54 protein-coding genes (2 of these 54 cut by a window edge) are annotated in these 56,186 nt (G+C 65.8%); 34 read left to right on the top strand and 20 right to left on the bottom strand.

All coding sequences use genetic code 11. The features are described from left to right. The 6 genes from ASC70_RS21670 to ASC70_RS21645 form a co-directional block, all read right to left on the bottom strand. On the bottom strand, window positions 1-127 hold the start of the coding sequence (locus ASC70_RS21670) for a nitronate monooxygenase family protein (RefSeq protein ID WP_056054506.1). Its footprint begins 959 nt before the window's first position; only the first 127 of its 1,086 coding nucleotides appear in the window; the start codon lies at window positions 125-127; the stop codon falls past the left edge of the window. Then, window positions 127-1,023: an enoyl-CoA hydratase gene (locus ASC70_RS21665; protein WP_056054502.1), complete on the bottom strand. Its 897-nt coding sequence runs from the start codon at window positions 1,021-1,023 to the stop codon at window positions 127-129. The genes ASC70_RS21670 and ASC70_RS21665 overlap by 1 nt, the downstream gene beginning before the upstream one ends. An 11-nt stretch (window positions 1,024-1,034) precedes the next feature. Continuing rightward, window positions 1,035-1,823, bottom strand: a complete 789-nt coding sequence (locus ASC70_RS21660) for a CoA-transferase subunit beta (RefSeq protein WP_056054499.1) — start codon at window positions 1,821-1,823, stop codon at window positions 1,035-1,037. A gap of 12 nt (window positions 1,824-1,835) precedes the next feature. Continuing rightward, on the bottom strand, window positions 1,836-2,711 hold the full coding sequence (locus tag ASC70_RS21655) for a CoA transferase subunit A (RefSeq protein ID WP_056054496.1): 876 nt from the start codon (window positions 2,709-2,711) through the stop codon (window positions 1,836-1,838). A gap of 4 nt (window positions 2,712-2,715) precedes the next feature. After that, the gene (locus tag ASC70_RS21650) at window positions 2,716-3,630 is read right to left on the bottom strand and encodes a VOC family protein (protein WP_056054493.1); all 915 of its coding nucleotides are present in this window, start codon (window positions 3,628-3,630) and stop codon (window positions 2,716-2,718) included. 137 nt (window positions 3,631-3,767) lie between these two features. Continuing rightward, on the bottom strand, window positions 3,768-4,535 hold the full coding sequence (locus tag ASC70_RS21645; protein ID WP_056054491.1) for an SDR family oxidoreductase: 768 nt from the start codon (window positions 4,533-4,535) through the stop codon (window positions 3,768-3,770). A 161-nt stretch (window positions 4,536-4,696) separates the two neighbouring features. Between ASC70_RS21645 and ASC70_RS21640 the strand changes: the two genes are divergently transcribed. The 10 genes from ASC70_RS21640 (at window position 4,697) to ASC70_RS21595 (ending at window position 13,774) form a co-directional block, all read left to right on the top strand. Continuing rightward, window positions 4,697-5,908 carry a flavin-dependent monooxygenase gene (locus ASC70_RS21640; protein WP_056054488.1) on the top strand — a complete coding sequence of 404 codons (1,212 nt, stop codon included), beginning with the start codon at window positions 4,697-4,699 and terminating at the stop codon, window positions 5,906-5,908. Window positions 5,909-5,916: 8 nt separating this feature from the next. Continuing rightward, window positions 5,917-6,729: an alpha/beta fold hydrolase gene (locus ASC70_RS21635; protein ID WP_056054485.1), complete on the top strand. Its 813-nt coding sequence runs from the start codon at window positions 5,917-5,919 to the stop codon at window positions 6,727-6,729. Continuing rightward, window positions 6,722-7,504: a fumarylacetoacetate hydrolase family protein gene (locus tag ASC70_RS21630; RefSeq protein ID WP_056054482.1), complete on the top strand. Its 783-nt coding sequence runs from the start codon at window positions 6,722-6,724 to the stop codon at window positions 7,502-7,504. The genes ASC70_RS21635 and ASC70_RS21630 overlap by 8 nt, the downstream gene beginning before the upstream one ends. 13 nt (window positions 7,505-7,517) lie before the next feature. Next, window positions 7,518-8,459 carry an acetaldehyde dehydrogenase (acetylating) gene (locus ASC70_RS21625; protein WP_056054480.1) on the top strand — a complete coding sequence of 314 codons (942 nt, stop codon included), beginning with the start codon at window positions 7,518-7,520 and terminating at the stop codon, window positions 8,457-8,459. Further along, window positions 8,456-9,490, top strand: coding sequence for a 4-hydroxy-2-oxovalerate aldolase (gene dmpG / locus ASC70_RS21620; protein WP_056054477.1), 1,035 nt, complete (start codon window positions 8,456-8,458; stop codon window positions 9,488-9,490). The genes ASC70_RS21625 and dmpG overlap by 4 nt, the downstream gene beginning before the upstream one ends. A gap of 5 nt (window positions 9,491-9,495) precedes the next feature. Then, entirely contained in the window at window positions 9,496-10,311 is an 816-nt protein-coding gene (locus ASC70_RS21615) for a sugar phosphate isomerase/epimerase (RefSeq protein ID WP_056054475.1), read from the top strand. A gap of 20 nt (window positions 10,312-10,331) precedes the next feature. Next, complete coding sequence (locus ASC70_RS21610; protein ID WP_200939259.1) at window positions 10,332-10,880, top strand: Lrp/AsnC family transcriptional regulator; 549 nt, start codon at window positions 10,332-10,334, stop codon at window positions 10,878-10,880. Further along, entirely contained in the window at window positions 10,877-11,359 is a 483-nt protein-coding gene (locus ASC70_RS21605; RefSeq protein ID WP_056054470.1) for an Lrp/AsnC family transcriptional regulator, read from the top strand. The genes ASC70_RS21610 and ASC70_RS21605 overlap by 4 nt, the downstream gene beginning before the upstream one ends. 350 nt (window positions 11,360-11,709) lie before the next feature. After that, window positions 11,710-12,774 carry a Rieske 2Fe-2S domain-containing protein gene (locus tag ASC70_RS21600; RefSeq protein ID WP_056054467.1) on the top strand — a complete coding sequence of 355 codons (1,065 nt, stop codon included), beginning with the start codon at window positions 11,710-11,712 and terminating at the stop codon, window positions 12,772-12,774. A gap of 40 nt (window positions 12,775-12,814) precedes the next feature. Further along, window positions 12,815-13,774 carry an aldo/keto reductase gene (locus tag ASC70_RS21595; protein ID WP_056054464.1) on the top strand — a complete coding sequence of 320 codons (960 nt, stop codon included), beginning with the start codon at window positions 12,815-12,817 and terminating at the stop codon, window positions 13,772-13,774. A gap of 30 nt (window positions 13,775-13,804) precedes the next feature. On the opposite strand, the gene ASC70_RS21590 is transcribed toward ASC70_RS21595, so the two are convergent. After that, a complete protein-coding gene (locus ASC70_RS21590) occupies window positions 13,805-14,602 on the bottom strand; it encodes an SDR family oxidoreductase (RefSeq protein WP_056054460.1) in 798 nt (265 codons plus the stop codon). Window positions 14,603-14,810: 208 nt separating this feature from the next. Here ASC70_RS21590 and ASC70_RS21585 point away from each other — a divergent pair, with 208 nt between their 5' ends. Further along, entirely contained in the window at window positions 14,811-17,216 is a 2,406-nt protein-coding gene (locus tag ASC70_RS21585; RefSeq protein WP_056054457.1) for a TonB-dependent receptor, read from the top strand. A 107-nt stretch (window positions 17,217-17,323) separates the two neighbouring features. Here ASC70_RS21585 and ASC70_RS21580 read toward each other — a convergent pair whose 3' ends face one another. Next, the gene (locus ASC70_RS21580) at window positions 17,324-19,255 is read right to left on the bottom strand and encodes an NAD(P)/FAD-dependent oxidoreductase (protein WP_056054454.1); all 1,932 of its coding nucleotides are present in this window, start codon (window positions 19,253-19,255) and stop codon (window positions 17,324-17,326) included. Between the two features lie 185 nt (window positions 19,256-19,440). Here ASC70_RS21580 and ASC70_RS21575 point away from each other — a divergent pair, with 185 nt between their 5' ends. The 5 genes from ASC70_RS21575 to ASC70_RS21555 all read left to right on the top strand — a co-directional run bounded on the left by ASC70_RS21575 (window position 19,441) and on the right by ASC70_RS21555 (window position 22,135). Beyond that, entirely contained in the window at window positions 19,441-19,839 is a 399-nt protein-coding gene (locus ASC70_RS21575) for a VOC family protein (protein WP_056054453.1), read from the top strand. Window positions 19,840-19,915: 76 nt separating this feature from the next. Further along, window positions 19,916-20,413 (top strand): flavin reductase family protein, encoded by a 498-nt coding sequence (locus ASC70_RS21570; protein ID WP_156396284.1) that lies wholly within the window; start codon window positions 19,916-19,918, stop codon window positions 20,411-20,413. 69 nt (window positions 20,414-20,482) lie between these two features. Then, window positions 20,483-21,259: an SDR family NAD(P)-dependent oxidoreductase gene (locus ASC70_RS21565; protein WP_056054447.1), complete on the top strand. Its 777-nt coding sequence runs from the start codon at window positions 20,483-20,485 to the stop codon at window positions 21,257-21,259. 133 nt (window positions 21,260-21,392) lie between these two features. After that, the gene (locus ASC70_RS21560) at window positions 21,393-21,716 is read left to right on the top strand and encodes a 2Fe-2S iron-sulfur cluster-binding protein (protein WP_056054444.1); all 324 of its coding nucleotides are present in this window, start codon (window positions 21,393-21,395) and stop codon (window positions 21,714-21,716) included. Window positions 21,717-21,745: 29 nt separating this feature from the next. After that, window positions 21,746-22,135 (top strand): MerR family transcriptional regulator, encoded by a 390-nt coding sequence (locus ASC70_RS21555; protein ID WP_056054442.1) that lies wholly within the window; start codon window positions 21,746-21,748, stop codon window positions 22,133-22,135. A gap of 300 nt (window positions 22,136-22,435) precedes the next feature. Here the strand turns inward: ASC70_RS21555 and ASC70_RS21550 are convergent, their stop codons facing one another. Further along, window positions 22,436-24,643: a glycoside hydrolase family 3 protein gene (locus ASC70_RS21550; RefSeq protein WP_056054440.1), complete on the bottom strand. Its 2,208-nt coding sequence runs from the start codon at window positions 24,641-24,643 to the stop codon at window positions 22,436-22,438. Window positions 24,644-24,925: 282 nt separating this feature from the next. Here ASC70_RS21550 and ASC70_RS21545 point away from each other — a divergent pair, with 282 nt between their 5' ends. From ASC70_RS21545 to ASC70_RS21500, 9 genes are all read left to right on the top strand, one after another. After that, entirely contained in the window at window positions 24,926-25,789 is an 864-nt protein-coding gene (locus tag ASC70_RS21545) for a fumarylacetoacetate hydrolase family protein (RefSeq protein WP_056054438.1), read from the top strand. Continuing rightward, on the top strand, window positions 25,786-26,538 hold the full coding sequence (locus ASC70_RS21540; RefSeq protein ID WP_156396283.1) for an SDR family NAD(P)-dependent oxidoreductase: 753 nt from the start codon (window positions 25,786-25,788) through the stop codon (window positions 26,536-26,538). The genes ASC70_RS21545 and ASC70_RS21540 overlap by 4 nt, the downstream gene beginning before the upstream one ends. Before the next feature lie 108 nt (window positions 26,539-26,646). Next, entirely contained in the window at window positions 26,647-27,783 is a 1,137-nt protein-coding gene (rhaT, locus tag ASC70_RS21535; protein ID WP_056054435.1) for an L-rhamnose/proton symporter RhaT, read from the top strand. 125 nt (window positions 27,784-27,908) lie between these two features. Next, complete coding sequence (locus ASC70_RS21530; protein ID WP_082547436.1) at window positions 27,909-28,667, top strand: IclR family transcriptional regulator; 759 nt, start codon at window positions 27,909-27,911, stop codon at window positions 28,665-28,667. 217 nt (window positions 28,668-28,884) lie between these two features. Next, window positions 28,885-29,538 carry a TetR/AcrR family transcriptional regulator gene (locus ASC70_RS21525; RefSeq protein ID WP_082547435.1) on the top strand — a complete coding sequence of 218 codons (654 nt, stop codon included), beginning with the start codon at window positions 28,885-28,887 and terminating at the stop codon, window positions 29,536-29,538. 316 nt (window positions 29,539-29,854) lie between these two features. Continuing rightward, a complete protein-coding gene (locus tag ASC70_RS21520) occupies window positions 29,855-31,255 on the top strand; it encodes a TolC family protein (protein WP_056054428.1) in 1,401 nt (466 codons plus the stop codon). After that, window positions 31,245-32,357, top strand: coding sequence for an efflux RND transporter periplasmic adaptor subunit (locus tag ASC70_RS24675; RefSeq protein WP_082547433.1), 1,113 nt, complete (start codon window positions 31,245-31,247; stop codon window positions 32,355-32,357). The genes ASC70_RS21520 and ASC70_RS24675 overlap by 11 nt, the downstream gene beginning before the upstream one ends. Continuing rightward, a complete protein-coding gene (locus tag ASC70_RS21505; RefSeq protein ID WP_056054421.1) occupies window positions 32,354-35,434 on the top strand; it encodes an efflux RND transporter permease subunit in 3,081 nt (1,026 codons plus the stop codon). The genes ASC70_RS24675 and ASC70_RS21505 overlap by 4 nt, the downstream gene beginning before the upstream one ends. A gap of 11 nt (window positions 35,435-35,445) precedes the next feature. Next, window positions 35,446-35,796: a DUF3768 domain-containing protein gene (locus ASC70_RS21500; protein WP_056054576.1), complete on the top strand. Its 351-nt coding sequence runs from the start codon at window positions 35,446-35,448 to the stop codon at window positions 35,794-35,796. A gap of 194 nt (window positions 35,797-35,990) precedes the next feature. Here ASC70_RS21500 and ASC70_RS21495 read toward each other — a convergent pair whose 3' ends face one another. Beyond that, window positions 35,991-37,412 (bottom strand): NAD(P)-dependent oxidoreductase, encoded by a 1,422-nt coding sequence (locus ASC70_RS21495; protein WP_056054418.1) that lies wholly within the window; start codon window positions 37,410-37,412, stop codon window positions 35,991-35,993. A gap of 393 nt (window positions 37,413-37,805) precedes the next feature. Here ASC70_RS21495 and ASC70_RS21490 point away from each other — a divergent pair, with 393 nt between their 5' ends. Further along, the gene (locus ASC70_RS21490) at window positions 37,806-38,117 is read left to right on the top strand and encodes a putative quinol monooxygenase (RefSeq protein ID WP_056054415.1); all 312 of its coding nucleotides are present in this window, start codon (window positions 37,806-37,808) and stop codon (window positions 38,115-38,117) included. 814 nt (window positions 38,118-38,931) lie between these two features. Here the strand turns inward: ASC70_RS21490 and ASC70_RS21485 are convergent. From ASC70_RS21485 to ASC70_RS21470, 4 genes are all read right to left on the bottom strand, one after another. Further along, the gene (locus ASC70_RS21485) at window positions 38,932-39,765 is read right to left on the bottom strand and encodes a GNAT family N-acetyltransferase (protein ID WP_056054412.1); all 834 of its coding nucleotides are present in this window, start codon (window positions 39,763-39,765) and stop codon (window positions 38,932-38,934) included. A 146-nt stretch (window positions 39,766-39,911) separates the two neighbouring features. Then, window positions 39,912-40,379 carry a VOC family protein gene (locus tag ASC70_RS21480; protein ID WP_056054409.1) on the bottom strand — a complete coding sequence of 156 codons (468 nt, stop codon included), beginning with the start codon at window positions 40,377-40,379 and terminating at the stop codon, window positions 39,912-39,914. Then, the gene (locus ASC70_RS21475; protein ID WP_056054407.1) at window positions 40,376-40,858 is read right to left on the bottom strand and encodes a hypothetical protein; all 483 of its coding nucleotides are present in this window, start codon (window positions 40,856-40,858) and stop codon (window positions 40,376-40,378) included. The genes ASC70_RS21480 and ASC70_RS21475 overlap by 4 nt, the downstream gene beginning before the upstream one ends. A gap of 4 nt (window positions 40,859-40,862) precedes the next feature. Next, a complete protein-coding gene (locus ASC70_RS21470; RefSeq protein ID WP_056054404.1) occupies window positions 40,863-41,648 on the bottom strand; it encodes a crotonase/enoyl-CoA hydratase family protein in 786 nt (261 codons plus the stop codon). 112 nt (window positions 41,649-41,760) lie between these two features. Between ASC70_RS21470 and ASC70_RS21465 the strand changes: the two genes are divergently transcribed. Continuing rightward, the gene (locus tag ASC70_RS21465; RefSeq protein ID WP_056054401.1) at window positions 41,761-42,354 is read left to right on the top strand and encodes a TetR/AcrR family transcriptional regulator; all 594 of its coding nucleotides are present in this window, start codon (window positions 41,761-41,763) and stop codon (window positions 42,352-42,354) included. Here the strand turns inward: ASC70_RS21465 and ASC70_RS21460 are convergent. After that, the gene (locus ASC70_RS21460) at window positions 42,351-42,956 is read right to left on the bottom strand and encodes a TetR/AcrR family transcriptional regulator (RefSeq protein ID WP_056054398.1); all 606 of its coding nucleotides are present in this window, start codon (window positions 42,954-42,956) and stop codon (window positions 42,351-42,353) included. The genes ASC70_RS21465 and ASC70_RS21460 overlap by 4 nt on opposite strands. A gap of 120 nt (window positions 42,957-43,076) precedes the next feature. Here ASC70_RS21460 and ASC70_RS21455 point away from each other — a divergent pair, with 120 nt between their 5' ends. The 7 genes from ASC70_RS21455 (at window position 43,077) to ASC70_RS21425 (ending at window position 52,124) form a co-directional block, all read left to right on the top strand. Next, a complete protein-coding gene (locus tag ASC70_RS21455; RefSeq protein WP_056054394.1) occupies window positions 43,077-44,000 on the top strand; it encodes an NADP-dependent oxidoreductase in 924 nt (307 codons plus the stop codon). A 29-nt stretch (window positions 44,001-44,029) separates the two neighbouring features. After that, on the top strand, window positions 44,030-44,905 hold the full coding sequence (locus ASC70_RS21450; RefSeq protein WP_056054391.1) for an aldo/keto reductase family oxidoreductase: 876 nt from the start codon (window positions 44,030-44,032) through the stop codon (window positions 44,903-44,905). Between the two features lie 133 nt (window positions 44,906-45,038). After that, entirely contained in the window at window positions 45,039-46,472 is a 1,434-nt protein-coding gene (locus tag ASC70_RS21445) for a glycosyl hydrolase family 28 protein (RefSeq protein ID WP_056054388.1), read from the top strand. 306 nt (window positions 46,473-46,778) lie between these two features. Further along, entirely contained in the window at window positions 46,779-48,539 is a 1,761-nt protein-coding gene (locus tag ASC70_RS21440; protein ID WP_056054385.1) for a S41 family peptidase, read from the top strand. Between the two features lie 63 nt (window positions 48,540-48,602). Beyond that, window positions 48,603-49,907: an acetamidase/formamidase family protein gene (locus ASC70_RS21435; RefSeq protein ID WP_056054382.1), complete on the top strand. Its 1,305-nt coding sequence runs from the start codon at window positions 48,603-48,605 to the stop codon at window positions 49,905-49,907. A 350-nt stretch (window positions 49,908-50,257) separates the two neighbouring features. After that, entirely contained in the window at window positions 50,258-50,992 is a 735-nt protein-coding gene (locus tag ASC70_RS21430) for an alpha/beta fold hydrolase (RefSeq protein ID WP_235519548.1), read from the top strand. Further along, on the top strand, window positions 50,985-52,124 hold the full coding sequence (locus ASC70_RS21425) for a PAS domain-containing sensor histidine kinase (protein ID WP_056054376.1): 1,140 nt from the start codon (window positions 50,985-50,987) through the stop codon (window positions 52,122-52,124). Before ASC70_RS21430 ends, ASC70_RS21425 begins: the two co-directional genes overlap by 8 nt. Window positions 52,125-52,261: 137 nt before the next feature. On the opposite strand, the gene ASC70_RS21420 is transcribed toward ASC70_RS21425, so the two are convergent. The 5 genes from ASC70_RS21420 to ASC70_RS21400 all read right to left on the bottom strand — a co-directional run. After that, complete coding sequence (locus tag ASC70_RS21420) at window positions 52,262-52,786, bottom strand: hemerythrin domain-containing protein (RefSeq protein ID WP_056054374.1); 525 nt, start codon at window positions 52,784-52,786, stop codon at window positions 52,262-52,264. A gap of 227 nt (window positions 52,787-53,013) precedes the next feature. Beyond that, window positions 53,014-53,514 carry a hypothetical protein gene (locus tag ASC70_RS21415; protein ID WP_200940393.1) on the bottom strand — a complete coding sequence of 167 codons (501 nt, stop codon included), beginning with the start codon at window positions 53,512-53,514 and terminating at the stop codon, window positions 53,014-53,016. Window positions 53,515-53,566: 52 nt separating this feature from the next. Further along, window positions 53,567-54,256 (bottom strand): nucleotidyltransferase domain-containing protein, encoded by a 690-nt coding sequence (locus tag ASC70_RS21410; protein ID WP_056054371.1) that lies wholly within the window; start codon window positions 54,254-54,256, stop codon window positions 53,567-53,569. Then, the gene (locus ASC70_RS21405) at window positions 54,253-55,383 is read right to left on the bottom strand and encodes a pentapeptide repeat-containing protein (RefSeq protein WP_056054368.1); all 1,131 of its coding nucleotides are present in this window, start codon (window positions 55,381-55,383) and stop codon (window positions 54,253-54,255) included. The genes ASC70_RS21410 and ASC70_RS21405 overlap by 4 nt, the downstream gene beginning before the upstream one ends. 461 nt (window positions 55,384-55,844) lie before the next feature. Continuing rightward, window positions 55,845-56,186, bottom strand: partial view of a 3'-5' exonuclease gene (locus ASC70_RS21400; protein ID WP_056054365.1) — the 3' portion only. It continues 267 nt past the right edge of the window; 342 of the gene's 609 nt are visible here — the last part of the coding sequence; its start codon lies beyond the right edge, outside the window; the stop codon is at window positions 55,845-55,847.

The following is a 56,186-nucleotide window of genomic DNA, read 5'->3' as shown; positions in this document are numbered from 1 at the left end:
AGGCGCCGGCCTCGCAGGAGGCGGCCACCAGGATCGGTTCAGCCACCCAGCCCATGGCGGTCTGGATGATCGGGTACTCGCAGCCGAGCCGTTCGGTCAGGACCGTGCGCAAGGGATCGCCGGCCATCAGCCTTCCCCGGCCTGGCTCTTGTTGGCCGCGGCCATGGACTTGGCGTCCAGGCCGCCGAGGCTGTTGGTCGAGACCAGATCGTTCTGGGCGTGAGCGAAGTGGTGCATGTGGAACACCGCGTCCATCGCCGTGCGCTTGCCGCGTAGATCCTCGACGTGGTTGAGCGCCTGCTTGGTCAGCCAGTTGCCCAGGCGCGGGCGGCTGGCCAGCTCCAGGGCGATGGCCCGTACGCTGACCTCCAGCTCGTCGCGATCGACCAGGCGGTTGACCATGCCGAAGTTGTAGGCGCGCTCGGCGGGCATGCGCTCGCCCAGCAGGATGAATTCCTTGGCGATACGCGGCGGCAGCTCGAAGCCGTGGGCGAAATACTCGACGCCCGGAATGCCCATGCGGCCGACCGGGTCCTGGAAGAAGGCGTCATGGGAAGCGACGATCAGGTCGCAGACCCACGCCAGCATCAGGCCGCCGGCAATGCAGGCGCCCTGGACCATGGCGATGGTCGGTTTGGGGATGTCGCGCCACCGGCGGCACATGCCCAGATAGACCTCTTGCTCGCGGGTATAGAGCAGTTCGGCGGCCGGCTTATTGGTGTGGTCGGCCAGCAGGAGCTTGCGGTCGAACGGGCTGTGGAGGTCACGCCCCGGGGTGCCGATGTCGTGGCCCGCCGAGAAGTGCTTGCCCTCGCCGCGCAGCACGATGACCCGCACCTCCTCGTCGTCGACGGCGCGCTTGAACGCCGCGTCCAGCGCGTAGGTCATCTGCGAGTTCTGGGCGTTGTTGAACTTGGGCCGGTCCATGACCACCCAAGCGATCGACCCCTCGCGCTCGTAGCGGACCGGCGTGTCGGTCTCATAGACGGCGGTCGGAGTCTTGGGTTCGACGAGATCGGACATGGCTTTGCTCCCTAGGCCTGACGGCGGTCGCCGGGCGGGTCGCCCTTGAAGGCGGTCTTGCGCGCGCCTTGCGGATCGAGCGCGGCGATCAGGGCCAGTTGCTCGGCGGTCGGAGCAGCCGTGGTGGGGATGTGGTCGGGGCGCACCAGACCGAAGCCGGTGTTGTCCTGCACCTCGTCGAAGCCGACGCCAGGATGCAGCGAGCGCACGCGGATGGCGTGGAACGGGCCCTGGAAGTCGAGCACGGCCAGGTTCGTGACGATAATCCGCAGATCCAGACCCGCAGGCTTGCGGCCGTCCAGGTAGCGGGCCGGGTTGTAGCCGGCCATGCAGACGTAATCGACTTCGCCGGCGACGAAGGCGCGGCTGTTATGGGCCGGGAAGAAGAAGCTGTTGGGGTGGTGGATCGAGTTGCCGGGGAAGCCGCGCACCCCGAGCATCGCCACCTTCGGCGCGGCCTTCGGACCGATCAGGTTGATGTTGGCCTGGCCGAAGCGGTCGATCTGCACCGGTCCGACCATGGCGTGGCGACGACCGCCCCAGAGGGTGGAGAAGGTGCGGTCATAGGGCGCCCAGCCCTCGGCCTGGGCACGATCGGCGACGCGGCCGGGCGGGGTCGGCGGATCGGTATACAGGCACTCGCCGTCGGTCAGCATCAGGGCCGGGTTGGTCGTGGCCTTGGCCAGGCTCGCGCCCAGACGGGGCAGGACCCCGATGCCGGTGGCCATGACCTCGCCGTCGTTGGTCCAGGCCTGCGCGGCCGCCGTGATCAGCAGTTCGGCCAGGGAGTAGTCGGACATGGGCGAACCTCTCTAGTAGGCCGGAGCGGAGAGGGCGCGCAGGCGAGCCTCGCCGCCGACGGCGGCGAGATAGGCCTTGGCGTCCACCTCGACGAAGGCGGCGCGATAGTCGTCCAGGGCCTGGGCGTCGGCAGCGCTGGCGGCATAGGTCTTCAGGTGGTCCAGATCGAGCTGGTAGTCGGGCGCGGCGCTGGTCGGATGGGCCCCGAACGGCGCCTCGACCACGCCGGTCACCAGGGCGCGCTCGAAAAGGTTGAAGCGGGTGTTGGCCGCCATATCGAGCTGCGCGGTCGGCACGACCTGTTCGGCGGTGACGAAGACCTTGTCGGCGGCCCGGGCCATCAACTCGTCGAAGAACGGATCAGGGCTGAGCGTCAGGGTCGCCCCCTGCTGGTCGGCGCGGTGGACGTGCAGCAACGCCGCGTCCAGGCGCAGGGCCGGCACGGCCAAAAGGGTCTCGCCATCGTCGAACGGGCTTTTGACCGTCTTCAATTCCGGCTGGTCGACGAGGTCGGTGCCAATGCCCACGCGGGTCGGCAGGAACGGCAGGCGCATGGCCGCCGCGCGCAGGCCCCAGTGGAACATGCCCTCGTCCAGTTCGAAGACCGGCAGGCCCGCCTGACGCGCGGCCTTGAAGTGCGGCTCGATCGGGATCTGGTCCAACGAAACGAAGGCGAAGATCAGCTTGCGGATCTTGCCGGTGGCGGCCAGCAGGCCGACGTCGGGACCGCCGTAGGCGGCGATGGTCAGGTCCTTCAGGCGCGAGCGGGCCAGGGCCCGCACCAGGGCCATGGGCTTGCGACGGGTCGCCCAGCCGCCGATGCCGATGGTCATGCCGTCCTGCAGCTGGTCGACGACGTCGTCGAGGGTCATGCGTTTGTCGAGCATGGGCCTAGCCCTCCTGCTGATGGGACCAGGCGTGACCCCAGTCGCTGACGGCCAAGCTGGTGGTCGCCACCCAGGTGGCCGGGTCGATGATCAGGCCCTCGCAGCCGAACTCCAGGTCGAAGCCGCCGGGCGTCTTGACGTAGAAGGAGACCATCTTGTCGTTAACGTGCCGGCCCAGCGTCGCCGACACCGGAGTCTTGCTGGCCAGGACGCGGTCATAGGCGCGGCCGACGTCGTTGAGCGTCGCCGCCTCCAGCATGATGTGCACCGCGCCGCTGTCGAAGGTCGGCATTTCGCCGAGCGCCAGGCTGTGGTGGCGGCCGTTGCGGGCGTGCAGGAAGGCAAAGCCCACCCCGGGATCGTCCGGGCCGCCGCCGGCCAGGTAGAAGCGGCCCAGGTCGGTGTCGGCGAAACCCAGCAAGCTCTTATAGAAGGCGTGGGTCTCCTCGAAGTTGGGGGCCGACAGCACCACGTGCCCCATGCCCAACTCGCCGCCCGCGCCGGTGACGAAGCCGCTGATCCCGGCCGGGGACGCGAACGGTGCGTAGTCCAGGAAGCGCCCGTAATAGAGCTCGATGGCGTTGCCGGCCGGGTCCGAGGACAGGGCCGCGGCATAGACGCGGCGGGTTCGGGCCTGGGCCTGGGGCAGGCGCTCGACCGGCCGGCCGGCCTTGGCCACGGCCGCCAGGGCCGCTTCGAAGGCCTCGGCGTCGGCGAACTCCCAGGCCGGCCGCACGAAGGCCTCGCGCTCGCTCTTCTGGATCCACAGCCGGAACGGACGGTCGTCCATCCGCAGCCACAGGGTGTCGGCGTCCGGGCCCGGCGTGACCATCAGGCCCAGGATTTCGGCGGCGAACTTGCGCCAGGCCTCCAGGTCCCTCGTCTCGATGACGACATAGCCCAATGACGTCACGCCCATGGGTTCCGCTCCCTCGCCGTTCAACGGCTACGAATGTTGTTGGTCATCAGCGATAAGGCGCGTGTAATGCGTGGTCAAGTAGCTATACAACTACGCAAACAAAAGTTCAGAGCGCCCTTCATCGCTGAAATTCGCAGTCAGGCCACGCCACGGGCGACCAGGTCCAGGAATAAGGGCCGTTCGCCGCCGCCGTCGACGGTGAGCGCCGCCCCGGAGATCCAGCTGGCGGCCGGAGAGGCTAGAAAGCGGATCGCGCCGGCCACGTCCTGGCCGGCCCCGAACCGGCCGAGCGGAATACTGGTGGCGATGGCCGCCTGGGTCGAAGGCGGTCCATAGGTGCCCTCGCCGTCGTCGGTCTGCATCAGGCCCAGCACCAGGGTGTTGACCCGGATATGCGGCGCCCATTCCTGGGCAAGGCTTTGGGTCAGGCTGATCACGCCGGCCTTGGCCGCGCCGTAGATCGCCGTGCCAGGCGAAGGGCGTTGGCCCGAGACGCTTGCGATGTTGACGATGCAGCCGCCGCCCGCCTGGGCCATCCACCGATGGGCGGCCTGGGCCATGTGTAGCGGCGCCAGCAGGTTCAGCGCCACGATGGCTTCGGAAAACCGGGGTGAGGCGGTGGCGGCGTCGGCCTGGGGAGAGCCGCCGGCATTGTTGACCAGGAGATCGAGACGCCCGGCCTGCTCGGCCACGCCGTCGACGAAGGCGCGGGCCGCGCCCGCGTCGCGCACGTCGCAGGCGGTGAAGACCGCTGAGTGTCCGCCGGTGCTGGGCAGGGCGTCAGGCTCGCGCCGGCCGCAGATGTGCACGTCATAGCCATCTTCCAGGAGGGCCAGGGTGATGGCGCGGCCAAGCCCGCGCGCGCCTCCGGTGACGATGGCGACCGGCGCCGAAGCCTCTGACATGCGAACCCTCCTTTGCGCGCCCGTCGCGCCATGTAAGGCGCGAACCGTTGTTGAGAATCCTCTTGCATCAGCGATTTGCGTAATTCAATCTGCTTTCAACTACGAATATGAACGATAACGGGCGCCGCCAAGCGAGCGCGCCCTCGTCATGGGAGGTCCGCATGAGCGTTACCGGCATCCTGGCCAAGGCCGAGGCGGTCGCCGTCACGCCCGAACCGGCCGAGTTGCTGGCGCGGGCCAGAGCGCTTGCGCCGGCCCTGCGCGAGCGGGCCGCCAAGGCTTGCGCCGAGCGCCGGCTCCCTGCAGAGACGATCGCGGACCTGCAGGCGGCGGGGCTGTTTCGGATCCTGCAGCCGCGGCGCTGGGGGGGCTACGAGATGCACCCGAACGTCTTCTACGACGTCCAGCAGATCCTGGCCGAGGCCTGCATGTCGACCGGCTGGGTCTATGGCGTGGTCGGCGGTCACCCCTATGAGCTGGCGCTGTTTCCCGACGCGGCCCAGCAGGAAGTCTGGGGTGAGGATGACAGCGTCCTGGTCTCCTCGTCCTATCAGCCGGTCGGCAAGGTCGAGCGGGTCGAGGGCGGCTTCAGGCTCAGCGGCCAGTGGGGCTTTTCCAGCGGGTCGCACCATTGCCGCTGGGTGCTGCTGGGGGCGATGATCCCACCGGCGGAGCCGGGCGGTCCGCCGGACATGCGCACCTTCCTGGTGCCGCGCGCCGACTACGAGATCATCGAGAACTGGGACGTCTTCGGCCTGCAGGGCACCGGCAGCCACGACATCAAGGTCGACGGGGCCTTCGTTCCTGAGCACCGCACCCACAAAGCCGTCGACGGCTTCCTGTGCCAGAACCCCGGCCAGGCCGAAAACGACGGGCCGCTGTACGCGCTGCCGTGGGCGCAGATCTTCCTTCGCCTGGTCTCGACGGCGGCCTTGGGCGGGGCGCGCGGCGCCATCGCCGGCGCCGTGGAGATCACCAAGTCGCGGATCTCCACCAACACCGGCAAGGCCTCAAAGGCCGACCCGATCCTGCTCAACACCATCGCCAAGGCCCATGCCCAGGTCGAGGAAATGTCGGCGGTCCTGCGTCGCAACTTCGACGACATGCTCGGCGAGCGGGCCACGCCGTTGACCCTCGAGAAGCGGGCGCTCTATCGTTACCAGTCGGCCAGCGTGGTGCGCCGCTGCGCGGATCTGGTTGACGATCTGATGCCGCTGCTGGGCGGGCGGGCAATCTACAGGTCCAGCCCAGTGGTCCAGGTCTGGCTCGACCTGAACGCGGCCCGCGCCCACGTGGCCAACGACTCCAACAATTTCGGGCCCGACCTGTTCGGCAGCCTGGTCGGCGATCCGCCAAGCTTCATGTTCCTGTGAGCACACCGATGAGCGATATCGTCACCCGCCGTCACAAAGTGCGCGACGGCCATGAAATCTGCGTCAACGAGACCGGATCGGGGCCGGCCGTGGTCTTCATCCATGGCAGCGGCCCGGGGGCCAGCGGCGTCTCCAACTTCCGCCTCAACATCGAGGCCTTCGTAGCCGCCGGCTATCGGATCATCCTGCCCGACCTGATCGGCTATGGCGCCTCGTCCAAGCCCGAGGGGATCGACTACACGCTCGACCTCTTCGCCGACACCTTGATGGACGCGCTCAAGGCCCACGGCGTGGACCGCGCCACCCTGGTGGGCAACTCGCTGGGCGGCGGCATCGCCCTGCAGATCGCCCTGGATGCGCCGAGCTTCGTCGATCGCCTGATCCTGATGTCGCCCGGCTGCATCGAAGAGCGCGAGATCTACTTCGCCATGCCCGGCATCGCGCGGATGGTCAGCGACTTCGGCGGTCCCGACTTCTCGATCGAGGACCAAAAGCGCTTGGTCTCCAACCTTGTCTACGACCCCAGCCAGATCAGCGACGCGCTGATCGCCGAGCGCTTCGCTGTCGCCCGCACCCAGCCCAAGGACGTGCTGGCGCGCATGCGCACGCCCAACCTGGCCCCGCGCCTGGCCGAGCTTGCCATGCCGATCCTGGGCTTCTGGGGGCTACAGGACCAGTTCCTGCCGGCCAGTGGGGCCAACCGCTTCCTGGAGGCCTGCGTCGACGCGCGGTTCATGACCTTCAACAAGGTTGGCCACTGGGTCCAGGTCGAGCGGGCGGTCGAGTTCAACCGCTACAGCGTGGAGTTCCTGCGTGGGTGAGACGGCGCGCCGCTACGGCGGGATCCTCTATGATGCGCTGCGCGGGCGCACTGTCGTGGCGCCGCTGATCGAGACCGATCCGTCGCTGACGATCGACGACGCCTATGCGATCTCGCTCGACACCCTGGCCCGGCGGATCGCCGATGGCGAGACGGTGGTGGGCAAGAAGATCGGCGTCACGTCCAAGGCGGTGCAGGACATGCTGGGCGTGCACCAGCCCGACTTCGGGTTCCTGACCGACCGGATGTGGGTGCGCGGCGAGACCATCGACATCGCCGCCCACGGGCTGATCCAGCCGCGTGCGGAGGCCGAGATCGCCTTCCTGCTGGACAAGGATCTCAACGGACCGGGCGTCACCGCCCAGGATGTGCTGGCGGCCACCGCCGCCATCGCCCCGTGCTTCGAGATCGTCGACAGCCGCATCGAGGGCTGGCGGATCGGCATCGTCGACACCGTCGCCGACAACGCCTCCTGCGGCGTCTTCGTCCTGGGCGAGGCCCGAGCCGATCCGCGCGATCACGACCTGCCGGCGCTGAAGGTCGAAGTGACCAAGAACGGCGCGCCGCTGTCGGAGGGCTACGGCCGGGCCGTGCAGGGCTCGCCGCTCGAGGCGGTGGCCTGGCTGGCCAACACCCTGGGCGCCTATGGCGAACCGCTGAAGGCGGGGGATGTGATCCTGTCGGGGAGCCTTGTGCCCCTGGAGCCGGCCCGGCCCGGCGACGTCTTCGAAATGAACCTTTTGGGAGTGGGCGCGTGCGCGGCCCGCTTCGTCTGACGGAGGACCTGCGGTGACCAAGGTCAAGGCCGCCATCATCGGCTCGGGCAATATCGGCTCGGATCTGATGATCAAGATGCTCAACAATCCCCAGAACATGGAACTGGCCGCCGTCGTCGGCATCGACGCCCAGTCCGAGGGCCTGGCCCTGGCGCGGGCCCGCGGCGTGGTGACCACGGCCGAGGGGCTGGACGGGCTGCGCGCCCTGCCAGGCTATGGTGAGATCGATATCGTCTTCGACGCCACCTCCGCCTACGCCCACAAGGTCCATGACGCGGCGCTGCGAGCCGACGGCAAGCGGGTGGTCGACCTGACGCCGGCCGCGCTGGGCCCGTTCACCGTGCCGACGGTCAATCTGGAGGCCCATCTCGACGCGGCCAACGTCAACATGGTCACCTGCGGCGGCCAGGCGACGATCCCGATCGTCGCGGCGGTCAGTCGAGTGGCCAAGGTTCGCTACGCCGAGATCGTCGCCTCGGTGTCCTCGCGCTCGGCCGGACCCGGCACCCGGGCCAATATCGACGAGTTCACCCGCACCACGGCCCGCGCCATCGAGACTGTCGGCGGGGCCGAGCGCGGCAAGGCGATCATCATCCTCAATCCGGCCGAGCCGCCGATGATCATGCGCGACACGGTGTTCACCCTCAGCGACCCGGCCGACGAGGGCGCGGTGCGCGCTTCGGTCGAGGCCATGGTGGCGGCCGTCCAGGCCTACGTGCCCGGCTACCGCCTCAAGCAAGAGGTGCAGTTCGAGCGTTACGGCTCCAACAATCGCCTGAAGATCCCCGGTCAGGGCGAGTTCGAAGGCCTCAAGACCGCCGTCTATCTCGAAGTCGAAGGGGCGGGCGACTACCTGCCCAGCTATTCGGGCAATCTCGACATCATGACCGCCGCGGCTAAGGCCACCGGCGAGAAGCTCGCCCAGCGTATCGCCGCCCGGAGGGCCGCCGCATGATCTTCGATCCTTCCCGCGACAAGCTCTACATCCAGGACGTGACCCTGCGCGACGGCATGCATGCCATTCGCCACATGTACGGCCTGGACCATGTGCGGGCGATCGCCGCGGCCCTCGACAAGGCCGGCGTCGACGCCATCGAGGTCGCCCATGGCGATGGTCTGAGCGGCGCCAGCTTCAACTACGGCTTTGGCGCCCACACCGACTGGGAGTGGCTGGAAGCCGTGGCCGAGGTCTTGGACCGGGCGATCCTGACCACTCTGATCCTGCCGGGCGTGGGCACTGTGGAGGAGCTGCGCCGGGCCCACGCCTTGGGCGTCCGGTCGGTTCGGGTGGCCACCCACTGCACCGAGGCCGACGTCTCGCGCCAGCATATCGGCATGGCCCGGGACCTGGGCATGGACGTGGCCGGCTTCCTGATGATGAGCCACATGATCGACGCCGACGCCCTGGCGGCCCAGGCGGCGCTGATGGAATCCTATGGCGCGCAATGCGTCTACGTCACCGACAGCGGCGGGGCGCTGGACATGGATGGGGTGCGCGAGCGCTTGCAGGCCTATGACCGTGTGCTCAAGCCCGAGACCCAGCGCGGCATGCACGCCCACCACAATCTCGCGCTCGGCGTGGCCAACTCGATCGTCGCGGCCCAGACCGGGGCGGTGCGCATCGACGCCAGTCTGGCGGGTATGGGGGCAGGGGCGGGCAACGCGCCGCTGGAAGTCTTCATCGCCGCGGTCGATCGCAAGGGCTGGAACCACGGTTGCGACGTGATGACCCTGATGGACGCGGCCGAGGACCTGGTGCGTCCGCTGCAGGACCGCCCGGTCCGGGTGGACCGCGAAACCCTGAGCCTGGGCTATGCGGGGGTCTATTCCTCGTTCCTGCGCCATGCGGAAAAGGCGGCGGGGGACTACGGGCTCGACACCCGCGAGATCCTGGTCGAACTGGGCCGTCGGCGCATGGTCGGCGGGCAGGAGGACATGATCGTCGACGTGGCGCTCGATCTCCTGAAGGCCAAATCGGCGGCGTGAGTGCGATGCGGCGGCTGGCGCTCGATCACCTGACGGCCGTCGACGCCGGCCCGCTGGAGTTGATGGACCTGGCGGCCAGCGCCGGCTGCCAGGCGGTGAGCCTATTCCTGCATCCGTTGTCGGTCTTGCCGCAGATGCCCGTGTTCGATCTGGTGGCCGATAGCGCGGCTCGGGCGCAATGCGTGGCGCGGCGGGACGCGCTGGGCCTGCAGATCGACTTGGCCTACCCCTTCACCCTGGCCGGGGCGACCGATCCGGAAGGGTTCGTGCCGGCGCTGGCGGCGGCGGCGGCCCTGGGCGCCTTCGGGATCAACGTCCTCGTCTACGACCGAGACCTCGACCGGCGCGTGGGCCGACTGACCCGCCTGGCGCAGCTGGCGCGCGATCACGGCCTGGTCACGGCGGTCGAGTTCTTTCCCGCCTCTCAGGTGCGCTCGCTGTCAGACGCTCTGACGTTGGTCGAGGCGGTCGATGCGCCGGGCCTCGGCGTCAATGTCGATCTTCTCCATTTGGTGCGTTGCGGAGAGGGCGTGGCGGCCTTGGGCAAGGCCTCGGCGGGGCGGCTTGTCTACGGCCAGCTCTGCGATGGGCCCCTGGATTGCCCGGCCGAGGCGCGCGACCGCGAAGCCGCGTTCGAGCGTCTGGCCCCGGGCGAGGGGCAACTGGACGTGGCGGGCTTTCTGGCGGCCATGCCGTCCGTGGCGCGGCTCAGTGTGGAGTCGCCGCTCGGCCAAGCCCTTGAGGCGGGCGTGTCGCGGACCGACCGCGTGGCGCGCGCGGTGGCCGGCGCACGCAAGGCCTTATCGTACGAAGTCGTCTAAATACGGACAAATTTGGTCGCTTGGCCGCGCAAATCTCTTTAGCGTCGAGGCTTGAGGCTGAAAATGCGGAGAAAGACCCCGGCGCGATGCAGATTAGACGTGGCAAACGGTCGGGCGCCCCGACCCTGGACGAGGTCGACGCCGGCATCATCGACATCCTGAGGCAGAACGGTCGCGCCACCAATCAGGAGATCGCCGAACGCATGGGCGTCACGCCGAGCACGGTCTCGGCGCGTCTCAAGCGCCTGGACGAGAGCAAGGCCATGCGCGTGGTCGCCGTCTCCGACTTCGCAGCCCACGACTACAACATCCTGATCGCCGTGGGGGTGAAGGTGCATGGCCGCGACTCCAAAGCTGTGGCCGAAGACCTTGCGGCCTTGCCGGAGGTGTTCAGCGTCAGCCTGATGAGCGGGCCCTACGATCTCGAAATGCTCGTGGTCCTTCGCGAATTCGATGAGATCCGCCTGTTTCTCATTGATCATGTCGCGGCCATCCCAGGCGTGAGCGCTCTAAATCCGGGCATCGCGGCCGATATCGTCAAATTCGAATTCAACGTGGCGCCCCTATGATCGCCCCCCGTCTCGATGACTTGGATCGCAAGATCGTCGCCGCGCTCGGCTTGGACGCGCGCGTTTCCAACCGCCAGATCGCCGCCGACCTCGGGGTCACCGAAGGCACGATCCGCACGCGCCTCAAGCGTCTGCAGCAGGAAGGCCTGGTCCAGTTCACGGTCGTCACCGACTTCCGCATGGCCGGATCGCCCAACCTGGTAATGATGGGCATTCATGCCGATCCTGGCCGGGTATCGGCCCTGGCCGAGGACCTGTCGGCGATCGAAGAGATCGGTTGCGTGATCGTCCTACTGGGACGCTACAATCTGATGGCCATGGGGCTGTTCAAGAGCGTCGAGCAGGTCGATGATCTGATCCGCGCGCGCATCAAGACCCTGCCGGGCGTGCGCGACGTGGAAGTCTCGACCGCGATCCACAGCTTCAAATACGACGTGCGCATGGCGCGCATCACCAGGCCCAAGCCGCTCGACGACTAGGCCCTGACGGCGTTCGGTCCGAGCGGCCGGACGTCGGCTCATTCGTAGCGCTAACCTTCCTGATCGCCGGGCCGTCTGCGACCGTTGGTGTTCGCGGCGCGCGCCTGCCGCGATCCGCTTCAGTCGGCGCTCCGAACCCGCGATCACCCCTTGTTTTAATAGTACACTATTGTACCGTTGCGCGAAGCTTCGCCCCGCACTCGGCCGCGCGCCCGACGATGCGTCGAAAAATGCTCTACGAACTACGCAAACAAATATAATTGGTCCGTATATTACTCCTTTCGCGGAGTAACGGCGGCGTGGTATCACGAGCCTATCAGGCGGGACGCGAGATCCCGGCGGAGGACAACGTGGCGCAAACGCAGGACTATGATCTGGGTCCAAACACCTTCCCCAGAGGGTGGTTCATGGTCGCCGATGCGGCGAGCGTGACCAGCATGCCGCGCGCGGAGCGCTTCTTCGGCCAGGACCTGGTTCTTTATCGCGGCCAGAGCGGGACGGCCTACATGGTCGACGCCTACTGCCCGCACATGGGCACGCACCTGGCCAAGAACACCACGTCGTACGTGATCCAGGACAAGATCCACGTGGAGGGCGACTCCATCCGCTGTCCCTATCACGCCTGGCGTTTCGGCCCTGACGGGCGCTGCGACCAGATCCCCTATTTCAACGGACCGATCCCAGCGGCGGCCAGGATCAAGTCCTGGACGGTGGTCGAGCGCTACGGCGCGATCTTCGCCTGGCACGACGCCGAGGGCGGCGAGCCGGATTTCGACCTGCCCACGCTGCCGGAGTGGGACGACCCTTCCTATGTCCGCTGGATCTTCGACGAGCTTGGCGTGCTGCCCTGCCACCAGAAGGAGATCGTCGACAATATCGCCGACGTCGCCCATCTGGGCCCCACGCACGGCGGGCCGTGCGAGTACTTCCACAACGAGATCGACGGGGTGGTGGCGCGGCAAAAGCAGGGCGCGCCCCATCGCAGCCTCGCGCCCGGCCAGATGCTGGAGACCGACACCTGGTACACCGGGCCGGGAGTTCTGGTGTCCTATTTCAACGACGGCGACTCGGTGATGTTCATCACCCACACGCCGGTCGAGGATGGCTCGGTGCGGGCCTGGCACGGCCTGTTGTGGCGCTCGCCCAATGCGGTGGCTACGCCCCAGGACGCTGAGACCGCCCGCCTCTATCAGGCGGGAAGCCTGGCGGCACTGGCCCAGGACTTTGAGATCTGGGCCAACAAGCGCGCCTGCGTCAGCCCGCTGGTGGTGCCTGGCGACGGCGCCTTCGGCAAGGTCCGCATCTGGTACCAGCAGTTCTTCCACCCGCGCGCCCTGGCCGGCGAGTTCCAGGCCAAGGCCAACGGTTTCCACGCCGTGCGGGGCATGCCGCCGCACAATCAGCGCGTCGCCTAAGACCCGCGCCACTAGCCATCACGCCCTCGACGGAGTTCTCATGACCGACAAGGTTCTGCTGCCCAAGACCGACCTTCGGGTCAGCCGCCTGTGTCTGGGCTCCAACATGTTCGGCACGGCCCTGGACCAGGGCCGTGTCGATGCGGTGCTCGATCGCTTCGTGGCCCTGGGCGGCAACTTCATCGACACCGCCCGGTCCTATGGCGACTGGATCCCTGGCGCGCCGGCCGGGGCCAGCGAGCGCGCCATCGGCGCCTGGTTGAAGAGCCAGCGTCGCCAGGACGTGGTGGTCGCCACCAAGGGCGGCTTCTTCGACCTGCGGGTCGGCGACTATCGCTCGCGCGCCAATCCCGCTGACGTCGCCAAGGATCTGGCTGAAAGCCTGGAGCACCTGCAGGTCGACGCGATCGACCTCTACTGGCTGCATGCGGACGATCCGTCGGTGCCGGTCGGCGAACTCATTGACGCCCTGATCGCCGAGCAGTCGGCGGGGAAAATCCGCGCCTTCGGCGCCTCCAACTGGAGCCCTGAGCGTCTTGTCGAGGCCCAGGCCTATGCCGCAGGCAAGGGGCATGCCGGTTTTGCCGCCTTCCAGCCGTTCTGGGGCCTTGCCACGCCGAACGCCGAGGCTGCGGCCGCCCAGGGCTATGGTCGCTACTATGACGCCGCCTTCGCCGACGTCGACCTGCCGGTCATTCCCTATGCCGGCCAGAGCCGCGGCGTGTTCAGCAAGTTGGCCGATGGCGGAGAGGCGGGGCTGCCGGAGGGACTGGCGGCCATGTACCTCAATGACGCCAATCGCGCCCGCCTGCCGCGCGTGCAGGCCAAGGCCAAGGCGCTGGGCGCCTCGGTCAACGCCGTGGTCCTGGCCTGGCTGATCAACCAGTCGCGCCTGACCATTCCGATCATCGGCGCCAGCCGTCCCGATCAACTCGACGACGCCTTCTCGGCCCTATCGCTGAACCTGTCCGCCGAGGCCGTGGCCGAGTTGGCCGCCTGATCTTGGCCTCATGACCGGTCGTCCGCAGGCCTACCGTCGGGCGACCGGGTCTTCCTGGTCGATAATGCGCTGCAGCCTGCGGCGGATCGGCGTCAGATAGTCGGGTTGCGGGAAGAGCCAGAAACCCGCGGTCGGAAGCGCCTCGAACGTGCGCCGAGCCAGGGCCTGGGCCGACAGGGCCGACGGGCCGGCCATCCGCTCACGCATCGTCTGGGCCATCGCGCCCTCATGATCGGCCAAGCCGGTGGCCACCGCGCCCGGGCAGAGCAGGGTCACCTCGACCGACGCGGCGAGCGCGCGCAGGTCGCGCTGATAGGACTCGCACAGGGCCCATAGCGCGTGCTTGCTGGCGCTGTAGACGCCCAGTTCCGGCGCGGCCGTCAGGGCGCCCACCGAAGCGGTGACCACGACGCGCGACCCTTGGGACTGGGCCAGTAGGCGCGGCGTCACCGTCGCCAGGGTGTTGATCGCGCCCTTCAGATTGACGTCCAGCACCAGGTCGACCTCGGCGGCGGGCATCATCCAGAGCGGGCCGGCTCGCAAGACGCCCGCATTGACGAAAACCAGAGCCACCGAGCCATCTTGCAGCAACTGACCGCAAGCCGCTTCCAGAGCGCCGCGGTCCCTGACGTCAGCTTGCGCCTGGCGCACGGTGGCGCCTTTCGACCTCGCCAGACGCGCGGTCTCGACAAGTCCCGCGTCGTCGAAATCGATCAGCGCTAGGTGATGACCCTCGTTGGCCGCCTCCAGGGCCAGGGCGCGGCCAATGCCCGACGCTGCGCCGGTGACCAGGGCCCATTGCGCGTTGAGCGGGTTGCCTGAAGGCATCGCCTTGCCTTTGCGTTGACGAAGATCAAAAATGCTGCGCAAACTTCGACTGTAATAAACATCAAGTGACTGAGTGCGGCAAGCTCTGGGCTAATCGCAACGCATATCATGATCCTCCGCCCTCGGGCGTTGGGTCGGCGCAGCGATCGCGAGTCTCCAAAGTGCCGGGCTCAGCCACCGCAAAAAGAAGTCAATTGGGAGGGATATCGTGATCAATCACCAAGGCGCGCGTCTGCGCGCGTTGCTCGGCGGCGTGGCCGCCATGGCGCTGGCTCAGGCCGCGCATGCTCAACAAGCCAAGCCGGCCGACAGCGTCTCGGTCGAGGAGATCGTCGTCACTGCGACGCGCAGCAGTGAATTGCTGAAGGACGTGGCGATGTCCGTTGACGTTGCCACGGGCGAGCAGATCAAGAAGCTGAACATCTTCGATTTCAAGGACGTCGCTCAACTGGCGCCGGGCTTGGTGCTGAGCAATAACGATGGACGGTCCAATACCGCCACCCTGCGCGGCATCGCATTTGATCCGGATTCAGGTGCCGCGCCGGCCGTCGACACCTACTTCAACGAAATGCCAATCGACGCCCAGGTCGCTTTTTCGGCGGTCTATGACGTAGGCCAGATCGAAGTGCTGCGCGGGCCCCAGGGCCTGCTGCGCGGGCGTACTTCGCCTGCTGGGGCGATCACGTTGACCACCAAGCCGGCGTCGCTCAACAGCTTTGAAGGCTACGCCCAGGCCACCCTTTCAGACCGAAGCGCCCGCAACCTGCAAGGCGCGGTTTCGGTGCCGCTCGTCGAGGGCAAGCTGGCCCTGCGCTTGTCTGGGCTGTCGGATCGCAACGACCTTAATCAGGTCCGCAACGTCACCCGAGGCGACAAGTCCAAGAGCCGCACCAAGAGCGGTCGACTGACCATCGCGGCCCAACCGACTGACACGCTGAGTATCAATCTCGTCTATCAGCACCTCGAGGCGACCAACGATCAGTATCCGCAGGTGGTTGGCTCCGGCGCACGTCTAGCTGCGGGCCCCTTGCCCTCGGCGAGCCTTATCCCCAACGGCCCAAGCGCCACGATCAGAGACAGGATTTCCGTTGTCGATGGTGTCGAGCGGTTCAAGTCGAGGGCCGATACGCTGACGCTTCAAGGCAGTCTCGACTTGGGGTGGTCGAACCTCTCACTGAACTTGGGTCGCCAGAAGGCCAAGCTCGATCAATCGCGGGACCAGGATATCGGCAACGCGATCCCTAACTACGCCGACCAACAGCATGTCGTCGCACCCTATGACACGTACAACTACGAACTGCGGCTGAACTCGAAGGGCGAGGGGCGACTGAACTACATGGTCGGCGCGAACCTTTATCGCGTCTGGTCGCCGACTACCGTGTCCCAGCCGCGAGATCAGTTCATCACCGCGGTGCCCGCGGCGCTTCTCGGCCTGCCGCCAGCTTTGGGCACGATCTCGACGTTCCCGCTCTACACCTTGAGTCCTGTCTCGGTTGGAATTGAGATCCCCAACCGCGCCAAGACGAAATCAGTGTTCGGCAGTGTCTCGTACGATCTCACCGACAGGCTCAAGATCGAAGCCGGGTTGCGCTACACGCACTACCACACGCTGGCGCAAAGCTATTTGACGGTCACCGCAGCGGGTACGACGGTGCTCAAGAACTTCGCCACGCTGCCCCAGGTCGATGCCGACAAGACCTATTCGGCGACGACCGGCGGCGCCAACATTTCCTACAAGCTTAGCGATGACCTGACGACCTACGTCTCCTATGGTCGCTCGTTCCGCGGCGGAGTGGCGGCGGTGGGCAATACAGCGCCCCTCGAACCCAGTCTTGTGGTGACGAGGCCCGAAAAGTCCGATGCGATCGAATGGGGCATCAAGGGCGACCTCTTCGACCGTAAGGTGAGCATCGGGGCTGACATTTTCTACCAAAAGTTCGACGGCTACATCGCTCGGACGGCTGAGGGGATCAACACAGCGAGCGGTCGCAATGGCCTGATCGATTCAACGCTGAACCTGAACTACAACGGGGATGCAGTCGCCAAAGGCGTCGAGGTCCAGGTGTCGGCGCGGCCGGTGTACAACTGGGACCTTTCTGCAAGCGCCAGCTACACCGACGCTCATTTCAAGAATGTGCGTAGACCTTGCAACACGTACACGAACTCGGGCGCTCCGGTGGTCCCGACCGGGCAGCAGGTCAACTTCTGCAACACCGACGGGAAGATCGCCGAGGCCGCGCCGTTTAGCGCCACCCTCTCATCCGAGTACCGGTTCGCAGGGGGGCGGTTTGAGCCGTTCATCCGCGGCCTGTTCACCTACAGCCCAGGCTTCGATTCCGATGTGGTCGCATACCATTACGACGACATGCCGATCATGAACCTGTTCGCCGGCGTCCGCGGGCCGGGTGGCGCGTGGGACCTTACGGTTTTCGCGCGTAACCTGTTCAACGTTGAGCGCATCCGCAGCATCGCGGGGCAGACAGCTCAGCGGCAAACCAGCACTCTGAACTCAGATTTCTCGATGAGCGCTGGGCCAAGCTTTGAGTCCGGTTATCGAGGCTTGATCCTCAATTCGCCGCGCGAGGTTGGCGTCACGCTCAGAACCAACTTCTAGCTCGAAGCCAGCGGCGGGAGCCCGAAATGACGGGCTCCATCGCGTCCTATAGAAAAGGCCCGGCGTCTATGACGCCGGGCCTTTTTGCTTTCCAATCAGGCTACAGATCAACTGATCTGCAACGCGCTTGGATCAGGGCTGCGCGTCCACGTCCAATAGTCCACCAGACGCCAGGGAAAGGATAGGAAGACCCGCCCTTTCTTGTTGTTGTAGTAGCTGTTGGCCTTGGGATGGGTCCAGATCATCTGGCGCATGCGCGCGTCGATCCGTTCGTTCCAGGCGGTGAACGCCGCCTTGGTCGGCTCGATGGCCTCTCCGCCCTGAGCGCGCATTAGATCCAGGCACTCGATGATGTAGTGGATCTGGGTCTCGGAGATCAGGTTCTGGCCGGCGGCGTGGTTGGGCGCGCTGTTGGGGCCCACGGTCAGGAAGAAGTTGGGATAGCCGGGGACTGTGACCCCCAGATAGGCGCGGGGGTCGTCCTCGCCCCATTCTTCGCCCAGGCTGCGCCCGTCGCGACCGACAATCTCCAGCGAACCGACCATCTTGGCCACGTCAAAGCCGGTGGCGCAGACGATCACGTCGGCCTCGACCCGGCGGCCGTCCTTCAGCACCAGACCGTTGGCGTCGATATGGTCGATGGTCTCGACCTCCAGGTCGACATTGTCCCGCCGCAGGGCCTGGAACCAGCCGGCGTCCAGGACGATGCGCTTGGAGAAGATCGGAAAGTCCGGGGTGAGCTTCTCGATCAAGTCCGGGCGATCGGCGAAGACGGTGTTGAGATAGCCGAGGGCCCACTGCCGGGTTCCCTCGTTGAGAGCCGAGACGGAGGTTTCGCTGGCGGGCCACTCTGGATCCTTCAGGACGTTGGGGAACAGGCCATCGCCCGCGGCCCAGTAGGTCTTGAACCGGAACCATTCGGCGTAGTGGGGAATATGGCGCATGGCCCATTTGACGGCCTCGGGCACAGTGGACCCATGGTCGGCCGGCGGGATCACCCAGTGGCGGCTACGCATCATCACCGTCAGGCGGCCGGCCTGCTCGGCGATCGCCGGCACCAGCTGTGCGGCGCTGGCCCCCGTGCCCACGACCACGACATTCTTGCCCGTCAGGTCGACCCCGTGGTCCCAGGCGGCGGTGTGGAGCCTTGCGCCGGTGAAGCTGTCGAACCCCGGGATCTTGGGCCAGGACCAGCGATTGACGGGGCCGTGGGCGTTGATGACCGCATTGACCTCCAGGCTCTCGCGCGAGCCGTCGGGCCGTAGCAGGGCCACGCGCCAGCGGCGGCGGGTATCGTCCCAGCGGCAAGAGGTGACCTTGGTCTCGAACAGGATGTTGCGACGCAGGTCGTACTGGTCGGCGATACGCAGGAAGTAGGCCTGCATGTCTCGGCCGCGCGGATAGTAGTGGTTCCACTCGGCGTTCAGCGCGAACGAGTAGGAGTAGAAGTGGCTGGGGGTATCGACGCCCACGCCGGGATAGGTGTTTTCGTACCAGGTGCCGCCGACTTCAGGGTTCTTCTCGACGATAACATAGTCGTAGCCGGCCTCATCCAGCTTGATGCCGGCGGCCAGGCCCGTCAGGCCCGCGCCGATCACCAGGACCCGGAAGTCGCTGCTGGGCGCGGGGCGTTCGGCGCGGTGCTTGCGAGGAACGGGACGCTCCAGGCCCATCTGGTCGAGCAGGAGTGGGATGAACTCCTCATCAACCGGCTGGCCGACACCAACGCTCATGATCTTCTGCAGCAGGGCGCGCGGCGGCAGTTCGTCGTGCCGGGGGCGTTCGGCCAAGGCCTTCTCCAGCTTGGCGCGCAGGTCGGCCAGTAGCTCGTCGGAGGGCGGCGGCGGGGGTGGCGCGAAGGCCTGGCCGATGTGGGGCGCGAAGCGATCGAGCATCGCCTCGTCGCGGGTCAGCTCGACATAGGTCATCAGCAGGGTGGGGACGTCGGCCTGAGCCAAGGCCGCCGCCAAGGCCGCGGCGTCGGCCAGCGGGTCGGGCGCGGTAGGCGCAGCGGATTGCAACTGGACGTCCAGGGCCATGACGGATCCTCCGTAACGCCGCTCGACGGCGCTCTTTTAAATTTGTGAGTACACACTAATATAGCGACTGGCGCTGTCAATCGCGTGGCCGGCGACATGCGTAGTGGTCCTAAGGGGCGGCTGCGCAAACGGAGGCCGTGCGTGCGATTGAGCGCTTCAGAGACAACAACAAGGGAGGAGGCGGCATGAGCACGCCCCAGATCAGCTTCAACTTCACCAAACTCGTCGTGGCCGACCTGGACGCCAGCGCCGCCTTCTACGGCAAGGTGTTCGGCTTTCAGGAATTGATGCGCGTCGACGCCGAGATCGAAGGGCGCCCCATTCGGGAGGTGCTCTATGCCCCTACCCAGGAGGGCGGCGCGACGTTCGTGCTGCTGACCTTCCTGGAGGGCCCGCGCCCCGCGCCGGGCGAGGTCATTCTCGGCTTCACCACCACCGACCTCGAGGCCCTGGTCGCCGCCGCGACCGCGGCGGGCGCCAAGGTCGTCGATCCGATCCGCACCATGGCCGAGATGCACCTGAAGGTGGCGTTCCTGCGCGACCCCGAAGGCCGCCTGATCGAAGCGGTTCAGATGCTAGGATGATCGAAATGCGTAGTGATCTATTGCAATTACTACGCATAATGATATCCAAGACCAATCAGCAACCGGAGTTTCGGTCGTGGAGCCTGTCGCCCCGTCCGCCGAGGAAGTCAAAGGCGCCCTGCGCCGTCTGGCCAGCTCGGTGGCGATCATCACCTCGCACTGGAACAGCCGGCCGATGGCCATGGCGGCGACCGCCGTCAACGGCCTCAGCCTATCGCCGCCCTCGCTTTTGGTCTGCGTCAACCAAGCCGCCGCCCTCTACGGGGCGCTGAACGACCGGGCGCGCTTCTGCGTCAACATCCTGGGCCAGGACCATCTGGAGCTGGCCCAGCGATGTGGCGGCCAGGTCGCCGGCGCCGAGCGCTTCTCGACCGGCGCCTGGGGCGAGGATGCCGACGGGGTGCCCTTCCTGGAGGACGCCCAGGCCAGCCTCAGCTGCGTCTGCGACGACAGTCTGGTCTACGGCACCCATGGGGTCTTCGTCGGCAAGATCACGTCGGTGCGGATGCACGGCGAGATCGCGCCGCTCATCTATGCCGACGCGCGATACTGCGGGGCCAGCCAAACCCTGTAGCTCTGAGCCAAGGAAGCCCCGCCCCGGGGCGCCAACGACAAGAGCAACGAAGAGAAAGAGGGCGGAGACATGACCCACGGGTCCAGGTTCAAAGGCAAGCGCATCATCGTCACCGGCGGCGGCTCTGGCATTGGTCAGGCAGTCGTGCTGCGACTGGCGGCCGAAGGTGGGGTGGTGCTGGCCGTTGACGTTAACGGCGCGGGTCTGGACGAGACCCTCCGCCTGGCCCAGGCAGCCGCGGGCCATGGCGGCCGCGCCTTGGCCTTGAGCGCTTCGGTGGCCGACGAAGCCGCCGTCAAGGCGATGGTGGCCAACTTCGTCGCCGCCGAGGGCGGGCTCGACACCCTGGTGAACATGGCCGGCATCCTGCGCTCGAGCCACACCACGGAGACCTCCCTGGAGGCCTTCAATGAAATCCTGGCAATCAATCTGGGCAGCACCTTCCTATGCTGCCGCGAAGCCCTGCCTCACCTCGAGGCTAGCGGCGGCTCGATCGTCAACGCCGCCTCGACCTCGGCCTTCTTCGGCCACCCCTATATGAGCGCCTACTCGGCCAGCAAGGGCGCGATCGCGGCCCTGACCTATGCCCTGTCCTGGGAGTACGCCAAGCGCGGGGTCCGGGTGAACGCCGTCGCCCCCGGCGGCATCGGCACGGCCATGACCGCCTCAGCGGCGGCCAATTTTCCCGAGGGCGTGGACATGAGCCTATTCATGCACCTGGCCCGCGGCGACTACCAGTTTGGCCAGCCCGAGCAGGTGGCCGGCGTGGTGGCGATGCTGGCCAGCGCGGACGGCGCCTTCATGAGCGGCGAGATCGTCCGCATCGACGGCGGCGTCCACGCCTGAAGAACCCCGGCGCGCCTTCAGTCTCCCAGGCGCGCTGGCTCCAGACGCTCTCCCGAGCGTCCTAGCGGGGGCCGTTCGAACGAGCATCCGAGCGGTCCCCGCGTTCTTTTCCGTTTCTTTCTCAAAGGCCAACATGCTCAAGATCACCTTCGTCCAGCTCGACGGCGCGCGGCGCGATGTCGAGGCCAGCGCCGGGATTTCGGTGATGCAGGCGGCCACTCGCAACGGCGTCGCGGGGATCGACGCAGAGTGCGGCGGCGCCTGCGCCTGCGCCACCTGCCACGTCTATGTCGACGAGGCCTGGCGCGAGCGCGTGGGTCCGCCGCAAGGCGGAGAGGCCGACATGCTGGAATTTGCGTTGGAAGTGGACCCGGACCGCTCGCGCCTGTCCTGCCAGATCACCATCAGCGAGGCGCTGGACGGCCTGGTCGTCCATCTGCCCGCCGCTCAGCAATAGAACCGAAGAGACAAGAGAGGGCCAAGCCCATGGGGTTGGAAGCTGCCACTGACACCGACTGGTCGCCGGTCGCCCGGACGCCGCCGCACCGAGCGTCGATTGCCGCCGTGCGCACCAGCTTAGGCATTACCTACCGAGCAATCCGTCACTACGAGGAACTGGGCCTGGTTGACTGTGGCCGCGACGCGCGGGGCCAGCGGTGGCTGGACGAGGCGGCGGTGGCGCGGCTGACGGTGATCCGCGACCTTCGCCAGGCCGGAGTGTCGGTCCGGCGGGCCGCTCAAATCGTTTTGGGAGCGGATGAGATCGGGCCCGCCGTTGTCGCCGAATTGCGGATCCAAGCTCGTGCAGCCCAAGCCCAGCAGGACAAGATCCGCGCCCTTATCGCCGACTGGGCCGCACCCATGACAAGCGCCTGACCTGAGTTTTATGGCTGATAATAAATAGTACGATATCGTACGAAAATACTTGCCTCCTTGTCCGCGCGACGGCATGGTTGAGTTGTGAGCCGGACGGCTCTGCCCATCCGGTGGGTGTTCCTCCCAATTCTCGCGGGGCTCGGTGTGTTCAACACCGAGCCCTTCTTTTTGCCATCTGACGGCGTTGCGCATGAAGGGCGACGTCTTTCTGGATGCGGAGTGAAAGAGTGGCCCGCCAAGGCGCGCCGCCCGGTCTTCGCCTCGCAAGCTCGGGCCTTGGCCGGTGGCGGACGCTTCTTGTCAGGGGCGGCGATATTGCCTTGAAAGCCTCGTTACGCCCTTGAGCAACGGCTCGGCCGAGGAGGCCCCGATCTCGATGCGGTAGACGCCGCCCGGAATAACCCACCGTCCGGCCTTGGCGTCGTAGTCGCCTAGCACACGCGGGTCGGCGGACACCGTGACCTCCTGGCTCTGACCCGGCTGCAAGGATGGTTTGGCCCACCCGATCAGCCGCTTGGCCTTGCCTTGGCGCATCACATAGACCTGTGGGACGTCCGCGCCTGCGCGCGAGCCTGTGTTGGTGACCTTGAACCGGGCAGTCAGGCCTTTGCCGCCAGTGACCACCAGGTCCGAATACTGGAATTGGGTGTAGGACAGCCCGTGGCCAAAGGCATAGAGCGGCTTAAGGCCCTTCTTGGCGAACCAGCGATAGCCGGCGTCCGAGCCTTCTGGATATAGGATGTTGAAGGGCTTGAGCGCCGCTTGCAGGCCATACAGCGCCCGTGTCCCCTTGTCGGCCGGCGGCGCATCCGAGCCTGCCAAAATCGGATTGGGCAGCTGTTCGACACTCGCAGGGAAGGTGATGGGGAGGCGGCCGGCGGGGTTGAATGCGCCCGACAGGACATCGGCAATCGCGTCGCCGCCGCGTTGTCCTGGATACCAAGCCGCCAGGATGGCGGGGACGCTGTCGCGCCAGGGCATGGTGACCGCGCTACCGGTCTCGAGCACCACGACCGTACGTGGGTTCGCAGCGACGACTGCCTCGATCAGGGCGTCCTGGCCATCTCCTAGCGACAGATCCAGCGCGTCCTCGGCCTCTGTTGAGAACTTTTCACCGATCACGATAGCTACATCGGCGACCCTAGCGGCTGCCGCAGCGACCGCCGGGTCCTTGCCATCGACATAGGAGACCAAGCTGTTGGGGAAGGCCTTGCGAAGGCCATCGATCGGCGGGGAGCCGCCGTAGGCGCGCTTGACCCAGGCCGCCGCCGCACCGCCGCCAGCCGGACTGATTTTCTTGAACCCGCCAACCGGTGTGACATGGCTTGAGCCGCCCCCGCTCAGCACGCCAAACTCCGCGTTGCCGCCAATGACCACGATCGAGACGGTGGTCGGCGGGAGCGGCAGCATCCCACCTTCATTGCGTAGAAGCACCATGCCGTCTCGAGCCGCCTTGAGCGCCACCTCGCCGCTGGCATTGATGTCGATGCGGCCGCCGGGGGCCACAGGATGATCGGCCAGGCCTTGGGCATAGATGGTTCGAAGAATGCGCATGGCGGAAGTGTCGATCGCGGCCTGGGGGACGCGGCCCTCGGCCAGGGCGTGCACCATCATCTGGGAGAAGTACTTCTTTCCATCGAGTTGTTCGCCCGACTGTTGGTCCAGGCCCTTGTTGATCGCCTCACTGGAATGAACCGCGCCCCAGTCGGACATCACAAATCCCTTGAAGGCCCAGTCCCTGCGTAGGACCTGGTTGAGGAGGAAGTCGTGCTCGCAGGCAAATACGCCGCCGACCCGATTGTAGCCGCACATCACCGAGCCGGGCTGGCCCCTTTCAATACCGATCTGGAAAGCCAGCAAATCACTCTCGCGCATGGCCGCCTCGTCCAGTTCGACTGAAGCGACGTTGCGACCGGTTTCCTGGTCGTTGAGAGCGTAGTGCTTGATTGTACCGATGATGTTGTTGGACTGGACGCCGGCGATCTGAGCCCCGACCAGAATGCCGGCCAAGAGGGGATCTTCCCCCAGATACTCGAACGTGCGGCCGCCGCGCGGGTCACGCACGAGATTGGCGCCACCGACCAGCATGACGTTGAAGCCCTTTGCGCGGGCCTCGCGTCCGATCATCGCACCGCCCTGACGAGCCAAGTCGGGATCCCAACTCGCGGCTAGGGATATGGAGGCGGGAAGGGCGGTGGCTTCGTCACCTGGGCGTAGGTTGTTGAGGTTGGAAACGCCGAGCGAAGCGTCGGTCTCGACCAGCGCGGGAACGCCCAGTCGCTCGATCCCGGCAATGTAGCCGGCGCCCACGGCGATACCCGCTGGCCGACGACTGGGGGGAAGCATGCCAGTCATGGGTCCGTGAAGCAGGCGGACCTTCTCATCCAGGGTCATCTGGTTGAACGTGGCTTTGGCTCGTGCGTCCGGAGCGCTCACGGGCGCGGGAGTATGCGCCGCAGCGTTCGTCGCCAGCGCCGCTGCGCCAATCAGCCATAGATGTTGGAGCATTCACCTTCGTCCTTCGCATCGCTGGGCTGGAGGCGATCGCCAGGGCCGGGTCGACGCCGCGCGGTGGGCCGAAGGGGCTTGGCGCGTTTCTTAGGCGCCCGAATTTCCGCCCCCACGGCGCCGGTGGTTGTGGCGCTCGTTCCTTTGTTTCAATAATGGTACGATATTGTACTGTTGTGGGGAGGGCAAGGCGATGTACCCGCCAGATTGGCCGTCGAGCTCATCCGCGAGGTCGACTTGCGACTTCCGCACACCGCTAGAGCCTTGAAGGCGATACGATCCATGAAACTGCTCCGCTACGGCTCCAAGGGCTCTGAGAAGCCCGGTCTCCTCGACGCCGAGGGCAAGATCCGCGACCTGTCGGGTCACGTGGCCGACATCACCGGCGCCCAGCTGTCGCCGGCCAGCCTGAAGGCCCTGGCCGCCATCGATCCGGCGACCTTGCCGGTGGTCGAGGGCTCGCCGCGCTACGGCGTGCCGGTCAATGGCGTCAGCAAGTTCATCGCCGTGGGCCTGAACTTCGCCGACCACGCTGCCGAGTCGAACCTGCCGATCCCGGCCGAACCGGTCCTCTTCACCAAGGCCGTCAGTTGCCTGACCGGTCCGAACGACCCGGTGATGATCCCGCGCGGTTCGGAAAAGACCGACTGGGAAGTCGAGCTGGGCGTCGTCATCGGTACGCGCGCTTCGTATGTGACCGAGGCCCAGGCCCTGGACCACGTCGCCGGCTATGTGCTGATCAACGACGTCTCGGAACGCGCCTTCCAGATCGAGCGCGGCGGGACCTGGGACAAGGGCAAGGGCTGCGACACCTTCGGCCCCGTGGGCCCGTGGATGGTCACCTCGGACGAGGTGGGCGACCCGCAGGATCTCGGCATGTGGCTCGACGTCAACGGCGAGCGCAAGCAGGACGGCTCGTCCAAGACCATGATCTTCCCGATCAGCAAGCTGGTCTCGTACATCAGCGAGTTCATGACGCTGGAGCCTGGTGATCTCATCACCACCGGCACGCCGCCGGGCGTCGGCATGGGCCAGAAGCCGCAGCCCGTCTACCTAAAGGCCGGCGACGAGATCCGCCTGGGTATCGAGAAGCTGGGCGAGCAGCGCCAGATCGTCGTGGCCTGGTCGAAGGACGGCGTGTCGTGATCAACCCCTACGCCAACCGGTTCAAGGGGCGCACCGCCGTAATCACCGGTGGCGCGTCCGGGCTGGGAAGGGCCGTGGCCGAGCGTATCATCGCAGAGAGCGGCCAAGTGTCGCTTTGGGACGTCAATGTCGACCAGCTCAAGCCGGTGGCGATGGCGATCGGAGCGGCCCACTGTCTCGCCCTGGACATCTCCAGACCCGCAGCGGTTGCGCAGGCTGCATTGGCCAGTGTGGCGGCGCTCGGCAAGATCGATATCTTGGTCAACTCGGCAGGCATCACCGGCGCGACGGTTCCGCTGCATGAGTTCCCGATCGACCGCTGGCAGCGGGTAATCGACGTCAATCTCAACGGTGTCTTCTACTGCTGTCGCGAAGTCGTCCCGTTCATGCTGGCGGCCGGTTACGGCCGGATCGTCAACGTCGCCTCGGTGGCGGGCAAGGAAGGCAATCCCAACGCCAGCGCCTATTCGGCGTCGAAGGCGGCGGTGATCGGCCTGACCAAGTCGCTGGGCAAGGAGCTGGCCACCAAGGGCGTCATCGTCAACAGCCTGACCCCGGCCACCTTCGAGAGTCCGATCCTGGAGCAGCTGCCCCAGAGCCAGGTCGACTACACGCGCGGCAAGATCCCGATGGGTCGCCTTGGCGAAATCCACGAGAGCGCCGCCATGGTCTGCTTCATGGCGTCGGAGGAGTGCAGCTTCACCACGGCCGCGACCTTCGACACCTCCGGCGGCCGGACCACGTTCTAGGCCGCGAACTATCGCCTCTGATTTGAAACCGACGACAGGCCGACCGGCGGCGGGAGAGCACGCCGTGGCGATCACCCACAACACCAACAAGGACTCGAAAGGGCGACCATGACCCCCAACCCATTGCTGGGCGTGCTGTTTCACTGGCTGGGCGGCCTGGCGTCGGCCAGCTTCTACGTGCCCTATCGTGGGGTTCGTCGATGGTCCTGGGAAATCTTCTGGCTGACCGGAGGCCTGTTCTCGTGGCTCCTGGCGCCTTGGCTCTTCGCGGGTCTCCAGACCGAGAATCTGATCGGCGTCATGGCCCAGGTCCCGGCCGAAATCGTCGGACTCTGCGTGCTGTTCGGTGTGCTGTGGGGTTTTGGCGGGCTGACCTACGGCCTGACCATGCGCTATCTAGGCCTGTCGTTGGGCATGGCCGTCGTACTCGGTCTTTGCACCGTGTTCGGCACCCTCATCCCGCCGATCGTACAGGGCGACTTCGCCGACAAACTGCTGGTCACTGTGTCGGGCAGGATCATCCTCATGGGCTTGGTTGTCACCCTGGCGGGTATCGTTGTTGTCGCCCTAGCCGGGGCGCGGAAAGATGCGGCCTTGTCCGAGGAGGCCAAGAAGGCCGCGATCGCCGAGTTTGACTTCAAGAAAGGGATCGCCGTAGCGGTCTTCTCTGGTGTGATGTCGGCCTGCTTTGCCTTCGGCTTGGCGGCTGGCGAGCCGGTCAAGGCGCTGTCGGCTGCGGCCGGCACCGGGCCGCTTTGGACCGGACTTCCGGTCCTGTGCTTGGTGATGTTTGGTGGTTTGCTGACCAATGGCGCCTGGTGCGCCTATTTGATCGTCAGGAACCGGAGCGCGGGCGAATGGATCGGGCGGGTGAATGCGCCCGCTGGCCAGGCGAGCGGGCCTGCCCAGGCCGCCGGCCAGGAGCCGGCCCGTATGGGTGACGTCGTGGCCACGCCAGGAGGGGCGCCGCTTCTGGCGAACTACCTGCTGTGCGCCCTGGCCGGCACCGCCTGGTACTTCCAGTTCTTTTTCTACACGATGGGCGAGAGCCAGATGGGCAAGTTCGGCTTCTCCAGCTGGACCCTGCACATGGCGTCGATCATCATCTTCGGCACCCTGTGGGGCTTCGCCTTCAAGGAGTGGAAGGACGCCCGCCCCGCCGTGCGCAACATGGTCTGGAGCGGCGTGGCCCTACTCATCATTGCCACGATGATCATCGGCTATGGCAACATGATCGCCCGTTGACTTCGAGTTGATTGGAGCGTGGCGCGTGCTTCCTTGCGCCGCTCTTCACCTCACTGCCTGCTGGCGTGATCCCTTCAATCGCGATATGGTACGATATCGTACCGTTTTTCGGCGTGTAGGCCTCGATGAATCTTCACGTCCCCACGCCGGAAGCGCCAATCAACGGCAGCCAGACGCTAATGCGGGGCCTAGACATCGTCGAGGCCGTCGGCGACGGGTCTGTAAGTCTGGCCGAGTTGAGTGAACGGTTGGGTCTGACCCGGGCCACCGCTTATCGCCTGGCCGGAGCCTTGGTCGCTCGCGACTACTTGAGCTTCACGCCTCGGCGGGGCTACGCGCCCGGTCCCAAGCTGCTCAAACTCGGCTTTCAGGCCCAGCAGGCCTCCAACCTTATTCAATTGGCCCTGCCGGCCATGGATCGTTTGGCGGAAGCGACATTGGATGCGGTCAATCTCGGCATCATGGACGCCGGCATGGTGCTTTATCTGCGCCAAAGTCCGAGCCGCCGTCGGGTCGTGCTCCGTCACGAGCCAGGCATTCGCAACCCTGTGCGGCACACAGCGCTGGGAAAATCCCTGGTCTTCGCGAAGGGGCCTGAGGCCTGGCGGGCCTTGTTCGACATTCCCGTCGAAGCAGACGCCTACGGCGCCTGGGAAGCGGAGATGGCCAAAGCCATGGCGGACGGCTTCACAACGCACGTCGAGACCGAGGGCGAGCGGGTACGCTGTATTGCCGCACCGGTGATCGACGCCGGCGGCTGCGCCATTGCCGCTATAAGCCTCTCGACGCTCCCGCAATATGTCGAAGACAGCGAGCTTGCTGGGCTAGGTCCGCTCATGGTCGCAGCGGCCACCGAGATCAGCCGGTCAATTGGTCGGGATTGATGCTCGTCGGAGCCTTGGCGGGCTTGGCCTTGCCGGCCAGGAAGGATAATCGCGTAGCCGACCGTTTGTGCACGCTTTTGACGTCAACCCCGGGTCAGACGGGCGCCTTGAGCGTGAAGGATGCTAGCACCCGCACCGCTTGCGTCCGCGGGCGCGTGACGTCTAAGCAGGGGCGTTGGTCCCGCGCAACTCCGCGCGAAGGGGTGAAGGCGAGCTGATGTCCCTGGCTACACGTCCGACGGTCAAGCCCGGTCGACCAACGATGAGCCAGGCAGCAGCGCTCGGTGACCACATTGTCGCGGTCGCTCGCAATCACTTCTTCGCCAATGGTTATGGCAGCACGACGATGGACAACATCGCCATGGATGCGGGCATTTCCAAAACCACGCTCTACCGGCGCTATAAAACCAAAGCAGACCTCTTCACCGCGTTTCTGCTCGATCAGAACCTGCGATGGAGCGCGCACAATCCGCATTTGAACGCGCCGGCTTCGAAGGATCTTCGCAAGGCCCTCGTCGATCGTGTGGAGGCCTTCATGCTGGCCGGGCTGACTGAGGCGTCGGTCAATCTCGCACGGTTGATCTACGCCGAATCCGGTCGTTTCCCAGAACTGGCGCAGATTTTCCATGACAACAGCTTCGCCTCTGCGGTCAACATAATCGCCACTGACCTGGCGATCGCCGCGGGGCATGACCAAGCTGTTGAAGAGTTCGTGCCTGCCGCAAGCCTGCTGCAAGACATCATCGGCGGCTACGCCTATCGCCTGATCCTTCAGGGGCGGGCCGACAAAATCTCCACGGCCGAGATCCGTTCTTGGGCCGAGCAAACGGTCGCCGTGTTTCTAGACGGCTATGTCCCACCTCGCGCCTAGGCCCGATCTCTCCTCGTAACCTCAACGCTCGCGGCCGCGTCATGGCCGAGCCAAGCGCTGGTCTGGCGGAACTGGGCGCGCAGCGGCGAGCGGCGAACGCCACACCCTGTTGGGCGGCCGTGTTCGCTTGGCCGACGCCCCTGAAATAGTTCTTCGCAGAAGCATGGGGTCTGCGCGAACTCCTGTGTCTTTTCGACGCCATCGACCGACAATGTCGGTCCGGCGACGCCGCGAAGCTTGGCGACATGCAATGGGTCCGATAATAGTACGATATCGTACGAATAAGGACGCGTAGATGAGTCGGGGAAGGCGAGCGGTGGTGTTCACCGTCATGATAGCGGCGGCCAGTGGTCTGGCCGGGTGCGCGGCGCACCTGCGCGCGGCCGATGTCGCCCTGCCTGCGGCCTATTCCGCGCCGTCAGGGGCGCTCGGCGCCGGCGCCGGCCGCGAGGCGTCGATCGAGCGCTGGTGGGTCGCGTTTCGGGATCCCCAACTCGACGCCCTGATCGACGAGGCCCTTCGCGCGAGCCCGGACACGCAAGCGGCCTTGGCGGCGTTGCGCCAGGCGAGAGCCGTGCGGCAAGGCGCTTTGACCGGATTTGGCCCGCAAGGGACGCCGTCGGTCAGGGCGGCGCGCCAATGGGCTCGGCCAGGGGAGGGCGATGTCGACAGCCGAACCGCTAGCTTTGACGTTAGTTGGGAGATCGATCTTCTAGGACGGCGCGGCGCGGCCCGAACGAGCGCCGATGCGGCGCTCGCATCTGCGGCCTTCGACTTCGAAGCCACGCGCGTCAGCCTAGCGGCCAACGTCGCTCAGGCGCTTTTCCAGGCGCGCGCCCTGGAAGCCCAATCGCGCGAGGCCGGGGAAACCGCCCGTATCGCCGGGGACTTGGTCAGGGTGGCTGATCTGAAGGCCGGGCGGGGCATCCTCAGCCAAGCCGACGCAGCCAGCTTTCGGGCCGAGCTTGCCAACGCGCGGGCCCAGGCCGCCGCGCTTCGCGCTCAAGCTCAGGTCCAGCGTCGCATTCTGCTCGTCCTGCTCGGACGCGCGCGCGCCGGATTGGAGACGCTTTCGCTTGAGCATCCCGACTTGGATCCGCCCCTGCCGCCGCTCAGCGCGCCGGGCGAGTTGCTAATCCGGCGTCCCGACCTGCAACGCGCCAAGGCCAATGTCGACGCCGCCGCCGGTCGCTTGGTGTCGGCCCGCCTGGCGCAGCTACCGACCCTTTCTCTAGTTCCCTCACTGACCGCCAGCCGTCTGCCGGCTGGTGCGAACGCAAGCGTCTGGACGCTGGGTGCAAACCTAGCCGCGCCGGTGCTCGACCTCCCACGCCTGCGGGCTGAGTCGAGACTACGGACCGCCGAGGCCGAAGCGGCGGTATTGGCCTATGAGCGAGCTATCGGACAAGCCTATGCCGAGACCGAGAACGCTCTCCTCACCCTGGCCGCCGATCGTGACCGCCTGGCCGATCTCGTGGTTGCCGACGCGCAGGCGAAGGCCGCTTTCGACGCCCAGGAGCAGGGTTTCCGCGCCGGTTATATTGAGGCGGTCACCCTCCTGCAGACTGAGCGGACCTGGCGCCAGGCGCGGACCGCCTTGGTGGCCGTTCGCGCCGCGACCCTCGGCGACGCAGTCCAGGCCTTCAAATCCCTCGGTGGCGGGTGGTCGCCGGTCGAGGCCCAGCAGCTTGCATCTGAGACGTCCCATGACCGCTGATCTCCGTTCGTACGCCGGCCTGGCCAGTGTTCTATCGCTATTGGCCTTGCAGGCGTGCTCCAAGCCTGAACCCGCCCAGAGGCCGGTCGTCGAACATGCCGCTCGCGTAGCCCTGGTCGACACACGCGCTCTGGCCGATCCACTGCGCCTCTCCGGCGCCTTGGTGGCGCGCGAGGAAGCGGCGGTTTCTACCGAGCTCAATGGCTACCGTGTGGCCAGGGTGCTGGCCGATCTGGGTGACCGCGTGCGTTCGGGCCAGCCCTTGGCCGTGCTCGATGATGCGCTGCTGCGCGGTCAGATCGCCCAGCAGATCGCGGTCGTGGAACAACAGGCCGTGGCGGCTGAGCGCGCTGAGCAGGAGGCCGCGCGGGTCGCGGGTCTGGACAAGCTTGGCGCGCTGTCGCCCGAGAGTGTGGCGGAGCGCGCGCTGCAGGCCCGCAGCGCCAAGGCTGCGCTCGCCCAGGCGCAAGCGGTGCTGGCTGACCTTCGCTTGCGTCAGTCGATGATGGTCGTACGCGCGCCGGTGTCGGGACGAATCCTGTCGCGGTCGGTGCGTCCCGGTGAAGTCGCCGCCGCTGGCCAGGTCATGTTCCGCCTGGCCCGGGACGGTCTTGTCGAACTGGACGCCGAGGCGGCGGAGACGCGCTTGGCGGGTCTAGCTCCGGGCGCGCGCGCCAGCGTTCGCCTGCCCGATGGCCAGACTTTGTCAGGCGTTGTGCGTCTGGTGTCGCCGGAGGTCGATCCGCAGACGAAGCTCGGCCGTGTTCGCGTGCAGTTGCCTCTCTCCCAGGCCCTTCACCCCGGCGGTTTCGCTGAAGCCATGATCAACACCCGGCCGCGCCAGGCGATAACCGCGCCGCAGAGTGCGGTCCTCTACGATGGCGACGGCGCCAGCCTCCTGGTCGTGGTCCAGGGCGAGCGCGTTCGCAAGGTCCCGGTCAAGACCGGCCTGCTGATCGGCGATCGCGTCGAAATCGTTCAGGGCGTTCGCGGCGGCGAGCGGGTCGTGCTGTCGGGTGGGGCGTTGCTGCTGCCTGGAGACAAGGTCAAGGCCACCAACGTCGAGATCGCTGACGCCGCCGGTAAGGGGGCGGCCCGATGAGCTTGCGCATCTCGGCCTGGTCCATCCGCAATCCGATCCCGGTCGTGGTCCTGTTCGCCGGCCTGCTGATCGCCGGTGCGGCCGCCTTTCTGCAACTGCCCATCAAGCTTCTGCCCAATACCGCGGTTCCGGTGGTCAGCGTCACTGTCACCCAAAACGGCGCGGCGCCCTCCGAAATTGAAAAGCAGATCACGCGGCCGATCGAAGGCGGCCTGGCCAGCGTCGCGGGCGTGCGGCACGTCAGTTCCACCGTCACACAAGGGGTGTCGTCCACCGTCGTCGAGTTCGAGCTTGGCGTGGATCTGCAGAAGGCGGTCGACGACGTGCGTTCGGTCGTTGACCGCACGCGGGTCGAACTGCCGCCAGGTATCGACCCGCCGACTATCGAGCGGGTGGATATCGATGGCGCGCCGGTGCTGACCTACGTGGTCAGTGGTGGCGGACTGTCGATCGCCGAACTGTCCTGGTTCATCGACGACACCGTTTCGCGCGCTCTGCAGGGTGGCAAAAGCGTCGCCCAAGTCAGCCGGGTCGGCGGCGTCGAGCAGGAAGTGAATGTCATTCTTGATCCGGACCGGATGGCCGCCCTCGGCGTCACCGCGCCTCAGATCAACAACGCACTCTTCCAGGCCAGCCTCGATGACACCGGGGGGCGCGCCGCTCTGGGCGGCGGCGAGCAGACCATCCGCGTCCTAGCCTCGGCCGAAAAGGCCGCCGAGATCCGCGACCTGACCGTCCCCCTGGCGGGCGGCCGTTACGTAGCCCTGACAGATGTGGCCGAGGTGGCTCAAGGCGCTGCCGAGGAGCGCAGCTTTGCCAGGCTCGACGGTCGACCTGTCGTCGGCTTTCAGGTGCAGAAGACCCGCCAAGGCAGTGACGTCACCGCTGAGCGCTCTGTCCAAGAGGCGGTAGTCAAGCTGCGTAAAGCTCATCCCGACATGGCCTTCACCGAGGTGCTATCGACGGCCAAACAGACCCGTGAAAGCTTCACCTCGACCTTGCATGTTCTAATTGAAGGCATGGTCTTGGCCGCGCTGGTCGTCTTCCTGTTCCTCAAGGATTGGCGCGCCACGGCCATCGCGGCCGCGGCCATGCCGCTCTCGTTGATCCCAACCTTCGCGGTCATGCAACTGCTGGGCTTCTCGCTCAACGGCTTGACCCTTCTGGCCCTGACCCTAGTGATCGGGATCCTCGTCGACGACGCCATTGTCGAGATTGAAAACATCGAGAAGCGGATCGAGGCAGGCCTCAGCCCCTATCGCGCGTCGCTGCTCGGCGCCGATGCGATCGGCCTGGCGGTCGTTGCTACAACCGCCACCATTGTCGCGGTGTTTCTGCCGGTGTCGTTCATGGGCGGCATCATCGGGCAGTTCTTCCGCGAATTCGGCATGACGGTGGCGATTTCGGTGAGCTTCTCGCTGTTGGTCGCGCGCTTGGTCACGCCGGTGATGGCGGCCTATTTCCTCAAGCCCAAGCCACCCGGGCATGCGGTGGTGGAGCGCATGCCGGCCTTCTATCGACGCACGCTGGATTGGGCGCTGAAGAACCGCTGGAAGACGGCCGGCATCGGCGCCCTGGCCGCGATCGCCTCGCTCGGTCTAGCCGCGACCCGACCGATCGGCTTCCAACCGACCCAGGATGCCGGCTTCTTCTACGTCACGCTGACCGGGCCGCCCGGCGCCAGCGCGGCGACCATGGAGCAGTCGGTGGCAGAGGCCACAAGCAGACTGATCGCCCAGCCGGAGACTCGCCACGTGATGGCTGTGGTCGGCGACGGCAAGGAACTCTCTCAGGCCACGCTTACGGTGGTGCTGACGGATCACCGCGCCCGCGACACCGACACCTTCATTCGCCAGATCCGGCCACTTCTGCGCCAGATCCCAGACGTACGGGTGGCCACTCAGACGGGCTTTGCCGCCGCCGACGTCGTCATTACCCTGACGGGCGACGATCCGGCGCTGCTGACCCGTACCCAAGAGCAGGTCATGCGCGAAATGGCGGGCCTCAAGCAGATTTCCGGCGTACGTCCGGCGCCCGCGCCGCAGGGCAAGGAGTTGGTGGTTAGACCCCGGCTCAACGAGGTCGCGCGTCTGGGTGTCGACGCTCGAGCCCTGGCGGCGGTGCTGCGGGTGGCCACGATTGGGGACATCGACGCAAACGTCGCCAAGATCTCGCAGGGCGAGCGACGTACGCCAATCCGCGTACGGCTTCCGCGTGAGGCGCGGCAGGATCCTCAGGTGCTCGGGGCCTTGCGGGTGCCCACGCTCGACGGCAAATCGACCCCGCTGTCGGCGATCGCTGACCTCAGCTTCGAGGCCGGACCTGGACAAATCGTCCGGCAGGATCGCCGCCGCCGCGCTTCGATCGAAGCCGACCTCGAAGGCGTGACGACAGGCCAGGCTTTCGCCGCCATCCACGCTTTGCCGACCATGCGCAAGCTCCCGCCGGGGATCACCCAGGTCGCCGCTGGCGACATGGAGCAGACCCAGGAAGCCTTCGGTGGCTTTGTCTGGGCCCTGGGAGCGGGCGTTTTCCTCATCTACGGGGTTATGTGCCTGCTGTTTCACAGCCTCTTCAAGCCGATCACGATCCTATCGGCCCTGCCGCTGGTGGCGCTGGGCGCCTTTGCGGGTCTGGCTCTGGCCGGACTGCCCATTACTTTGCCGGTGCTGATCGGCCTTCTGATGCTGCTGGGCCTGGCGGGCAAGAATTCAATCCTGCTGGTCGAGTTCGTGATCGAGGCCGAGAAGGCGGGCATGGACCGATGGACCGCGCTACACGAGGCCTGTCGCGAACGTGGGCGCCCGATCGTTATGACCACCCTGGCGATGATCGCCGGCATGGTGCCTACAGCCCTAGGCCTGGGCGAGGGAGCGGCATTCCGCAAGCCGATGTCGATCGCGGTGATCGGAGGCCTGATCAGTTCCACGGTGCTGTCGTTGGTTCTGGTGCCGGCCGCTTATGAGCTCATTGACGACGTCGAGCGTTGGTTGAAGGCGCGACTGTCGGGCCTGGTTACCCGTCGCGCGCCGGGCGACGACGCTCCGATCGACCCGCCGGCGCCGGAGCGGGCCTGATGGAGAGGGCGATGGCGCTGGCACGACGGGTCGCCGCCGTCGCCCAGCTCAACGATGAGCATCGGGCCTATCCTGGGCCAGGCTGGGTCTTGAGCGCTGGAGTGGAGGCCTTGGGGGCAGAACGACGCGCGGCGATCACCCTGGCGATCAAGGCCTATGATGCCTTCGGCGTCGATGCTGACCCTATCGGCGAGCGGTCGTTTGGGGCCTTTGAGGCGGCCGGGCGCCGGCTGGTATGGGTCATCGAATACTACGACCTCAACTACCAGCATGGGTCTCCAAATCCAGGCGATCCGCGCGTCACGCGCAGGCTGCTCAAGGTGATGCTGGCTGAGGAGTATCGCACGGGCGTTCGCCGTTGAGCCCCGAACACTGGATGGTGAGGGATTTAGACGGCCTGGGACCTTGGCAGGCGTTGCTCAACGGTGGCTTGGCCCTAGGGCCGAAGCCGTTGTGCAGGTTCGCCTGTTGGTCCTGGCGCCCCGAGGCCTGAAGCGACGGCCGCCCCCTTGTGGTCTCAGCGTCGTCTTGTCGGGAGGCGCGGCGTCGATCGCGGCTAGCCCCTCAAATCGCTCCAGACCTGCGCGAAGAAGGGGTTGCGCTTTGCTTCCTGACTATCGGCGTCCGTATCCCCGACCCGAACAGGACCCCAGTGGCCGCCCTTTAGGTAGAGGCGCGGCGTCCTCTCGAAAATCTGACCGTCTGAGGCGCGCCAGGACACCGCCTGATCGGGGCCATCGTAGGCTTGAGCCAAACAGGCTCCACCGCGGAACTCGGCCGCTTGGCGAAGATCGTCTAGCCGCAAGTCCTCAATGGCCCGGGTCTCGTCATAGCCGTGGTCGAGCAGGGTGGGAGCGTTCGAGGGCTTGGCAAACTCGAACTTGTCCCAATCGCGCGGGATGGCTTCCCAGGCCTCCCGCGATCCGAAGTAAGCACGGATCTTGTCGGTCTCATTTGCCTCGAACCAATGGAGGGAGCCGCCCGGAGCCTTTGCGAGGGTTTCAATGCGCTTGCGCACCGCGCCCGGAAAGAGCTTTGGAAACTGGCGCACGACCCACGGGGTGTGTTTCGGCGCCGCCTTGAAATAGTCGTCCAGCGACTGCTGACGAAAGGGCACGAGCGCTTCGAGCTTGTCGGAATCGGCGTACCATTGGCCGTGAAAGTTACGCGTGGCGAACCAGTGCGGCTGCAAGATTGATTGATACTGCGGCATGGTTCGGGCCATGAACTGGTGGTTAACAACCCGGGAAGCCGCGCCGCCCCCAATATTGTAGAAGCCCCTCCAAAATTCGGCGGGGACATCATCACCGCACACCGCCGCCATCAGACGCCCGCTGTCGTGCGCCGTCGACCACTCGAAAACGCCATTGAGCGGATTGTGGAACATGATTGGGTCGAAGATCTTCCACATCTCATAGTGCGCCATGCCGCTCTGACGTAGCGACGCCCAATATTTAAGACCGCTTTCGGCGACGATCGCTTCGCCAAGGGTCTTTGAAACGGCATAGTGACAGAAGGCCGTCAGCTTGATCGGATCGCCTGTACGGCCCCAGTGGACCGGTGCGTTGCGGCTGCCGGTCTCAGCGACCGTACCGATGTAGATCAAGCGGGTGCGCTGGGCGCCGCCGTCCGCGTGAATCGCGTCCACGACGTTCTGTGTCCCACCAACATTGACGCGGTGCACCACATCGGGCGGGAGGCGGTCGGCGAGCGGTGAGACCAGGGCGCCCATGTGCAGAACGACGTCGGCGCCGGCCACGCCCGCGCGCACAGAGGCCGCGTCGGTCAAGTCGCCCCAGAAGATAGTCGCCAGGCCGCGACGCTGGATGTCGCGCACGACAGGATGACTTTTTTCTTCCGGCCTGACCAACACGCGGAGGTCCAGGTCCTGGCGCTTGGCGGCTATGGCTTTGACGGCCTCGCGCCCCATGGCCCCTGTTGCGCCGGTTAGGAACACCACCTTGCGACTGCCGCCCATTTCGTTTCCGCCTTTTGTGCTGCGAACTGGCTGCCCGCAATCGTACGATATCGTCCTATTAGAGCGGAAGCAGAACGCCGCGTCGACCCCGCGTGCGTCAGCGGATGAAACGATCTCTCGTCCGCTGTTTCAGAGCCGCGTGGGCGGACAGAAACACGGCTCGGCCTTTCACTTGATCGAAGTCCACTCGCGGGGGCTTGCTCGGGCCGGCGCTCGGCTGCATTGGCCTTAACCGTCGATGGTGGCGGAAGTCAGCACGCCGAATGGAGAGCTGCTAAGCTGCAGCTCACTGTTTTTCGAGTTCGTCGTCCGAGGCGCATCGCCACGATTGCACTGTTCGGCACTGCTATGGCTGCGCATAGTCAGACCAAATGCAGAGGCATAGGAGCCGTCATGAACGTCACGCGAAAGATCAGCGCGATCCTGACAGCTAAGCCCGGACGGGCTGGCGACCTCGAAGCACTTCTTACGGCATTGGCAGCCTCAAGCCGCGCCGAGCCCGGAAACCTTCGCTGGGACATCTGGAAAAGCTGCGATGATGCGAATGTCTTTGTGCTCGACGAGCTCTACGAGGACGAGAGCGCGGTCCTGACGCACCGCGCGACGGCGCACTTCAAGGACTATCTCTCCAAGATCTCTGACCTCGCTGACCGGGTTGCGATCGTATCGAAACCCTTGGACGCGACGAGCAGCGTCCTGGGTTAAGCAGCGTTTGGCAGGTCTGGACTTGGCACAGGCATAGGTTAGGGGCCGGCGAGAGTTAGCGCTCAGCCCGGTTGCGTCTAACTAAGATTATCGGAAATAATGTTGGATGATGATTATTAGCCGGAACTTATTGTCACGCCTCACATTTGATGACCCCGTTAGTTGCTGTCCCAAAATCCGGCAGAATTGTCGTCCATCGGGCGTCAGAGCTGTTGTCCAGTGAGCGCACCCGCTCCGCGACGATCGCCAAGGCAGGCCTCGTTGAGCAGCAACTCGAGGCGCAACAATCGCCCGCCGACGCCGCCAATCCTGCCGAACAGTTGCAGGCTCCTTGCGATATCCGAGCGCCGAAATCGAGCTGGACCGCTCAGCCGCTTGTGAGATGCCGAACCGGTGAATGAAGAGCGCTGGCGGCGGGGAGTCGGTGGCGCGGATCAGGCGCGCTGTGACATAGCCGTGGCGAGCGTGCAGCCGGCGCAGGTGGTCGAGAAGTTCGTCGTCAGAGTACTGGCCATCCACGCTCGGCCACCTGGGAACGGTTACTCTCCGAGGCGGCAAGCCAGCCCGCTGGGCCGACGTCCGGGCCATGCCGCGTCGCTTGAACTCGACGTAGTCATACGGCACGCCCGCCAGCCGATAGGCGTTTGAGAGGTTTCCGAAGTGGTACCGGTAAAGGAAAGCGGACGGTAAAGAGGGATCGGCGTTGAGCATGGCTTCGCTTAAGTGACCCTCTCGCTCGTACACCGCGCGGAGAACCGCCAGCATTTCTTCTTTGGCGACCAGCCCTTCCATCCTCGGACGGCGCCGCCAACGCTCATTCTGGTATCCGAGGGCGTCGTATGCAGCCTGGAGCGACCCTCGGATCGGTCGGCGGCGTGATGCGGTCGATGAAGTAGATATAGCCCGGGTCGCGTTGAACGCCGCATGCCTTGGCTGCGTCGCGCTTGGCCTTGTCGAAGAACAGGGTCTTGCTGTCGACCTCGATCTTGGCGAAGTAGGCGACGTGCTGAGCGTCGGTCGAGCGAAAGCAGTAGGCCCGCTCGGGCAGTTGGATCGACCCATTTCCCAGGCGTTCGCCCTCGCCCGAGAAATAAGAGAACGCGCGGTCAGTCTCGTAGCGGCCGTCCTCGTCGTAGAACGACACGGCGTAGGGGACGCGCTCACCGTCTCCCAGGCTGAAGACGTGCGGCAGGATTCTGTAGGCGTAGATACCTCCGCCGTTGCCCCTGCGGTCGGGTACAACCGTGAAGCCCATGCGTCGCCAGAAGGGCTCAGCGCTCTCGGGGGCGATCTCGATCTCCACGACCGAGCGTCCCAGATTGAAGGCCGTGGCGATCATGAATTCAGCAAGGGTCCGGCCGTAACCGCGGCCGCGCAGGTCCGGCCTGATCTCCAGAATGTCCGTGCCGTCCAGGAACCCGACGACCTCGCCATCGACCACCAAGATATCGACACGGGCGGAGCCTTCACGCCAGGTGCGCTTGACGCTGTCCCAATTGCAGCGAAAGCCCCGCACGGGCGGATCGCCGTCGTAGCCCTCCGCGATCCACGCGGCGTGCCCGGGCCTATAGAGCGCCTCCTCCGCGTCGAGCCAGGCTTCGACCTCGGCCATGGTCGCTTCGGTCGCGGGGAGGATGGTTTGGGTCATGGGGACACCCTAGCATCGCCCCTCCGGGGGGCCACCCTTCCCTATCGATCCGAAGGTCTCTGTCGCGGGCGGGCTCACGCCACTAGCGGAACTTGGCACGGCTCCAGGAAGGCGACGTTCAGCACCCCCTCAACGCGCGTCTCGCCCTACGGACCAAAGCCATAGTACCGCCGAACCTCCGGATCGCGCTGCGGTCCTGGTTCGAACACCTCGAGCAGAACCCCATCCGGGGCCTCAAGCATGAAGTAACCGCTGCCGCCGCTGCGCCGAACTGGATTGCGGATGGGTACGCCGGCAGCGACCATGCGGTCGTGGAGATCATCCAGGCCGACGACCTGCATGCCCAGGTGATGCACGGCGTTGCGGCCCAGGTCGCGCGGCGCCTGGTCGTAGAGGTGCATCGCCCCGATGCCGATCTTCATGAACACATTGCGCGCGCCGGCGTAGTCGCCGTCCCAAGTCACCTCCGCGTCGAACCAGGTCCGATAGAAGGCGATGGTGCGTTCGATGTCGGAGGCGAAGAGGTGGATGTGCTGGAGATGGTAGCGCTGGGCCGAGCCGTAGGGGTAGTTCCAGTCGCCGACGTCCTTCTCCAGGGCTTCGGCGCTCGTCATGCCGACCGCCGCCCTTCGATCTCGGCCTGAATGGCCGTGACCCGTTCGGGCGTGAAGACGCCGCTGGCCAGGAGGTCGAGGATCGACAGCACGCCGCCGCGCGAGCCCCAGGAACCCTCGTCGATCACGCGGAACATCACCCACCAGGCCGGCGCCGGCGCGCTCAGCCCGCAGGCCTCGGCCATGGACGCCAGAATGTTGCGGATCACCTGCTCACGTACCGGCTGGGGCCAGGCCGCGTCCATGACCGCCACGTCGATGGACATGACATCGACCGGCTGATCGACCAGCAGCTTGCCGCCGATGGCCATGGCGTCCGGCTCCAGCTCGACGAAGCGAACCTGGAACCCCACCCGGGCTGGTGGGGCGGGCTGGCCGACCTCCGGCACGAGCACAGCGTCGGTCAGGGTTTCGGCCAGACGGCGGCGTTGGTCGAGGTCGAGACGGCCCTTGGGCGCGGTCACGGTGACGATGGTCATGGCTCTATTTCCCGGTGAAGACGGCGGGACGCCGCTCGATGAATGACATGACGCCTTCCATGGCGTCGGCGCTGGCCAGGACCCGCTCGCGGATCTTCGGCGTATAGGCGATTGCCGCCGCTTCGCCGCCTTCGAGGAACGTCAGGGCCGCCTGCTTGGTGACCTGGATCCCCAGCGGCGCGTTCTCGGTGATGCGCTGCGCCAAGGCCATGGCCCGGTCGACCTGCTGGCCAGCCGGCACCACTTCCTGGACGAGACCGATCTTGAAGGCCCGCTCGGCGTCGAACTCGTCGCAGAGCAGCAGATGGTACATGGCGTCGCCCCAGCCGGCGCGGGTCAGGTAGCGGAAGTGAGCCCCGCCCAACGGCGCGATGCCGCGCTTGGCCTCCAGCTGGGCGAAACGGCTGGTGTCGGCGGCCACCACGATGTCGCCGGCCAGCATCAACTCGACGCCCACCGTATAGACCAGCCCCTGGACGGCGGTGACGATCGGCTTGCGGCAGCGCTTCTTCAGGCCCAGCGGGTCTATCGCGTCGTCGGGGATCGCCTTGGGCGAGGCGCCCGGCCCGAAGAACTTGGGCATGTCGAGCCCGGCCGTGAAGTGGTCGCCGGCCGCGCAGACCACCCCGGCCCACAGCGCGTCGTCCTCATCGAGCTCGGTGAGCGCCGTCGAAAGCTGCAGCATCATCTCCGGCGAGAACGCGTTGCGCTTGGCGACATTGTCGATGGTGATCTTCAGCACCCGGCCGTGGCGCTCGAGACGGACATGGCCTTCGGGAACGGTCGTCATGCTCTCTCCCTTGCGCGCGTTCTTTGACGCGGACTCTTTCAGCATGATAAGTATCATGCAGCTTAAATCACCATGATGGTCATCATACAGACTGTCAACTGCGGAGCAGCACATGGGACATTCGCGCGCCGAGAAGGCCGAGAGCCGTGAGCGCATCCTGGGGATCGCTGCCCGCCAGATCCGCGAGGGCGGCCTCGACAGCGTCAGCATTGCCGACGTGATGAAGGCCGCGAACCTGACCCATGGCGGTTTCTACGGTCACTTCCCCTCGCGCACGGCCCTGATCGCCGCCGCCCTGGAACGCGCGCTCCTCGACGGCGAGGCCGCCTCGCTGGCCGCGTCCGGCGCCAAGGGCGCGCCGACCTTGAAGTCGATCGCCAACAGCTATCTGAGTCCTGTGCATCGCGATCACGTCGGGGAAGGCTGCGCGATCTCGGCGCTCGCCGGCGACGCCGGCCGGGCCGAACCCGAGGTCCGCGACGTCATGCGCGAGCGGCTGGAGGACTATTTCAGCCGGACGACGGCAGTGATCGGAGACGTTCCCGACGCCGAGGCCCTGGCCATATCCAGCTGGTGCACGATGATCGGCGCGATGATGCTGTCGCGGGTCTACAAGGACGACCCGCGCTCGGACGAGATCCTGCGCCTGGCCCGGCGGACGGTCCTCGACCTGGAAGCCCGCGCGCGCGAAACGGCGCAAACCTAGACGGCGGCGCCAAGCTCGGCGTTCAGGCGGGCGAACGCCGCCTGGAGATGTTCGGTGAGCGGCCTTCGGCCCTCTTCATTGACCCAGGCGTCGAGCGAAAGCCGCATCGCCCCCAGGCCGACCATCGCCGCTAGGCGCAGTCCGTCTCGTCGCGCCTCGTCAGGCCAAAGCGCGCACAACGCCTCGAAAGCCGCCTGCTCCATGTTCAGAAACTTGACCTGATTGCCGGCGCGCAGCTGCTCGGACGAGCGCACGATCTTGCTGATCGTGATCGCCACGTCCGGACGCATGTCCGCCGCCAAGGCGGTCACCGCCGACTGGACGGCGGCGAGTGGCGACACAGCCGACCCCTGCTCCAGCACGGCCGCGCGCACCCTGTCGGGCAGCGCGCCCTGCCAGGCCAGGATGATCTCTTCCTTTGACTTGAAGTAGTGGAAGAAGGTGCGGCGGGCGATCCCCGAGGCCTCGGCGATCGCGTCCAGGGTCGTGGCTTCGTAGCCGTTGGCGATGAAGAGCTTCAGGCCCGTCTCGGTGATGCGTTGACGGGTTTCGCGGCGCTTGCGCTCACGCAAGCCGCCCTGACCCTCTGAGATCGGTTCCATGCCCCAGCCATGCCATGGACCGGCCTTCTTGTAAATTTGCACCTAGTGCAGTATTGATTCTGCACCGAGTGCAATTTTGAACCTTGCGCTCCCATTCCCCCTCCATTTCGGAAGCTAAGCATGAGAGCCGTACGCATCCACCGTTTCAACGACACGCCCCGCATCGAGGACGCGCCGACGCCCGACGTCGAAACCGGCGAGGTGCTGGTGCGCGTGCAGGCCGCCGCGCTCAACCCGCTCGACGCGCTGGTCGTGTCGGGGTTCGCCCAGCACTTCTTCGACATCAGGCTGCCGATCACCCTGGCCACCGACTTCGCCGGCGTCATTGAGCGGGTCGGCTCGGGCGTCACCCAATGGAAGGCCGGCGACCAGGTGATCGCCTGGGCCGACGCGGGGGTCAGCGGCGGCCTGGCCGATTTCGCGGTCGTGCCAGCCAGCGCCTGCGTGGCGTTGCCCGACGCCCTGTCGGCGGCGCAAGGCAGCGCAATCCCGACCGCGGGGATCACCGCTTGGCACGCCCTGTTCTCCAGCGCCAAGCTGAAGGCCGGCGAGACCGTCCTGATCCACGGTGCGGCGGGCGGTGTCGGCGGCTTCGCCGTTCAGTTCGCCCACATGGCCGGGGCGCGGGTAATCGCCACCGCCTCGGGCGACGGCCTCGCCCTGGCGCGCGACCTGGGGGCCGATGAGGTGATCGACTACCAGGCGCGGGACTTCACTACGGCGGTGTCGGGCGTCGACGTCGTGCTCGATCTGGTCGGCGGCGAAACGCAGAGCCGCTCCTACTCGGTCCTGCGCCCAGGCGGCCGGCTGGTCTCCACCGCCATGCCGCCCGACGAGGCCATGGCCAAGGCCCATGGCGTCGAGGCCAGCATCTTCTACGCCAAACCCTACGCCGATCGCCTGGGCGACCTCGTCGCGATGATCGTCGGCAACGGGCTGAAGGTCGTCATCGACCGCCAGGTCTCGATCGACGCCTTCGACGAGGCCTGGGCCCGCCAGACCTCCGGTCGGGCGCGCGGCAAGATCGTCGTCTCGCTGTCCTGACTTCCGCCACCAACCCACGGAAACTCCCGATGAGCACCTCTTCCCTTGGCGGCGCGTTCACCCTTCCCGGCACGTCGCTGAGCCTCAAGCGCATGGGTTACGGCGCCATGCAGTTGCCCGGCCCGCACGTCTGGGGCCCGCCCCGCGACAAGGCCGCCGCCCTGGCCGTCCTGCGCGACGTCGTCGCCCTGGGCGCCAACCACATCGACACGGCCGAATTCTACGGTCCCGGCGTCGCCAACTCGCTGATCCGCGAAGCGCTCGCGCCCTATCCCAGAGGCCTGACGATCATCACCAAGGTCGGCTTCGTCCGCGGCCCGGAGGGATCCTGGGCGCCCGACCATACGCCCGAGGGCCTCACCCGCGCGGTGCACGAGAACCTCTCCAGCCTCGATCTGGAGGCGCTGGACGTCGTCAATCTGAGGCTGGGCGGCCCTCATGGCCCCGACGAGCGATCCGTGGCCGAGCCGTTGGGCGTGCTGGTCGAGCTCCAGCGTCAGGGCCTGATCCGCCACATCGGCCTGAGCAGCGTCTCGCCGGCCCAGTTCGCTGAAGCTAGGGCGATCGCCGACATCGTTTGCGTCCAGAACCAGTACAATCTGGCGCAGCGCGGCGACGATGAGTTCATCGACGCGCTGGCCGCCGAGGGCGTGGCCTACGTGCCCTTCTTCCCCCTGGGCGGCTTTTCGCCTCTGCAATCGTCGCGGCTCTCCGAGGTGGCGGCCGAGCTGGGCGCCAGCCCCAAGCAGGTCGCGCTGGCCTGGCTGCTGCAGCGCTCGCCGAACATCCTGGTGATCGCGGGCACCTCTTCGCAGGCGCACCTGCGGGAGAACTTCGCCTCGGCGGACCTGGCGCTCTCGCCAGCGCAGGTCACCGCGCTCGACGGGATCGGCGGCGGAGAGTGAAAGGTCGAGCCATCGCCGCGCCCGCCTTGCACTTTCGACCTATAATGATATCGATATCAAAGATCGCGACAAACAGCGGCGTCGAGGAGGAAACGTGAGGCTTAGGAACAGGTGGCTCGCGCGCGCTACGACTTTGCTAGCCTCTTCCCTGCTGCTGGGCGGCGCGGCGCTCGCCGACACCCTGCGGACCTATTCCGTTCCGCCCGCCCTGCTCTACTCGGCCCATAACGATGACTTCACCGTGCGCGTGCGCACGCCGGGCGGCGAATGGCGCGACGTCTACGAGTATCGCGTGCAGGTCGACACCGACACCAAGCAGAACGCCTCGATGGTCTATTTCGACTTCGAGGGAAGCGTCGAGCTGGAGGTGTTGAAGAACAACGGCAGGTTCGACCAGGTCTTGGTCGCGCCGCTGTCCAGCAAGGTCCGGCCTCAACGCGTGGGCGCCGTCGTGCGCATGACCTTGACGAGGCCGGAGCGCTTTTCGCTGCAGTTCGACGACGACCGGCTGCACAACCTGCACATCATCGCCGGAAAGCCCCCTGCCCCGCGCCCGGCTGGGGACGACGTCGTCTACTTCGAGCCCGGCGTCCACACCCCGCCGCCGGGGCTGGACTATTTTCCGGTCAAGTCGGGGCAGCGCGTCTATCTCGAAGGCGGCGCGGTCCTGAAGGGGGCCTTCGACCTGAACGGCGTCACCGACGTGAAGATCTCCGGACGCGGCCTGCTCTGGGATCCCGGGCGCGGGATCGACCTGGACAAGGCCAGCAACATCGAGATCTCAGACCTGATCCTCGTCAACAGCGACCGCAAGGACGCCGCGCGGGTGATGAACATCCGCAACTCGCAAGACGTCAGCGTCCATGACCTGACCGGCTTCACCTCCGGCAAGTGGTCGGACGGCATCAACATCTCGACGTCGCGCCGGGTGAAGATCCAGGACTGCTACCTGCGCGTGTCCGACGACGCGGTCGTGGTCTATGCCGTCGCCGACTGCCCGATCTGTCGCCAGAAGGCGGCCCAGACCGGAATTCCAGACCCCAACCCGCCGGGCGACACCGCCGACATCGAGGTTCGAAACATGCGCCTCTGGGTCGATGTCGCCCACGCCCTCTATGTCGGCCATTTCGGCGACAACGCCGATCCGCGCACGATCAGGAACATCACCTTCGACAACATCGACGTCGCCAACCTCGACGAGGACGATCCGGACTGGGAGGGCGTGATGGCGATCTATTCGGGCGACGGCACGCTGATCCGCGACGTGACCTTCAGCGACATCCGCGTCGACCGCATCGAGGAAGGCAAGCTGATCAACATCGTGGCCGGGAACAACCCGCGCTACAACAAGGCCCCTGGTCGCGGGATCGACGGCGTCACCCTGCGCGACGTCACCTTCACGGGCGAAGGCCTACCGAGCGCATCGATCATCAAGGGCCTCTCGCCCCAGACAGCCGTCAAGAACGTCACCATCGAGAACCTGCGCATCGGCGGAAAGCCGATCAAGGAGCCGAAGGATGGCGACATCGCCATCGGCAGTGATGTCGTGGGTCTGACGATCCGCTAGCTAGCGTCGCCGTCGCCACGGCTCGCGCCAGAAGCTGACGGTGGCTCCTCTCCAGGAGCCGGACGTTGAGCATCCAGCCGCGAAAACCGTCGCCGGCCTTCTGGACCCATTCACGTCGAAACTCAGAAGCGGTCCTTGCGCGCCAATGCAATTCGCATTTTGGGTTTCTGGCAGATTTGCCCGTCGGCGACTATGGAGGCCCCCCAGCGGCAGGGTGATAGTGACCAAACCCAAGGCTGTCAGAGGCGATCTACTCGCCACAATTGCGACAAGCTGCACCGCAATCCTCGCCGCGAGTTGGGGGTGATGATCGTGCGTCTTGTCGCGTGCCTGCTGTCGTTGTCAGTCATCGTCGGAGACGCCTCGGCGGCGGCGGCGCCTCATGTGGTGCCCATGGCGTCGAGCGTGCCTGGATCCGGCGCCGAGGCCGCGCGCCCCTTGAGCAAGCGCGGCGCGGACAATCTCGCCGCCTTCGCCCGGGCCTACGGATACGTGCGCTTCTTCTATCCGGGCGAGACGGCGGCGAGCACCGATTGGAACGCCGTCGCCCTCAGAGGCGTCCGAGAGGTCGAGAGTGCGACCTCGCCGACCGATCTTGCCGAGCGGCTCGAGAGGGTGCTGCGCCCGCTCGCGCCGGAGTTCCAAGCCTGGCCTACAACAGGCAAGGCGCCCAAGGCCGAGCCGATCCTGCCAGGCCCAGGCCAGCGCTGGCGACATCAGGGCATGGGCGTTGGCAAGTCGGGTATTTATACGAGCACGCGCGTTCCCGCCGAGGCCGGAGCGGCAGCCGATCTGTTCGGCGCCAGCCTGCCGGGCGGCGTCAGCGTGCGTCTTCCCCTGGTGACGCCGACCACCGGTGCGATCACTGAACAGCATCCGGACAATCTCGCGGGTCCCTCGTCGACAGAGATCGACCGAACCACCAGGCTGGCCAATGTGGTCATCGCCTGGAATGTGTTCCAGCACTTCTATCCCAATTTCGACGTGGTCGGCGTCGACTGGTCCAGCCAGCTGCGGCCAGCGCTGATGGGGGCGGCCACCGCCTCCGACGCGGTGGCCTTTCGCGCCGTGTTGAGCCGTCTGATCGCCGCCCTCGCCGATGGACACGGCGTTATCGCCTACCGCGCTTCGAGCGAGATGTTGCCCGTCGCCTGGGAATGGATCGAGGACCGGCTCGTGGTTCTGGCGGCGGCTCCAGGCACGGGCTTGTCGGTCGGCGACGTGGTGACCGCCATCGACGGTCGCGAAGTCGCCGGTCTTCTCGCCGAAGAAGAGACATTGATCTCGGGCGCGACGCCGCAGTGGAAGCGCTGGCGATCCAGCCAAGCCTTGAAAGCAGGACCCGTGGGCTCCAGAGCCGTCCTCACCGGCCAGCGGTCGGACGGCGCGGCCTTGAACATCACCGTGCAGCGGGTTCCGGTCGCCGAAGCCAGGGCCGTGCGGCCCACCCGGCCCGAGCCGCTAGCCGAGCTCGCGCCGGGGATCCTTTACATCGATCTGGACCGGGTGGGGGATGCGGATCTGAACGACGTCTGGCCCCTGCTTGCAAAGGTCAAAGGAATGATCTTCGACATGCGAGGATATCCAGCGGGCATGACACAAGAATTTCTGGCCCACTTCAGCGACCAGACGATCTATTCAGCCAGTTGGAACACTCCCGTGGCGCTGCGCCCCGATCGTCAGGCGGTGACCTGGAGCACCTCGCAATGGGTCATAAGGCCTTTAGCTCCCCGCGTGGCGGGAAGGGCCGTATTCCTCACCGACGGCCGAGCGATCAGTAGGGCCGAAGCCTTCCTGGGCGTCGTCGAAGGCGCCAAACTCGCGCCGATTGTCGGCGAAACGACGGCTGGGACCAACGGCAACGCCAATACCCTGCGTTTGCCAGGTGACTACACCGTGACTTGGACGGGGATGCGCGTGGTCAAGCAGGATGGCACGCCTCACCACGGCGTCGGAATCAAGCCCACCGTCGAGGTTCACCGCACCATCGCGGGGGTGCGCGCGGGCCGTGACGAGCAGCTCGAGACCGCCCTGGCGATCGCCCAGGGAACAGCACTGCCCCCCTAGCCGCCATGCCCGCTTCCGCCCAACGGACACCTTCAGCTGCAATAATCGAGGAGGCACAAGATAATGTTGCGCGCGGTTGCCCTGGCTATCTGTCTGACCTCGACGATGGCGAAGGCCGCCACGGCTCCCTTGCCGTTGGACGGCCAATGGCAGGTCACGGCCAGGTTTCACTCCGGCAGCGCCGCCAGCACCATGACGCTCGGCATCGAAGCCGAGCACGTCACGGGCGCGAGCGGGCCGCTCGACCAGGCTGGCCTGTTTCCCCTGACGGTCCAGGGCGAACTGAAGGACGGTCGCGCCAAGCTTCTGTTTCTGTTCCGCGATCAGGTCGTCGGCGAGGGCGTTCTCTCTCCTGCGAAAGGTAAGCTGTCGGGGCAAGGGACGCTCTATGGCGCGCGCGTCGATTTCGAGGCCGTTCGCCCGCCGACGCCTCCGGTCCAGCCTCGCACGCACGAGTACAAGCCGTCCCGCTACCAGGTCAGCTATGGGCCTGACGCGGCGCCCGTCCTAGCGATCGCGCCGGGCGACACCGTCCGGACCTCGACACTGGACAACCAGGGGCGCGACCAGGCGCTGCAGTGGCGCGGCATGCCCGGCAACACGCTGACCGGCCCGTTCTACGTCGAAGGGGCCATGCCCGGCGACACCCTGGTGGTCCACCTCGTCAAGGTCGCGCTCAACCGCGACAGCGCCGACATGTTCAGCGGCCGCCTCAGCACCAGGGCGGTGCAGCCGACTCCGGCACAGGTGCCAACCAAGGGTTGGAACAATCGCTGGTCCCTGGACAGGGACAAGGGCGTTGCAAGGCCAGCGACGCCGAGCGAACGGCTGGCCAGGTTCGAAGTCGCGCTCAAGCCGATGGTCGGATCGATCGGCGTCGCGCCGCCCGGAAGCCAGACGCTTGCAGCCGGCGACCTCGGGTTCCATGGCGGCAATCTCGACTATCCGCGACTGGTCGCTGGAAGCACGATCTATTTCCCGGTCTTCCGCCAGGGCGCGCTCCTGTCGCTGGGCGACGGCCATGCGCTTCAGGGCGACGGTGAGATCACGGGCCAGGGGCTGGAGACCTCGCTGGATGTCGAATTCAGGGTCGAGCTGGTCAAGGGCGACAACCTTGGCCAGGTTTGGTCGGAAGATGCTGACGCGGTGATGGTCTCCGGTATCGACAACACGCTCGACACCGCCCTTCAGATGGCCACCTCGGGCCTCGCCCGTTGGCTGAAGAAACACTACGGCCTTGATGATTCCGAGGTCGCGACCGTCTTGGGAACCACCGTGACCTACGAGATCGCCGAGGTGGTGGACCCGCGCCCGCACGTGGTGGCGAAACTCTCCAAGTCCACCTTAGCAATGCTTGAGCGCCGATAGGCCGCGAGGCGGACGGGGCGCTCAACGGCAGCTCACCACCTGCCGCGGAGTGTTCCCCCTTCCCTGCCGGTCCGAACGTTCGAGTTGCCGGCCGGGCTGCGCCAATAGCGGCCCTTGAGCCAGCTCCAAACTCCGGACCTTCAGCAGCATGCACCAATATCACAACAGGTCCGCCCCACGTGGTCGCACTCGCGTTGCGAGGCGGAGCGAAGCATCAAACGTCACCCACCTGACGGACAAATTCGCCTGCGAAGATCCGTGTTGGTCATTGGGAGCTCCAGCGCTAGTTTCCTCCCATGTCAGCCCTGCAGCGAAATAACGTAACCGTACGAGGCAGCGGCGAGCGTTCCATGGTGTTCGCCCACGGCTTTGGCTGCGACCAGAACATGTGGCGCTTGGTGGCCCCGGCGTTTGAGACGCAATTTCGAACGGTGCTCTTCGATCACGTCGGTGCGGGCCATTCGGACCTGACCGCATATGACTACGTGAAATACAGCGACCTCTCCGGCTATGCCGACGACCTGGTCGAGATCGGCCGGGAACTTGGCCTGACCAAGGCGGTGTTCGTCGGACACTCGGTCAGCGGCATGATCGGCGTCCTGGCCGCCAACAAGGCTCCGGACCTGTTTGAGAAGCTGGTCCTAGTCGGCCCCTCCCCGCGCTACATCGACGATGACGGCTATGTCGGGGGCTTCGAGCCGCAACAGATCGAAGAGCTCCTGGAGTTTCTAGCCGACAATCACCTGGGATGGTCGGCGACCATGGCGCCGGCGATCATGGGCAATTCAGACCGTCCCGAGCTGGGCGAGGAACTGGCCGCCAGCTTCTGCACGACCGATCCCAAGATCGCGGCGCACTTCGCCAGGGTGACGTTCACCAGCGACAACCGTGACGACTTGGCGGCCTGCACGATCCCATGCCTGATCCTCCAGTGCAGCGACGACATCATCGCCCCGCTCGCGGTCGGCGACTATCTCCAAGAGCGCCTGGCCGGAAGCACCTTGAAGGTCATGAAGGCCACTGGTCATTGTCCCAACCTCAGCGCGCCCGCCGAGGTGGTCGAGGCTATGCGAAGCTTTGTCTGAGCCAGCCCAGGACAATGACCTCAAGGACCTCTTCGAGAACGCGCCGTGCGGCTACCTCTCGCTTGGTCCCAACGGACGCGTCGTCAAGGCGAACAAGACCCTCGGCGGGTGGCTTGGGCGCGATCCTGCGTCGGTCCTCGACAAGCCGTTCTATGACCTGCTGCCGATCGCTGGCCGCATGTACTTCGAAACCCACCTCAAGCCGCAGCTGGCGATGCAGGGCTTCTTCAACGAGGTTGCCCTGGAGCTGATCCAAGCGAGCGGCGAGCGACTTCCCGTCATCGCCAATGGGCTCGAGCGCCGTGACGCAGAGGGTCAGGCTCAATTCACTCGCATCACCCTATTTGTGGCCGTCGAGCGTCGGCGTTACGAACGCAATCTTCTGGCCGCCCAGGTGCAGGCCGAAAGCACTGGAGAGCAGATCCGCTCGCGGCTGGAGGAGGAACAGGAGACCTCGCAGCTGCGCGAACAGTTCATCGCGGTGCTCGGCCACGATCTGCGCAATCCCCTGGCCGCGATCATGGGCGCGGCTCGCCTGCTGCGCCGTGAACCGCTCAGCGACAAGGGCGCGCACATCCTGTCGCTGATGAACGACAGCGTCACACGGATGAGCGGCCTTGTGGACAACGTGCTCGATTTCGCGCGCGGACGGCTGGGCGGTGGCCTGACCCTGTCACGCGACGCCGTCGCACCCCTCGGCCCCGTGCTTGAGCAGGTGGTCGCCGAGCTGAGGGCCGGGCCTTCAGGCCAGACGATCGAGACCCACTTCGACCTGGTCGAGCCGATCGACTGCGACCGCTCGCGGATCGGTCAGCTCGTCTCGAACCTCTTGGGCAACGCCATTATTCACGGCGCACCCGACCAGCCGGTGCGGGTCTATGCGACCAATGTCGGCGGCAGACTTGAGATTTCAGTCGCCAACGGCGGCGAACCGATCGCGGAAGCCGCTCGTCAGCGGCTGTTCCAGCCGTTCTTCCGCGGCGAGGTCCGCCCCAGCCAACAAGGGCTGGGCCTGGGACTGCACATCGCCTCTGAGATCGCCAAGGCGCACGGTGGCCAGATCGTCGTGACCTCCGACGCCGAAGAAACCCGGTTTACGTTCACCATGCCGTTGCCGGGCCACGCCGCCTGATCCGACGAGCCGTGCGCCGCGCGCCTTAGGAGCCAGGCCCAACATCCCGCTCGGCTGATTGCGGATTCCTGCATTGCAAAAGGGCGGCGGATGTCCCGCCGCCCCTTTCAGAATCAAAGCTGCGTGTGCTCGGAGCGTCAGTGCGCCGCGAGCGTCGTGCCTTCGAAGGTCGGCGTCTCGGGAACGGGCAGGCCGCTGGCTTTGTAGGTCGCGATCAGCTGCTTCTTCTCGGCGGCCATTTGTTCGCCCAAGGCGTCCATGTCGAGGCCAGCTTTGCGGGCCTGGCTGAACATACCTTCCACCCGGGCTTCCTCTTCGCCGACGTGGTGCTCGATCATCTCCGACAACACCTTGACCTTGGCGTCATAGAATTCGTCGTCCGGGCCTCCGGCCTCGATCTCGGCGATCAGCACCTTCGCGCCGTCGTGCTCGACATAGGCTTCCTTCAAGAGGTCCTCCTCCACCTTGCCTTCGCAGGCCGGATAGAAGATGTCCTCCTCGATCTTGGTGTGGACAGTCAGCTCCATGCAGATCTGCTCGGCCAAGGCCTTCTTCTTGCCGTCGCCCTTGGCGGCTTCGAATTGGGCAAACAGCTCTTCGACCTTACGGTGATCGGCCTTAAGCAACGCGACAGCGTCAAGCTTGGGGGTGGCGGTAGCCATGATGTCATCTCCTGAACAGCCAGGGTGACTGTCCCAGGCGCAATGGCTGAGCCATCTTCGTTGTTCCGTCTATTCAACCGCTTGCGAGACGTTCGCGACAAGCAGACCGGCTCTACGATTGTCGCCCCTGCGCCAATAGCCGACCTTGGCTTGCCGCCGATAACCAGACATTCGCGCCGTGGCCCTCGCCCGAGCTGGACCTACAGTGGCAGCAACAAAACCGCCGGCTATGTCGACTGTCGGATCGTCGAGCGCAACACGTGCGACGTAACGTTCCCATGGAGAATATTCGCCGTTGGCCATGCGCTCGCGAGAGCCGCGAGGCTTTCGGCGGCCGACCTGTGATGGATGAAGACCCCGCGGGCCTCCTCCCACAGATGCCGATGCTTGAGCGTGTCATCGATGAGGACATCGCCGGGCTGACAATGGGCCCGCTTGTTGACCGCCATGCAGGTGATGATCGGCACGCCGGGGAAGTTGCGCCTGGCCCAGCTCTCTTTTTGCGCCTCTGCCCAGCCGCCGCGCGGACAGCCTGTGAGGATTGTTGGGTCTAGGTGAGCCACGGCCTCGTGTAGAACCCGCGCGTCTAACATCAGTGGCAGCTCGCCATAGAAGTTGTCGGCCTTGGCCAGGCGCCGCCAGAAGGTGGACGCGCCGTATCGCGCCTCGAAGACTCTCGACGGCATGCCCAGGAGGGCGGTCGCGGCGGCCTCGAAGTCGGCGAGCACACCATCGCAGTCTAGGAAGAGACGGGCTTGCATTGAAGCGAACGGACCACGGCTAGAGATAAATCGCTAGGCCGATGTCGGCGATCGCTTCGCCTTCCTCCAGGATGCGCACCGAGTCTCGGGCGATTCCGCCCTCGGCCATGAGACGGTCGCGCAACATCTGTCCACCTGGCTCGGCGAGATTCTCCGGCGACAAGGTCGACAAGACCTGCAGGCCGAGCCGTTGGCAGGTCTCGAAGCCCGCCTTCTCTCGATCGTCGATCAGCGCCGCGACCCCCTCCACGCCCGCGAGGCGTTCAAGCGCGGGCGCGGCAAAGATCGGCGAGCCGATGCGCGTGGAGGCGGCGATCAACACCGTCCGAAGGGCCCAAAAGAATCGTTGGCGCGCCGCGAGATTGGGCCCCCAGTCATTCTCGAGCAGAAGGCGCATCACGCGCGCGCCCAGTGCTCGCTCGTCGTGGTAGGACGCCTTGAGTTGGAACAGGCCGCGCAAATGAGCGATGAAACCGTCCGGATCGTCCAGCGCGATCCCCTCAAAAGCTACGTGATACGAAAAGAGCGTGCCGGCGCGGGCGCTCTTTTCAAGCCAGCCCTTGGGATAACGATGGAGGCTCACGCCATGAGTGGTGGTCGGCGGTTGAAGGTCCTCGCCCTCGAGCGCCAGGAGCAGATCGATGTCGGATCCGGGGCGAGCGTCGCCGCGAGCCTTGCTGCCGTATAGAAGAAGAACAGGGCCTATCATCGGGTACGCGAGAGCTTCGAGATCAAGGTGGAAAAGAAAACGGTATATAGCGCCACGGCAAAAAGCCCGTGAATCTCCTGCACGACGCTCAACGGCCAGGGAGCGGTCCCGTGATTGGTGAAGCCGATCAGCAAGGTGATGTCGAAGCTCTTTTGCCAGGGATGGTCGACCGACGGCGAGAAGGGCGAAAAGGCGTAGACCGCGCCGAAGATCACATAGATGGCGGCGAACAGCACGCTCGGCCGACTCACCGACTCGCCCCAGCTGTTGGTCAAACCGAAGATCCACATCAAAGCTAGGTTCAAGGCATGGAAGGGCGCTCCACGGATTGCCTTCCAGCGTCTCGAACCAGTCTTGTATCGGATATTGTACCAATCCTCCCCCAGCCGCGCGAGATTACGTTGAAGCTCGTGCAGTCCGACCGTTCGATAGTAGACGTGTTCATCGCCCACGTTGGCGTGACTTAGCATGATGTTGCGAAGGACATGCGCGCGCGTCCCAGCCAGGCGATACCATTGATAGCACGCGTGGTCCTTGCTCGAACCCTTGCTGGGGTCCTGGCCGCTATACATCGCGGCGATCATCGCCTTAGGGTTTTCTATGAAGGTCCGGACAAAATCGGTCTTGTTGCCCGAAACGCCAATGCGTTCCCATGTGCATCCCCGGAACTCGCACTTCTCGAACGTTGCCATGGCCAGGGACGTGCCGATGAAGCCGCAATTCTTGAAATGGGCACTAGTCCATTCGGAATAGGCAAAGTCGCAGCCGATGAACCGGCAATTGTCGAAAACAACGATCGCGGTGGCGTTGAAGGGGCCCTGGAAGTCACACTCCTTGAACGTGACGTCCTTTATCTTCAGCGTTTCGCCAGCCTCGACCTTCTTAGTCAATAACCCGCCCTGGCAGAACCGTCGGGTCGGACCTGAATCGCGACCGACGTCCCAGTCATAGGGTTCCTCGGCCATCTGGACCTCGGGCCCAAAGATCGGCTCCCAGAAGTTCGTCGCCCGACGGTCACCCAAGTGACCAGCAATTTTAGTCGGCGGCACCAGCGCGGCGACGGGATCGTTGGTCCTCGTGACGGCCGGAGCCCGATCGAGCAGGCGATCCAGAAATCGGCGCAACATTACCGCCCTCCCCTGCGCGTGACCAATGTTCGTCTTAGTCCGGAAACAATCAGTGGTCGAGCTTGGTTACTCAGGCGGACGATCGACCAGTGATAAGGCTACGGGTGGCCGAACACGGAATATAAGATCAGGGTCATGGAGCGGTGGAGGTTCCCAGCGCATCGCGCAACCGCCACCTTAGCGCCGCCGTTTCGCCCCTGACGAGCCCCCTGGCGGATGAGCCTCAGCGCCTGCGCGCAGCCAACCACCTCGCCCGGCCAATCCTCAGGTCAGGACCGCCGGCGCGGCAGCGCCAGAAACGGAGGTTGGCTTTCGGACTGGAAACGGACATCGCTTACTGCTGTAGCCTTGGGCAATATATTCCAACCATCAGAGGATCGACGTAGGTGATCGCACGCCTTTCCCACGGTCGGTCAGAGCATGCCTCCACCGGAGACCGAGGCGCTCATGCGCCCGGATTGCTACGCCGCTGCGCCTGTCAACCGATCAAATCCGGCCGGAAGGACCAAACCGACGAGATGCGTCAAAAGATCTGCGGTCGCCCGCGCGTCGCCCAACGCCGTATGCCGCAAATCGTCGGATATATGCACACCGAAGTAAGAAAAGGCTTCAGAGGACGCGATGGCTGAAGCTGGGACAAACCCCGCCAGGGACAGAAAGCGGAGCACGCTAGCGGTGTCTAATATGCGGTGGGAGAATTCGACGGGGAAGGCTGCCCCTGCAAGCCGGCAGAGACGCCTCAGAAAGCTGACGTCGAAGGCGACGTTGTGGCCCACCAGCACGATCTGCTCTCTGGCCGCGAG

This window comes from Caulobacter sp. Root343, assembly GCF_001425745.1.
Lineage (GTDB): Bacteria > Pseudomonadota > Alphaproteobacteria > Caulobacterales > Caulobacteraceae > Caulobacter.
Note: the sequence above shows the minus strand (reverse complement) of the source record. Positions and strands in the feature narration are given on the sequence as shown.

What these genes read in the sequence shown, in the direction of transcription:
- ASC70_RS21665 (WP_056054502.1), bottom strand. Translation starts at nt 1,023, where the DNA reads ATGTCCGATCTCGTCGAACCCAAGACTCCGACCGCCGTCTATGAGACC.
- ASC70_RS21660 (WP_056054499.1), bottom strand. Translation starts at nt 1,823, where the DNA reads ATGTCCGACTACTCCCTGGCCGAACTGCTGATCACGGCGGCCGCGCAG.
- ASC70_RS21655 (WP_056054496.1), bottom strand. Translation starts at nt 2,711, where the DNA reads ATGCTCGACAAACGCATGACCCTCGACGACGTCGTCGACCAGCTGCAG.
- ASC70_RS21650 (WP_056054493.1), bottom strand. Translation starts at nt 3,630, where the DNA reads ATGGGCGTGACGTCATTGGGCTATGTCGTCATCGAGACGAGGGACCTG.
- ASC70_RS21645 (WP_056054491.1), bottom strand. Translation starts at nt 4,535, where the DNA reads ATGTCAGAGGCTTCGGCGCCGGTCGCCATCGTCACCGGAGGCGCGCGC.
- ASC70_RS21640 (WP_056054488.1), top strand. Translation starts at nt 4,697, where the DNA reads ATGAGCGTTACCGGCATCCTGGCCAAGGCCGAGGCGGTCGCCGTCACG.
- ASC70_RS21635 (WP_056054485.1), top strand. Translation starts at nt 5,917, where the DNA reads ATGAGCGATATCGTCACCCGCCGTCACAAAGTGCGCGACGGCCATGAA.
- dmpG (WP_056054477.1), top strand. Translation starts at nt 8,456, where the DNA reads ATGATCTTCGATCCTTCCCGCGACAAGCTCTACATCCAGGACGTGACC.
- ASC70_RS21615 (WP_056054475.1), top strand. Translation starts at nt 9,496, where the DNA reads ATGCGGCGGCTGGCGCTCGATCACCTGACGGCCGTCGACGCCGGCCCG.
- ASC70_RS21605 (WP_056054470.1), top strand. Translation starts at nt 10,877, where the DNA reads ATGATCGCCCCCCGTCTCGATGACTTGGATCGCAAGATCGTCGCCGCG.
- ASC70_RS21595 (WP_056054464.1), top strand. Translation starts at nt 12,815, where the DNA reads ATGACCGACAAGGTTCTGCTGCCCAAGACCGACCTTCGGGTCAGCCGC.
- ASC70_RS21590 (WP_056054460.1), bottom strand. Translation starts at nt 14,602, where the DNA reads ATGCCTTCAGGCAACCCGCTCAACGCGCAATGGGCCCTGGTCACCGGC.
- ASC70_RS21580 (WP_056054454.1), bottom strand. Translation starts at nt 19,255, where the DNA reads ATGGCCCTGGACGTCCAGTTGCAATCCGCTGCGCCTACCGCGCCCGAC.
- ASC70_RS21575 (WP_056054453.1), top strand. Translation starts at nt 19,441, where the DNA reads ATGAGCACGCCCCAGATCAGCTTCAACTTCACCAAACTCGTCGTGGCC.
- ASC70_RS21565 (WP_056054447.1), top strand. Translation starts at nt 20,483, where the DNA reads ATGACCCACGGGTCCAGGTTCAAAGGCAAGCGCATCATCGTCACCGGC.
- ASC70_RS21560 (WP_056054444.1), top strand. Translation starts at nt 21,393, where the DNA reads ATGCTCAAGATCACCTTCGTCCAGCTCGACGGCGCGCGGCGCGATGTC.
- ASC70_RS21555 (WP_056054442.1), top strand. Translation starts at nt 21,746, where the DNA reads ATGGGGTTGGAAGCTGCCACTGACACCGACTGGTCGCCGGTCGCCCGG.
- ASC70_RS21550 (WP_056054440.1), bottom strand. Translation starts at nt 24,643, where the DNA reads ATGCTCCAACATCTATGGCTGATTGGCGCAGCGGCGCTGGCGACGAAC.
- ASC70_RS21545 (WP_056054438.1), top strand. Translation starts at nt 24,926, where the DNA reads ATGAAACTGCTCCGCTACGGCTCCAAGGGCTCTGAGAAGCCCGGTCTC.
- rhaT (WP_056054435.1), top strand. Translation starts at nt 26,647, where the DNA reads ATGACCCCCAACCCATTGCTGGGCGTGCTGTTTCACTGGCTGGGCGGC.
- ASC70_RS21530 (WP_082547436.1), top strand. Translation starts at nt 27,909, where the DNA reads ATGAATCTTCACGTCCCCACGCCGGAAGCGCCAATCAACGGCAGCCAG.
- ASC70_RS21525 (WP_082547435.1), top strand. Translation starts at nt 28,885, where the DNA reads ATGTCCCTGGCTACACGTCCGACGGTCAAGCCCGGTCGACCAACGATG.
- ASC70_RS24675 (WP_082547433.1), top strand. Translation starts at nt 31,245, where the DNA reads ATGACCGCTGATCTCCGTTCGTACGCCGGCCTGGCCAGTGTTCTATCG.
- ASC70_RS21505 (WP_056054421.1), top strand. Translation starts at nt 32,354, where the DNA reads ATGAGCTTGCGCATCTCGGCCTGGTCCATCCGCAATCCGATCCCGGTC.
- ASC70_RS21500 (WP_056054576.1), top strand. Translation starts at nt 35,446, where the DNA reads ATGGCGCTGGCACGACGGGTCGCCGCCGTCGCCCAGCTCAACGATGAG.
- ASC70_RS21495 (WP_056054418.1), bottom strand. Translation starts at nt 37,412, where the DNA reads ATGGGCGGCAGTCGCAAGGTGGTGTTCCTAACCGGCGCAACAGGGGCC.
- ASC70_RS21490 (WP_056054415.1), top strand. Translation starts at nt 37,806, where the DNA reads ATGAACGTCACGCGAAAGATCAGCGCGATCCTGACAGCTAAGCCCGGA.
- ASC70_RS21485 (WP_056054412.1), bottom strand. Translation starts at nt 39,765, where the DNA reads ATGACCCAAACCATCCTCCCCGCGACCGAAGCGACCATGGCCGAGGTC.
- ASC70_RS21480 (WP_056054409.1), bottom strand. Translation starts at nt 40,379, where the DNA reads ATGACGAGCGCCGAAGCCCTGGAGAAGGACGTCGGCGACTGGAACTAC.
- ASC70_RS21475 (WP_056054407.1), bottom strand. Translation starts at nt 40,858, where the DNA reads ATGACCATCGTCACCGTGACCGCGCCCAAGGGCCGTCTCGACCTCGAC.
- ASC70_RS21470 (WP_056054404.1), bottom strand. Translation starts at nt 41,648, where the DNA reads ATGACGACCGTTCCCGAAGGCCATGTCCGTCTCGAGCGCCACGGCCGG.
- ASC70_RS21465 (WP_056054401.1), top strand. Translation starts at nt 41,761, where the DNA reads ATGGGACATTCGCGCGCCGAGAAGGCCGAGAGCCGTGAGCGCATCCTG.
- ASC70_RS21460 (WP_056054398.1), bottom strand. Translation starts at nt 42,956, where the DNA reads ATGGAACCGATCTCAGAGGGTCAGGGCGGCTTGCGTGAGCGCAAGCGC.
- ASC70_RS21455 (WP_056054394.1), top strand. Translation starts at nt 43,077, where the DNA reads ATGAGAGCCGTACGCATCCACCGTTTCAACGACACGCCCCGCATCGAG.
- ASC70_RS21450 (WP_056054391.1), top strand. Translation starts at nt 44,030, where the DNA reads ATGAGCACCTCTTCCCTTGGCGGCGCGTTCACCCTTCCCGGCACGTCG.
- ASC70_RS21440 (WP_056054385.1), top strand. Translation starts at nt 46,779, where the DNA reads ATGATCGTGCGTCTTGTCGCGTGCCTGCTGTCGTTGTCAGTCATCGTC.
- ASC70_RS21435 (WP_056054382.1), top strand. Translation starts at nt 48,603, where the DNA reads ATGTTGCGCGCGGTTGCCCTGGCTATCTGTCTGACCTCGACGATGGCG.
- ASC70_RS21430 (WP_235519548.1), top strand. Translation starts at nt 50,258, where the DNA reads ATGGTGTTCGCCCACGGCTTTGGCTGCGACCAGAACATGTGGCGCTTG.
- ASC70_RS21420 (WP_056054374.1), bottom strand. Translation starts at nt 52,786, where the DNA reads ATGGCTACCGCCACCCCCAAGCTTGACGCTGTCGCGTTGCTTAAGGCC.
- ASC70_RS21410 (WP_056054371.1), bottom strand. Translation starts at nt 54,256, where the DNA reads ATGATAGGCCCTGTTCTTCTTCTATACGGCAGCAAGGCTCGCGGCGAC.
- ASC70_RS21405 (WP_056054368.1), bottom strand. Translation starts at nt 55,383, where the DNA reads ATGTTGCGCCGATTTCTGGATCGCCTGCTCGATCGGGCTCCGGCCGTC.